This is a genomic window from Clostridium sp. ZS2-4, assembly GCF_026719745.1.
Classification (GTDB): Bacteria; Bacillota; Clostridia; order Clostridiales; family Clostridiaceae; genus Clostridium_H.
Genome location: NZ_JAPPRQ010000133.1, coordinates 1 through 57,671, shown reverse-complemented (window position 1 = coordinate 57,671; position 57,671 = coordinate 1). Strand labels below are relative to the sequence as shown.

General features: G+C 30.2%; 53 protein-coding genes, 8 tRNA genes and 1 other annotated feature (1 of these 62 running past the window's edge). Of the genes, 10 read left to right on the top strand and 51 right to left on the bottom strand.

The annotated features are described in order from the left end of the window. The 8 genes from OIO11_RS15770 to OIO11_RS15735 form a co-directional block, all read right to left on the bottom strand. On the bottom strand, nt 1–650 hold the 5' end (the start) of the coding sequence (locus tag OIO11_RS15770; RefSeq protein WP_268072397.1) for a glycine--tRNA ligase. Its footprint begins 742 nt before the window's first position; 650 of the gene's 1,392 nt are visible here — the first part of the coding sequence; the start codon lies at nt 648–650; the stop codon falls past the left edge of the window. Nucleotides 651–703: 53 nt separating this feature from the next. Then, nucleotides 704–872 (bottom strand) — a binding site (T-box leader). A gap of 74 nt (nt 873–946) precedes the next feature. Further along, nucleotides 947–1,021, bottom strand: a tRNA-Asn gene (locus tag OIO11_RS15765). Nucleotides 1,022–1,258: 237 nt separating this feature from the next. Further along, on the bottom strand, nt 1,259–2,512 hold the full coding sequence (locus OIO11_RS15760) for a tyrosine-type recombinase/integrase (RefSeq protein WP_268072396.1): 1,254 nt from the start codon (nt 2,510–2,512) through the stop codon (nt 1,259–1,261). A 99-nt stretch (nt 2,513–2,611) separates the two neighbouring features. After that, nucleotides 2,612–2,809, bottom strand: a complete 198-nt coding sequence (locus tag OIO11_RS15755) for an excisionase (protein ID WP_268072395.1) — start codon at nt 2,807–2,809, stop codon at nt 2,612–2,614. Between the two features lie 27 nt (nt 2,810–2,836). Continuing rightward, entirely contained in the window at nt 2,837–3,868 is a 1,032-nt protein-coding gene (locus OIO11_RS15750; RefSeq protein ID WP_268072394.1) for a hypothetical protein, read from the bottom strand. A 231-nt stretch (nt 3,869–4,099) separates the two neighbouring features. After that, a complete protein-coding gene (locus tag OIO11_RS15745; RefSeq protein ID WP_268072393.1) occupies nt 4,100–4,807 on the bottom strand; it encodes a type IV secretory system conjugative DNA transfer family protein in 708 nt (235 codons plus the stop codon). Then, entirely contained in the window at nt 4,797–5,366 is a 570-nt protein-coding gene (locus tag OIO11_RS15740) for a hypothetical protein (protein WP_268072392.1), read from the bottom strand. Before OIO11_RS15740 ends, OIO11_RS15745 begins: the two co-directional genes overlap by 11 nt. A gap of 69 nt (nt 5,367–5,435) precedes the next feature. Beyond that, nucleotides 5,436–5,702, bottom strand: a complete 267-nt coding sequence (locus OIO11_RS15735) for a hypothetical protein (RefSeq protein WP_268072391.1) — start codon at nt 5,700–5,702, stop codon at nt 5,436–5,438. Between the two features lie 206 nt (nt 5,703–5,908). Between OIO11_RS15735 and OIO11_RS15730 the strand changes: the two genes are divergently transcribed. Next, nucleotides 5,909–6,499 (top strand): hypothetical protein, encoded by a 591-nt coding sequence (locus tag OIO11_RS15730; RefSeq protein WP_268072390.1) that lies wholly within the window; start codon nt 5,909–5,911, stop codon nt 6,497–6,499. A gap of 47 nt (nt 6,500–6,546) precedes the next feature. Here OIO11_RS15730 and OIO11_RS15725 read toward each other — a convergent pair whose 3' ends face one another. From OIO11_RS15725 to purR, 38 genes are all read right to left on the bottom strand, one after another. Next, entirely contained in the window at nt 6,547–7,677 is a 1,131-nt protein-coding gene (locus OIO11_RS15725) for a restriction endonuclease subunit S (RefSeq protein ID WP_268072389.1), read from the bottom strand. After that, complete coding sequence (locus OIO11_RS15720) at nt 7,667–9,532, bottom strand: HsdM family class I SAM-dependent methyltransferase (protein ID WP_268072388.1); 1,866 nt, start codon at nt 9,530–9,532, stop codon at nt 7,667–7,669. The genes OIO11_RS15725 and OIO11_RS15720 overlap by 11 nt, the downstream gene beginning before the upstream one ends. 331 nt (nt 9,533–9,863) lie before the next feature. Then, nucleotides 9,864–11,399 (bottom strand): lysine--tRNA ligase, encoded by a 1,536-nt coding sequence (gene lysS, locus OIO11_RS15715; RefSeq protein WP_268072387.1) that lies wholly within the window; start codon nt 11,397–11,399, stop codon nt 9,864–9,866. Between the two features lie 49 nt (nt 11,400–11,448). Then, nucleotides 11,449–11,928 carry a transcription elongation factor GreA gene (greA, locus tag OIO11_RS15710; protein ID WP_268072386.1) on the bottom strand — a complete coding sequence of 160 codons (480 nt, stop codon included), beginning with the start codon at nt 11,926–11,928 and terminating at the stop codon, nt 11,449–11,451. A 95-nt stretch (nt 11,929–12,023) separates the two neighbouring features. Further along, a complete protein-coding gene (locus OIO11_RS15705) occupies nt 12,024–12,884 on the bottom strand; it encodes a hypothetical protein (RefSeq protein ID WP_268072385.1) in 861 nt (286 codons plus the stop codon). 78 nt (nt 12,885–12,962) lie between these two features. Continuing rightward, on the bottom strand, nt 12,963–13,931 hold the full coding sequence (gene dusB / locus OIO11_RS15700; RefSeq protein ID WP_268072384.1) for a tRNA dihydrouridine synthase DusB: 969 nt from the start codon (nt 13,929–13,931) through the stop codon (nt 12,963–12,965). Nucleotides 13,932–13,939: 8 nt separating this feature from the next. Then, complete coding sequence (locus OIO11_RS15695) at nt 13,940–14,719, bottom strand: type III pantothenate kinase (RefSeq protein ID WP_268072383.1); 780 nt, start codon at nt 14,717–14,719, stop codon at nt 13,940–13,942. Nucleotides 14,720–14,931: 212 nt separating this feature from the next. Further along, the gene (locus tag OIO11_RS15690) at nt 14,932–16,602 is read right to left on the bottom strand and encodes a formate--tetrahydrofolate ligase (RefSeq protein WP_268072382.1); all 1,671 of its coding nucleotides are present in this window, start codon (nt 16,600–16,602) and stop codon (nt 14,932–14,934) included. Nucleotides 16,603–16,658: 56 nt separating this feature from the next. Continuing rightward, the gene (locus tag OIO11_RS15685; protein ID WP_268072381.1) at nt 16,659–17,045 is read right to left on the bottom strand and encodes a thioesterase family protein; all 387 of its coding nucleotides are present in this window, start codon (nt 17,043–17,045) and stop codon (nt 16,659–16,661) included. A 367-nt stretch (nt 17,046–17,412) separates the two neighbouring features. Beyond that, nucleotides 17,413–19,221, bottom strand: a complete 1,809-nt coding sequence (gene ftsH / locus OIO11_RS15680) for an ATP-dependent zinc metalloprotease FtsH (protein WP_326497944.1) — start codon at nt 19,219–19,221, stop codon at nt 17,413–17,415. An 88-nt stretch (nt 19,222–19,309) separates the two neighbouring features. Beyond that, complete coding sequence (hpt, locus tag OIO11_RS15675; protein WP_268072379.1) at nt 19,310–19,849, bottom strand: hypoxanthine phosphoribosyltransferase; 540 nt, start codon at nt 19,847–19,849, stop codon at nt 19,310–19,312. Nucleotides 19,850–19,854: 5 nt separating this feature from the next. Next, nucleotides 19,855–21,240, bottom strand: coding sequence for a tRNA lysidine(34) synthetase TilS (gene tilS / locus OIO11_RS15670; protein WP_268072378.1), 1,386 nt, complete (start codon nt 21,238–21,240; stop codon nt 19,855–19,857). 137 nt (nt 21,241–21,377) lie between these two features. After that, nucleotides 21,378–23,777, bottom strand: a complete 2,400-nt coding sequence (gene spoIIE, locus OIO11_RS15665) for a stage II sporulation protein E (RefSeq protein ID WP_268072377.1) — start codon at nt 23,775–23,777, stop codon at nt 21,378–21,380. Nucleotides 23,778–24,049: 272 nt separating this feature from the next. Beyond that, nucleotides 24,050–24,126 (bottom strand) — tRNA-Met (locus OIO11_RS15660). Between the two features lie 17 nt (nt 24,127–24,143). Continuing rightward, nucleotides 24,144–24,219 (bottom strand) — tRNA-Met (locus OIO11_RS15655). 5 nt (nt 24,220–24,224) lie between these two features. After that, nucleotides 24,225–24,313 (bottom strand) — tRNA-Leu (locus OIO11_RS15650). A 45-nt stretch (nt 24,314–24,358) separates the two neighbouring features. Next, nucleotides 24,359–24,435: transfer RNA gene (locus OIO11_RS15645), tRNA-Met, on the bottom strand. A gap of 14 nt (nt 24,436–24,449) precedes the next feature. Beyond that, a tRNA-Met gene (locus OIO11_RS15640) sits at nt 24,450–24,525 on the bottom strand. A gap of 5 nt (nt 24,526–24,530) precedes the next feature. Continuing rightward, nucleotides 24,531–24,619, bottom strand: a tRNA-Leu gene (locus tag OIO11_RS15635). 140 nt (nt 24,620–24,759) lie between these two features. Further along, nucleotides 24,760–25,164, bottom strand: a complete 405-nt coding sequence (locus OIO11_RS15630) for a S1 domain-containing RNA-binding protein (RefSeq protein WP_268072376.1) — start codon at nt 25,162–25,164, stop codon at nt 24,760–24,762. 65 nt (nt 25,165–25,229) lie between these two features. Further along, entirely contained in the window at nt 25,230–25,502 is a 273-nt protein-coding gene (locus OIO11_RS15625) for an FtsB family cell division protein (RefSeq protein ID WP_268072375.1), read from the bottom strand. A 77-nt stretch (nt 25,503–25,579) separates the two neighbouring features. Next, nucleotides 25,580–25,975, bottom strand: a complete 396-nt coding sequence (yabQ, locus tag OIO11_RS15620; RefSeq protein ID WP_268072374.1) for a spore cortex biosynthesis protein YabQ — start codon at nt 25,973–25,975, stop codon at nt 25,580–25,582. 5 nt (nt 25,976–25,980) lie between these two features. Beyond that, nucleotides 25,981–26,271, bottom strand: a complete 291-nt coding sequence (gene yabP, locus OIO11_RS15615; RefSeq protein ID WP_268072373.1) for a sporulation protein YabP — start codon at nt 26,269–26,271, stop codon at nt 25,981–25,983. Nucleotides 26,272–26,391: 120 nt separating this feature from the next. Then, nucleotides 26,392–26,655 (bottom strand): RNA-binding S4 domain-containing protein, encoded by a 264-nt coding sequence (locus OIO11_RS15610; RefSeq protein WP_268072372.1) that lies wholly within the window; start codon nt 26,653–26,655, stop codon nt 26,392–26,394. Nucleotides 26,656–26,724: 69 nt separating this feature from the next. After that, the gene (locus OIO11_RS15605) at nt 26,725–27,000 is read right to left on the bottom strand and encodes an HU family DNA-binding protein (RefSeq protein WP_268072371.1); all 276 of its coding nucleotides are present in this window, start codon (nt 26,998–27,000) and stop codon (nt 26,725–26,727) included. A gap of 106 nt (nt 27,001–27,106) precedes the next feature. Beyond that, nucleotides 27,107–28,552, bottom strand: a complete 1,446-nt coding sequence (gene mazG, locus OIO11_RS15600) for a nucleoside triphosphate pyrophosphohydrolase (protein WP_268072370.1) — start codon at nt 28,550–28,552, stop codon at nt 27,107–27,109. Continuing rightward, nucleotides 28,549–30,087 (bottom strand): putative polysaccharide biosynthesis protein, encoded by a 1,539-nt coding sequence (locus OIO11_RS15595; protein ID WP_268072369.1) that lies wholly within the window; start codon nt 30,085–30,087, stop codon nt 28,549–28,551. The genes mazG and OIO11_RS15595 overlap by 4 nt, the downstream gene beginning before the upstream one ends. Before the next feature lie 92 nt (nt 30,088–30,179). Further along, nucleotides 30,180–30,731 (bottom strand): stage V sporulation protein T, encoded by a 552-nt coding sequence (gene spoVT, locus OIO11_RS15590; protein ID WP_326497943.1) that lies wholly within the window; start codon nt 30,729–30,731, stop codon nt 30,180–30,182. A gap of 140 nt (nt 30,732–30,871) precedes the next feature. Continuing rightward, nucleotides 30,872–31,927 carry a peptidylprolyl isomerase gene (locus OIO11_RS15585; protein WP_268072368.1) on the bottom strand — a complete coding sequence of 352 codons (1,056 nt, stop codon included), beginning with the start codon at nt 31,925–31,927 and terminating at the stop codon, nt 30,872–30,874. Between the two features lie 36 nt (nt 31,928–31,963). After that, entirely contained in the window at nt 31,964–35,476 is a 3,513-nt protein-coding gene (gene mfd, locus OIO11_RS15580; protein ID WP_268072367.1) for a transcription-repair coupling factor, read from the bottom strand. An 18-nt stretch (nt 35,477–35,494) separates the two neighbouring features. Next, nucleotides 35,495–36,064 (bottom strand): aminoacyl-tRNA hydrolase, encoded by a 570-nt coding sequence (pth, locus tag OIO11_RS15575; protein ID WP_268072366.1) that lies wholly within the window; start codon nt 36,062–36,064, stop codon nt 35,495–35,497. 131 nt (nt 36,065–36,195) lie between these two features. Next, entirely contained in the window at nt 36,196–37,374 is a 1,179-nt protein-coding gene (locus tag OIO11_RS15570) for a S1C family serine protease (RefSeq protein WP_442781314.1), read from the bottom strand. Nucleotides 37,375–37,471: 97 nt separating this feature from the next. Further along, on the bottom strand, nt 37,472–38,893 hold the full coding sequence (locus OIO11_RS15565) for a sensor histidine kinase (protein WP_268072365.1): 1,422 nt from the start codon (nt 38,891–38,893) through the stop codon (nt 37,472–37,474). Continuing rightward, on the bottom strand, nt 38,894–39,580 hold the full coding sequence (locus tag OIO11_RS15560) for a response regulator transcription factor (RefSeq protein ID WP_268072364.1): 687 nt from the start codon (nt 39,578–39,580) through the stop codon (nt 38,894–38,896). Between the two features lie 353 nt (nt 39,581–39,933). Then, a complete protein-coding gene (locus OIO11_RS15555) occupies nt 39,934–40,890 on the bottom strand; it encodes a ribose-phosphate pyrophosphokinase (protein ID WP_268072363.1) in 957 nt (318 codons plus the stop codon). A 22-nt stretch (nt 40,891–40,912) separates the two neighbouring features. After that, nucleotides 40,913–42,292 (bottom strand): bifunctional UDP-N-acetylglucosamine diphosphorylase/glucosamine-1-phosphate N-acetyltransferase GlmU, encoded by a 1,380-nt coding sequence (gene glmU / locus OIO11_RS15550; RefSeq protein ID WP_268072362.1) that lies wholly within the window; start codon nt 42,290–42,292, stop codon nt 40,913–40,915. Nucleotides 42,293–42,476: 184 nt separating this feature from the next. Beyond that, nucleotides 42,477–42,782, bottom strand: coding sequence for a septation regulator SpoVG (gene spoVG, locus OIO11_RS15545; protein ID WP_268072361.1), 306 nt, complete (start codon nt 42,780–42,782; stop codon nt 42,477–42,479). A gap of 88 nt (nt 42,783–42,870) precedes the next feature. Beyond that, nucleotides 42,871–43,689, bottom strand: coding sequence for a pur operon repressor (purR, locus tag OIO11_RS15540; RefSeq protein WP_268072360.1), 819 nt, complete (start codon nt 43,687–43,689; stop codon nt 42,871–42,873). A 336-nt stretch (nt 43,690–44,025) separates the two neighbouring features. Between purR and murC the strand changes: the two genes are divergently transcribed. Continuing rightward, nucleotides 44,026–45,411, top strand: a complete 1,386-nt coding sequence (gene murC, locus OIO11_RS15535) for a UDP-N-acetylmuramate--L-alanine ligase (protein ID WP_268072359.1) — start codon at nt 44,026–44,028, stop codon at nt 45,409–45,411. A gap of 89 nt (nt 45,412–45,500) precedes the next feature. On the opposite strand, the gene OIO11_RS15530 is transcribed toward murC, so the two are convergent. Together OIO11_RS15530 and OIO11_RS15525 are read right to left on the bottom strand one after the other, a co-directional pair. Beyond that, nucleotides 45,501–46,346 (bottom strand): metal ABC transporter permease, encoded by an 846-nt coding sequence (locus OIO11_RS15530; protein WP_268072358.1) that lies wholly within the window; start codon nt 46,344–46,346, stop codon nt 45,501–45,503. Then, nucleotides 46,339–47,109 carry a metal ABC transporter ATP-binding protein gene (locus OIO11_RS15525; RefSeq protein WP_268072357.1) on the bottom strand — a complete coding sequence of 257 codons (771 nt, stop codon included), beginning with the start codon at nt 47,107–47,109 and terminating at the stop codon, nt 46,339–46,341. The genes OIO11_RS15530 and OIO11_RS15525 overlap by 8 nt, the downstream gene beginning before the upstream one ends. A 323-nt stretch (nt 47,110–47,432) precedes the next feature. Between OIO11_RS15525 and OIO11_RS15520 the strand changes: the two genes are divergently transcribed. The 5 genes from OIO11_RS15520 to OIO11_RS15500 all read left to right on the top strand — a co-directional run bounded on the left by OIO11_RS15520 (nt 47,433) and on the right by OIO11_RS15500 (nt 49,940). Next, nucleotides 47,433–47,741, top strand: coding sequence for a hypothetical protein (locus tag OIO11_RS15520; RefSeq protein ID WP_268072356.1), 309 nt, complete (start codon nt 47,433–47,435; stop codon nt 47,739–47,741). A gap of 245 nt (nt 47,742–47,986) precedes the next feature. Beyond that, nucleotides 47,987–48,325: a hypothetical protein gene (locus tag OIO11_RS15515; RefSeq protein WP_268072355.1), complete on the top strand. Its 339-nt coding sequence runs from the start codon at nt 47,987–47,989 to the stop codon at nt 48,323–48,325. A gap of 49 nt (nt 48,326–48,374) precedes the next feature. Then, nucleotides 48,375–48,450: transfer RNA gene (locus tag OIO11_RS15510), tRNA-Pro, on the top strand. A 246-nt stretch (nt 48,451–48,696) separates the two neighbouring features. Next, nucleotides 48,697–49,221 carry a phosphatase PAP2 family protein gene (locus OIO11_RS15505; RefSeq protein WP_268072354.1) on the top strand — a complete coding sequence of 175 codons (525 nt, stop codon included), beginning with the start codon at nt 48,697–48,699 and terminating at the stop codon, nt 49,219–49,221. Between the two features lie 62 nt (nt 49,222–49,283). Further along, complete coding sequence (locus OIO11_RS15500) at nt 49,284–49,940, top strand: HAD family hydrolase (protein WP_268072353.1); 657 nt, start codon at nt 49,284–49,286, stop codon at nt 49,938–49,940. A gap of 83 nt (nt 49,941–50,023) precedes the next feature. Here the strand turns inward: OIO11_RS15500 and OIO11_RS15495 are convergent, their stop codons facing one another. Together OIO11_RS15495 and OIO11_RS15490 are read right to left on the bottom strand one after the other, a co-directional pair. Beyond that, a complete protein-coding gene (locus tag OIO11_RS15495) occupies nt 50,024–50,947 on the bottom strand; it encodes a TIGR01212 family radical SAM protein (RefSeq protein WP_268072352.1) in 924 nt (307 codons plus the stop codon). A gap of 68 nt (nt 50,948–51,015) precedes the next feature. Then, the gene (locus tag OIO11_RS15490; RefSeq protein WP_268072351.1) at nt 51,016–52,101 is read right to left on the bottom strand and encodes a hypothetical protein; all 1,086 of its coding nucleotides are present in this window, start codon (nt 52,099–52,101) and stop codon (nt 51,016–51,018) included. 137 nt (nt 52,102–52,238) lie between these two features. Between OIO11_RS15490 and OIO11_RS15485 the strand changes: the two genes are divergently transcribed. The 3 genes from OIO11_RS15485 (at nt 52,239) to OIO11_RS15475 (ending at nt 56,239) form a co-directional block, all read left to right on the top strand. Beyond that, nucleotides 52,239–53,285 carry a YkvI family membrane protein gene (locus OIO11_RS15485; protein WP_268072350.1) on the top strand — a complete coding sequence of 349 codons (1,047 nt, stop codon included), beginning with the start codon at nt 52,239–52,241 and terminating at the stop codon, nt 53,283–53,285. An 84-nt stretch (nt 53,286–53,369) separates the two neighbouring features. After that, complete coding sequence (locus OIO11_RS15480; protein WP_268072349.1) at nt 53,370–54,260, top strand: radical SAM protein; 891 nt, start codon at nt 53,370–53,372, stop codon at nt 54,258–54,260. A 194-nt stretch (nt 54,261–54,454) separates the two neighbouring features. Next, nucleotides 54,455–56,239, top strand: coding sequence for a SpoIID/LytB domain-containing protein (locus tag OIO11_RS15475; RefSeq protein WP_268072348.1), 1,785 nt, complete (start codon nt 54,455–54,457; stop codon nt 56,237–56,239). Between the two features lie 116 nt (nt 56,240–56,355). Here OIO11_RS15475 and OIO11_RS15470 read toward each other — a convergent pair whose 3' ends face one another. Further along, nucleotides 56,356–57,228, bottom strand: coding sequence for a DUF7852 domain-containing protein (locus OIO11_RS15470; protein WP_268072347.1), 873 nt, complete (start codon nt 57,226–57,228; stop codon nt 56,356–56,358). Between the last annotated feature and the right edge of the window lie 443 nt (nt 57,229–57,671).

Sequence of the window (57,671 nt, the reverse complement as noted above, 5' to 3'; positions counted from 1 at the left end):
AAAGTAAAGTTTCCTGGAGTTATTTCATTTCTGAAAGATTTACCTATTTGACCTATACCAAACGGAACTTTCTTTCTTGAAGTTCTTTGTGCATTTTTAAAGTTAACAAAGATACCTTGTGCTGTTTCTGGTCTTAAATATATCTCTGAAGCAGAATCTTCTGTTACCCCTTGGAAAGTCTTAAACATAAGATTAAATCTTCTTATATCTGTATAATTTTTCTTTCCACATTTAGGACAAACTATATTGTTATCATCTATGTATTTCATTAATTCTTCATTAGTCCAACCGTCAGCACTAACATCATCAATACCATTAGCAGCCATATGTTCTTCTATTATTTTATCTGCTCTAAATCTTGCTTTACATTCCTTACAATCCATTAATGGATCCGAGAATCCTCCAATATGTCCTGAAGCTACCCAAACTTCTTTGTTCATTAATATGCTACAGTCAAGACCTATGTTATATGGACTTTCTTGTATAAATCTTTTCCACCAAGCTTTTTTTACATTGTTCTTAAATTCTACTCCTAAAGGACCATAATCCCATGAGTTTGCAAGTCCTCCATATATTTCTGAGCCTTGAAAAATAAATCCTCTACCCTTACATAAAGCAACTATCTTATCCATTGTTTTTTCAACAGCCATCCTTATATACCTCCTACGAATTTAATTTAAAGTATAAAAAAAAGACCCAACTACCAAGGGACGAAATTTACACTTCCGCGGTTCCACCCTTTTTGGCATTAGCCCTCCTCAAATACAATTGCACTCAAAAGCTCCCTTTATAATATTTCTTTAACTGTTTTCACCAACCACAGTCTCTCTACAAAAGAATTTATTACTACTCTTCTTTATCATTGTGCATTTAAAATTATTTTATTCTTAAAAGTAATTTTACCAAATCACAAATAATTGTCAAGTATATTTACAAAAAATAAAAATGGCTCCGCGAAAAGGATTCGAACCTTCAACCTATCGGTTAACAGCCGAGTGCTCCACCGTTGAGCTATCGCGGAACGTTTAGTACATTATGTATTATATCACTTTATTATAAGAAATGCAAGATATTTTTTCAAATATCTTGCACATTTTTTATTTAGTTGGTTTCATTGTTGGAAAATCATACTGGTTTTTTTATAACTCATTAAAACTCTGTATACCCCTATTTGAGAGTATTCACTTTTTCAGTCTATTTTAAAGCTCTACATACTTCTTTATAAACGGTCGTAATTCCGTCGTAATGTGGTCGTAATCTATATTATACCAGATTGAGCTTTTTTCTGTGTATTAAAATAATTCTCAAAATCAATCAATTCTGCACGTTTAAAATCCTTTGTGGCTTCTGCGTATATATCCATTGTTGTTTCTGCATCCGAATGACCTAATATATCCTGCATAGCTTTAATATTGACACCGGCTTCACACATTCTTGTAGTAAACGTATGTCTTAACGAATGATTACTAAATCGAGGAAGTATTACAATGTCTTTATTTTTCTCTTTATCCAACACCTCATAATTGCAATCACGAATAATCCTTCTTAATGCCTTGTTAAGCGTTCCCTGATGCTGTGTACCACCAAAACGATTGATGAAAATAAAGTCTGTATATCCATCCACAACCGCATTACATTTTAATCCACATTCTTCTTGATACTTCTTTTCTAAAAGAAATGCTTCTTTTACTTTTGGTAACATAGGGATTATTCTTTTCCCAGCTTCTGTTTTTGGTGTATTGATTGCGAATGAACAGCCTTCCTCCTTCCCCCTGCTATAATAAACAAGGGTATGATTAATACTTATCGTTTCATCTTCTAAATCAATGTCACACCAACGCAATCCGGTAATTTCTCCTACTCTCATTCCAGTCCATAACAGCACTATGAAAATAGGATACCATCTGTTGTACTGACCTTGTTCCTGCAAAAATGATTCAAATAAATTTTGTTCCGGTACTGTCAAAGCTCGTCTTTTAACAGAATCAGCATTATGAGCCTTTTTAAGTTCCTTCAATGCATTATCAGATGGATTATATCTTAAATAGTCATCTTCAACCCCAAGTTCAAGAACTTGATGCAATACTGTATGAATATTATCTATAGTTGCTGTTTTTAAATGCTGTGCGTCAGCAAGATGATTATAAAACGCCCTTACATCCGTTCTCTTCAAATCAGCAATTTTTGAATATCCAAAATCCGGCTCAACAAATTGAGTATACATATACTTATAATTTTGAAATGTGTTGTCTTTCAAACCACGTTTCAATTGCACCCACAGATAATATAAATCGTTGATAGTTAAATCGTTTTTATCTGCTCTGATTCCGTCTAAAGCATCTCTTAGAACATCTATTTCCTTATTGCGTAGCTCATCAAGTGTCTTTGCATAAATGGAATGACGCTTACCTTTTTTATCTCTCCACTTATACTCAAACGTGCCATTTGCTCTCTGGTATTCTCCTTCTTTCAATACTCTATTTTTATTGTCCTTACGTCTCTCTACTGCCATGATAAATTCTCCTTTCATAACACTAAAGAGAACACGCTCAAACCTATTATAGCTTGAACGCATTCTTATTGTCTATCATAAAATCACATCAATATTTAATTATATTGAATACGTCTTTTCTAAGTATTCATCAAATAATTTGCGTTTAATGAGCCTTTTACTACCGCACCAGATTACGAATCGACAGTTCTTATCATTTGTGATTTCTCTTAACTTATTGATACCTATACCAAAATATGCTGATGCTTCTTCAAGCGTAAGATTGGATTTTTCCCATATTGGCACTTCTTTAGCCATATAATCACCCCTTTACTCAAGCACCATCTAATCATCAAACAGAAAATCTTCCATATCATCAATTTCTATTAATCCATTTTCGTCACCTAATGCACGTTGCTTTAACTCTTCATAATTTATATATTCACTAGTTGGAATTGAAAATGTTTTATATTCTCCATTTTGTTTATAATGATACACAATCACATCTAATCTTCTAAGAAGTTGATCTATTTTATCCCTATTCCTTTTCTCATACTCTACCATTGAAGAATACACTTCGTCTGGAGGAAATATAGATGTAATGATGCAAGTTGTCCATAAATTATATGTGTTAGCATATCTACAATGCGTTTGAGTTCTACTGTATTTATCCAAAATAGTCAAAAGCTGTCCATACCGCATATTACCTTTAAATTCATCAAGGAATATTATAGGTGGTGCACCTTGATCTATATAAAAATCAAAGCCACCATTTTCAAAGTCTGTAGTCATATAAACCTTTTCCGGCGAATATTTCTCACACAGTTGATAGTAATAATATGTCTTTCCGCTACCCGAATTTCCTACATGCCACTCATTATGAGATTTTTTTATTAAAGGAGTTTCCTTTATACGTTTATCTATATATGCAGATTTTATCATTTTCTCATATTTACGATATCTAAATGATATCTCAAAAATCTCTTCTGGTGTTGCACCACTATTTAATAATTCTTCAATTTCATCAAGATCATTTCTTTTTCCTTGATTGTCTTGTATTACATTTATCCCCTTTACACATAAAACTTGTTCTCCTTTTTCCTCATACTTACCTTCTTTTAATAAGTATGATTTCAAAGCATCTTTACCACTTAATTGTGGTTCTATATGTGCATTAAATAAAATATCAGCCACTTTTTTCAGTGTTGTTGTATTTCCATAACAAGCAATATGTGCATGATAGCATCCATCAAGAGAAACACATACAACAATCCCTGCTTTTCTTCCTTTCCCACTTTCTTCCCAAAATCCAATAAACTTATCCGCTAGATATTCTGGATTCTCATACTCCTCTTTTGTCAATCCTGCTTTTTCCATGTTGGTAATATGAATTGTTCCCACCCAACATCTACCTCTCGTATTAGGGGAAAATCCCAATTTAATCACACACCTTTCTAAAGTCACAAATATAATGTGACCAATACTGTCAGTATATAAGCCAACTAACAAATCAAATCACAATTACGGAAGTGAGTGGGTAATACTAGCCACTCACTTATGTCAAAGGGCAGGCTTACGGCTTCGCCATCGCCACCCTTTGACGGAACATTATCTGTATAACATTCCTTTTGTAATTAATAATTGTTTTAATTTTTCTGGTTCGCTCAAAAATGGAATTTGAATAGTATCAATATCTTTCTCTGGCATAGAAATATAACCACAGCATTTCGGAAGATGTATACTTTTATCAATCTCACAGTTAGGAAATAACATAGCTGCACTTTCAGTTGAAATAGTTGATCCCATATATAACTTTATCCCGAATTGCTCTCGTATGGCTGTATCTAAAACCTTACTATTAAACTGTTGTGATATAAAAAACAATTTATATCCAAAACTTCTTCCCATAAATGCAATATGGCTTATTTTTGTCATTAATTCCTTAAATTCTTTATTGTCTTTACTTAATGCGTAGCTACTAAACTCATCAAAAATAAGATACTGCTCTGATTTACTTTTTTGCTTAATCGTATCAACAAAAGAATTATAAAAAGTATCTAGCAATTTATCACAGTCCGTGTATTCTGCATAGTTTGGAATAATACCCACCCAATCTCCACCTGCTTTAAAATCGCAAATACTGATAGACTTATTTTCAGACAAAAGCTGATTTACAATCATTTGCGCAAGCACAGTCTTTCCACCGCCAGTAATTCCAGATAACAGTATATGTGGTACTTTATTTGTATTCAAGAAAAATGGCGATTTTACACCATTTTTCCAAGATTCCATACTATATCCAAGCTTAATTAACATGCTTTAACTCTGCTTCTAATTCTTCATCACGCAAAATTCCGCCAGACTTATTACTCTTCTGTCGCACTGTCTGACGATACACATTTGCAAACGGATGCATGTCACACTCCCATTCTGCATAATAAATGTATACATCTACATAATCCCTGCCTACCGAATAGGTTACAAACACTTCCCAATTTAATCCATAGTAAGCCATATATTCCCTAAATTTGATAAGTAACAATCGCATGAGTTCCTGCAATTCCGCTTCTTCTAATTCATGATCTGGAACAAATCGAATTCCGACAACTGGAACATTCCTGAATAAATCGTTTACCAATTTTATTTGAAAGACTGCCTTGGCATATGGCTTCGTTACCGCTTTTATATCATTAACAATCGTAATATCGAAAGTATGCCTGATTTGTTGCTCGCTAAAAAGTGCTTTAACAAACTTCATTACATCTTGCTTCAATGCCATAGTAACACCTGTCACATCATAATCCATATGCATCATTTTCTCAATTGCTAAGCCTAATCCTAAAAAGCAGATTAATACTAAAATTAAATTTATCATCGTATATCCTCCATTTCTTTAAATGTGCATGCTAACATTGAATCTCATGTTAGCATGCGTTGGTTATAGTTACTTCAAAATATCAATTCTCTTGATTGGCTGAAATGTTCCCCTTGCTGTCGTGATAGCTTTATCGTAAAGAATATCGATATCCATACCAATCTTTAGTCCAGAACAATCAATGTCACCTACATATATTGAATCAACTTTAACACCCATGCATCCTCTTCCAGCTTCTGCATTGGAATAATACATGTTGAATTCATCTGTGACTTGCAATGTTGTATTCTTACCTCCATTGGCGTTAGTCGTATAATTTAGTCCCACTAAATGCATAACAACATTTTCCCTTCTTTGGTGGCGTCCCACCTTACTCGCTCGCTGTACTTATATTTAATCATATTTTTCATTATTCATAGAGCATTATTGTTTTTAATACATGTTCAGCTTTTCTTTTTATATGCTCATATAACTTTTTTATATGTCCTTTACTTTTTAGTCTAAAACTTGTAAAATAAGACTAAAAGTAGAGGAGTTTTTTTATGTATAAACTAAATTTTACAATCTCATTAAACACATACACCAACCTCAATCGTTACGCATCATCTTTAAATCTTCCTATTCAAACAATAATTCGATTTTTATTAACTGAACAATTACATTCATTTGAATTAGATAAACCAAACTTCGAAGCCAATTACAAGAATTGCAAATTCAAAGATACATTTGGCACTTCGGATTCTTATGGTAAAGAAAAAAAACCAAAACATTATTCTATGGAAGTTGCTGAATACATATATAACGGCATCTATAACCTAAAACAAATATATGAAACCAAAACAAATATTATTGTAAACAATCTTCTTCACATTGGCATAATTGAAAAACTAGCTTCATTTGACATAGAATGTTCTTCCGAATATAACGACATTTTACCTAATACTAAACAATACTCCATACCACTATCCAAACAATTCACATACCGCTTGCAGGATATTTCAAAAATAACTGGTATAAAAACTAATCAACTTATATCATTAATTATTGGTAACTATCTAATTGAACATTTTTCAGAATATGATGACAACTTTTATGTAAGTAACACCGGAAAAACTTATACTGGTATTTGGTAATATAAAATAAAAAAAAGACTACTGATTAAGGTAGTCTCTACTGCTAATTATTTTATCCTATCGCTATATGGTAGTGATTTCATGTATTCCTCTATCCATTCCCAGTCTGGCATATGCCCATCATCTGAATACTTGCTTTCTTTATCTATTACACACCCTGTTGAATTCTTTTTCACTGGCAATTTTATTGTAAAATCTTTTCTAAAATGAGCATTCAGTTCTCTTCCAAATGCTTGATATTTTATTTTACATTCATTTCTAATAAGAGTTGCTATGAACAATTTTACATATGATGATAGGTTTTCTCTCTCTTGTAATATTCCAACGTTTTGAGCAGTATAAAATGGAGCTGTCTGCATAAAACAAGAACCCAAAAAGCTTCCTCCGAGTGCTAAAGACATTGCCCCAGCAGGAAAAGGCTCTTCCCCTTCTATTTCATCTACATATCCGACAACTCCATTTCCATTACTATTACGAGATACATAATTATATTTAGGCTCATCTGTTGTTGTGTTTTGTGCATCTATTCCGTTTCCCATTTTTGTATCAAATAATTTATGTAAATAGAATTCTTTCCATGTGCTTGTATCTAAACTCAATGCATTTTCTGGCAAAATTGTAGTTGTTAGCGGCGTATTATTTAATGATTCTATATATGAATTCATCCAATCCCAATCAGGAACATACCCATCATTCGAATACTTTTTATTTGTATCTATCAAATAGGTTCCATCCTCATTTTTAACAACTGGTAGTTTAATAACATCATTCATATAATTTGTTTCTGTAACTTTTCTCCCATACGCATATTTAAATCTATTAGCCGTTAAAAGTGTTTTAATAAATAAATATCTATTTGTAGTTGCAATTGAATCATCCAATAATAAAATTTTTGCAGAATCGCCAACCACACATCCTTCTACCTGAAATGAAACAAACCCAGCAGAGCCACTTCTAGCAACTGTTAAACAAGGTTTTTCTGTATATGTATACCCCATTTCTTTACAATAGTCTAAATCTATTTTTCCTAACACTCCATTATTATCTTCACCGCTTTGAACAACATTAATTTCGCCCTCATGATTCTCTATTTCTTGTTTTGTTATTCCTTTACCATTCATGATGGTTAATATTAAAGATACCTTGAATTCTTTCCATTCATTAATATTAAGCTTCATTTACTTTTCCATCCTTAACAAGATATGCTAAATAATTATTTAAGGTAGTTTGAAAATCATCTGTAGTTAAAGTTGTGTAATCTGTCTCCATATATGCTTCTGCTAACCATTCATCTTGCCACGTTACCTTATGCATCACAGATAAACCTGGGACTACTTTTTTGTTTTTATACAAATCAAGCCACATTTTTTCGGTTGCGACCCATAAACTGTTATTGTTTGAATCAGTTTTCTCTATTCTGCCTAGTCCCTTGCGTTTGATAAACTTATCATCCGTAAAATATCCAAAAAAAGTATCCTTATTAGAACGCTCATGTTTTTGTGATAAATCAAAAATCATGCAACAAGCAACTGCTGCTGCTCCTGGATAGAACATCTCTCTAGGTAATGAAAAAACTGCTTCCAATGTATAATTTTCAAGCATCTTCTTTTTAAAATCTTTTACATCACCAGAATTTCCTATTGCCGCCTGCATTGGAAGAAGAACTGCCATTTTGCAATTATTCGACACATGTTGTGCGACCCATTCTACGAAATGAAACCCCTTTGATGGGTCTTCTTTCTTTTTTGCATCCCATTTTTTTGTATATTCAGAATCACAGCACTTTTTGGTTGCATTATAAGGCGGATTCATTAAAACTATATTTATATCATTGTCTTCAATCCATTTTCCTCTGTTAAACATTGAGTCTTGAACAACATTTGAATTTCCATCCCCATGTATTAACATATTAGTAGACGATAATCCAAAGGCGCCTTCTTCGTACTCTATCCCAAATATTTGATTACGTTTAACTTCATCTCTTTCCTCTTCTGTATCACAGTCATCCATAGCGTCTGTCATTGCTCTTACCAAAAATGCTCCGCTCCCACAACATGGGTCAAGAACTTTTGAATTTTTGTTTACTCCAACTACTTTGCTCATAAAATCACATATGTGGTCAGGTGTGAAAGCCTGATTTTTATCTGATTTTCCTACATACTTATTAAATGTTGTAAAAAAGAGATTTAGTAAGTCTTGACCAGCTGTATTTTTATCATTTATATAAGGTACAACATTTTCATCGATAAACAACAGAATATCTTTAATTTCTTCATACGTTAAGCTCGATACATCTTGGTCATCAAGAACCTTATTATTTAATATGGCAAGTTTGGATGCCTTATTTATACTACCACTTTTCGTAAGAAGCCCTTCAAGAATATTTTTAATATTATTAATTACAATAGTTTCTGGCATTAAGTCTTTACCAGTTTTAGGGTCTATGGATTTCTTTATATCTTTATATACTAATCCATTCTTTAATGCCAACAAACATGTTCCTACAAATTGGCTTCTCAACTTTTCATTTATTCCATCTGAATGAAGTTTTTCATTTAACGATTTAATCGAATCAACAATTTTAATTTTATCATTTACTTTTCCAAAACATAACTCCTCATATTCTTCAAAAGTTTTTAAATTTTTTTCAGTTGCATCTCTATGCTCTTCATCAATAATTACAGATTGCCCATACCAAACCCAAATATCCTCTCCGTCCGTTTCAGCCAAAATTGCAACAATTTTTTTATCAGAATAGGCTTTTTCAAATCTTACATAATCTTGTAACTGTTCTCGAATTTTAGCTGCATCCCATTTACTAAATTTATTTTTACATTCAATCAATATTACAAGTCTTTCATTCTCAAATCTTATATCTAAAAACTGATGTTTTGTTCCCGTCTTTCCTTTTTGATAATCCTTAATATCTTTCCCTACACTCTTTAGTGCTTGCGCATAGCTAAATTCGCCTGTCTCTGTATTACCAATATGATACCTATCTCCAATTTTATTAATTATATCTATTCTCTTCATAAATGTAATCCTCCGCTTTGTTTTGTATTTTGAGAGTTCCCATTTTGAAAAATAATCTTAGACGTTTCTAATCTAACCGCTTACTTTAATATATCTAATTCTTCTTCACTAACTCTAATACTCATTGAAATTGTTTTATTCATATTAAAGCCATCCTGAATTCAATTATAAAATTAGTGCGCTACATTCGCAATACAAACCTCCACGTAATACTAAAAAAATAGAATCTCCTTTTTTCAAGAGATTCTATTTGAACGTGTTCTCTTTATTTGGTCGTAAATCGGTTGTAAATTTTGCATTTCAACCGATAAAACCCTTAATTTTACTAAACTTATTGTTTTGTTGGTTTCATTGTTGGGAATAATATAACATCTCTTATTGAATGAGAATCCGTTAAGAACATTACAAGTCTGTCTATTCCCATTCCCATACCACCTGTTGGAGGCATACCGATTTCTAAAGCATTTATGAAATCATCATCCATCATATATGCTTCATCATCACCAAGTTCTCTTTCTCTTAATTGTTGAAGGAATCTTTCCTTTTGAACTATCGGATCATTTAATTCTGAATATGCATTGCAAAGTTCTCTACCATATACAAAACCTTCAAATCTCTCAGTTAATTCTTCATTACCTCTCTTTTTCTTAGTAAGAGGTGAATTCTCTACTGGATAATCACATATAAAAGTAGGCTGCATTAATTTTTCTTCTGCATATTCCTCAAAGAAAGCTACTAAAATATCTCCCTTTGTGCAATCCTTAAGTTCTTTTTTAAGTTCTAATCCCTTTTCTTTAGCTAATTCTCTAGCTTCTTCAGTTGATTTTATTTCATTAAAATCAACATCAGCATATTCTTTAACTGCATCTACCATAGTCAGTCTTCTCCATGGTGGAGCAAAGTCTATTTCAGCACCTTCATACACAACCTTAGTTGTTCCATTAACTTTTTCACAAATATAAGCTACCATATTTTCAGTAATTTCCATCATATCGTTATAATCAGAATATGCTTCATATAATTCTATAGAAGTAAACTCTGGATTATGTCTTATATCTATACCTTCATTTCTGAAGTTTTTACCTATTTCATATACCTTTTCAAATCCACCTACTATAAGTCTTTTTAAATATAACTCTGGCGCTATTCTTAGGTACATATCAACATCTAATGCATTATGATGTGTTATGAATGGTTTAGCCGCAGCACCACCAGCTATAGGTGAAAGTGACGGTGTCTCTACTTCTATAAAATCTCTATTATCCAAAAACTCTCTCATAGCTTTTATGATAGCTGTTCTCTTCATAAGTGTTTGTCTTGCTTCCTGATTCATTACTAGATCTATATATCTTTGTCTATATCTTAAATCTGGGTCTTTTAGTCCATGGAATTTCTCTGGAAGTGGCTTTAAAGATTTTGTCAAAAGTTGAAAATCTTTTATTTGAATAGTAACTTCTTCTGTTTTAGTTTTAAATACTGTACCTGTTATTGATACAAAATCACCAATATCAAAAGTCTTGTATTCTTTTAATTTTTCTTCTCCAACATTATCTATCTTTATGTATAACTGCATTTTGCCATATCTATCGTGAACATCAGAGAACCCAGCTTTTCCATGTACTCTCTTAGACATAAGTCTGCCCGCTATAGTTACAGCTTTGCCTTCAAGTTCCTCATAATTATCTTTAATCTGTTCAGTCGTATGAGTTCTTTCTACTTTATATACATCAAAAGGATCTTTCCCCGCTTCTTGTAAAGTAGATAACTTTTGTCTTCTCTCTTTAATAAGATTATTCATTTCAGCTTCTTGCTTGGCCTCTAATTTTCTTTGCTTAATTTCTTCCTTTGTTAATTGTTTTTCCGCCATTCGTGCATCCCTCCACTTTCAGATGTAATTACTTTACTACATATATAGTTTATATTCTAATATCTAAAATTTCAAATTTACTAATTCCATCTGGAACTGGAACATCAACTATATCTCCAATTTTTTTACCAATAAGAGCATTACCTACTGGTGATTCATTCGAAATTTTATTTTCCATAGGATCAGCTTCTGCCGAACCTACAATATGAAATTCTACTTCTTCATCAAAATCATAATCTTTTACCTTTACAAAAGAACCAACACTTACACTTTCTAGTGATATTTCACTTTCATCAACTACATTTGCATTTCTTAGCATATTTTCGAGCTGTATTATTCTTCCTTCAACAAATGCTTGTTCATTTTTAGCTTCATCATACTCAGAGTTTTCACTTAAATCTCCATAAGAAATAGCAACTTTTATTTTCTCAGTTATTTCTTTTCTTTTAACCGTTTTAAGATATTCTAATTCATCTTCTAATTTTTTTACACCTTCACTTGTCATAATATATTGTTTTGAATCGCTCATTTTTTTACTCCCCTTTAAATAATAATTTATTTAAAATTTCTGTATTATTTTACATGTAATTATTTAAGTTATTATAAAACAGGAACTTTCTTATGTCAACACGTTTCTTGAATTTTTTTCCATAATATACTATGTTCTAATACTTTATAGCTTTTAAACTTAATTTCTCCCATGAAAATTTCTTTTTCTTGAAGAAATTCACCAATATCTTTTATTTTCTCCCTACTAAATACAGCACCTAGCAATTCTGGTGTTACATTTACTCCTTCTATATCCCATGGTGTAAGATAAGTTACTTCGTTAACTGCTATATCTTCTGTTTCTTGTGGGATATACATATTATCCAGGTACCATACAGGACATTTTTTTGAAACAACTAAGGATCTGGAAGTAATTATAAAATCTGAATCTCCAACAGCATATTTCCTATCATTAGTTACTATAGGTGAAATCCCATAATTTGATACTATATAATCACATAACATCCTTGTTTTCTTTATATTATTCGATAGTAATATAAAACGTCTTGCCTTTTTTGCCAATTCATAAATTATATATTTATTTATATCATCTGCAGCATCATATACTAAAATGCAATCTTGCTTAATACTCTTTTTTCTAGTCATAAGAATCAATTGTATGCTTTTTACTACACTGTACGCAAAAATCTTCTTTTGCAATTCACTATAAAAATAATAATCCATTTTTCTAAAGGTTTTCAGGGCCAAAATTGAATTATCACTGCCAAACCTTTTATTAATACTAAATATATTTCTTTTAAAGGCACTTTCATTAAAATTAGGTGGAAGTTTTACTTTTAATATAGAAATCTCTAAATTTTTTATGAAACTCTCACCCTCATATTTAGTATTAAATTTATCTTTTATCTTTCCCCAAAACCCGTTGTCATCATACATTTTTTGCAAATTAGAATCAATATATATAATTTTATTCATGACTTACCTGCAATTTATTATTTATATATTTATTTTATTAATTGCATATATAATAAATTACATTTCTCATAAAAAAATTTATTTTCTTAGCATATTCTTATATTCCATTAAAATATTCATAACATTTTTACTATCTTTTTCTGTATTAACTTTATTTTTAATTTCCGTACAATTTCGAACACCTTTTATATACCACGCAATATGCTTTCTCATTTCTCTAACTGCCTTAGCTTCTCCATGGTAATGTACCGCAATTTTCAAATGCCTAATACTCATTTCTATTTTTTGTTCATCACTTGGATATATAACCTCTTCACCTCTTAAAGCCTGAGTTATTTGCTTAAATATCCAAGGGTTTCCCATCGATCCTCTGGCAACCATTATTCCGTCACATTTAGCAAGTTTATTAAGTTCTATTGCATCCTCAGCTGAAAATACATCCCCATTCCCAATCACAGGAATTTTCACAGCCTCTTTTACTTTCTTTATTATATCCCAATCTGCTTTCCCTTCATACATTTGAGCCCGTGTTCTTCCATGAACAGCGACTACATCAGCACCAGCCTGTTCCATTTCTTTTGCAAAATCTACCGCATTAATATTATTCTCATCAAAACCTTTTCTAAACTTAACAGTTACAGGTTTTTCTGAAACCTTTTTCATCTCTTTTACTATCTCTGCCGCCAACTTAGGATTTTTCATGAGAGCTGACCCCTCGCCGTTCTTAACTATCTTTGGTACAGGACAGCCCATGTTAACATCAATTACACAAATATCATTATTTGTATTAAAAATCTCACAAGCTTTTGCCATAATATTGGGGTCATTTCCAAATATTTGTACCGCTATAGGTTTTTCTTCCTCACTAACTTCAAGTAGTTGTTTTGTGTTTTTGCTGCCGTAATAAAGCCCTTTTGCACTTATCATCTCTGTATAAACCAGGTCACATCCCATTTCTTTACACAGCCCTCTAAAAGAAATATCTGTAACCCCCGCCATAGGCGCTAAAAATACATTATTATCAAATTCTAAATTTCCTATTTTCATATATATACCTACTCTTTATTCTTTTCATAAATTACTCTTAGTCCTTCTAATGTTAAAAATGAATTAACCTCATCTATAGTTGTTGATTCTTGTGCAATGAGGTTTGCAAGTCCTCCAGTTGCTACAACAAAAGGTTCTTCTTCTCCCATTTCAATCATTTCATTTTTCATTTTTGATACTATGTAATCAACTTGCCCAATATATCCGTAAACTATACCTGACTGCATACTTGCAACAGTACTTTTACATATGACACATTTAGGCTTTGCAAGCTCAATTCTTGGAAGCTTAGCTGCTTTTTCAAATAAAGCATCTGCCGAAATCTTTACCCCTGGGCATATTGCACCACCTAAGTAGTCACCTCTTTTTGTTATAGCACAAAAAGTCGTAGCAGTTCCAAAATCTATTATAACCAAAGGTCTTCTATATATTTCATGGGCTGCTACGGCATTAACTATTCTATCTGCTCCTACAAATTTAGGATTATCATATTTTATATTTATTCCCGTCTTTACTCCCGGCCCTACTACAATAGGATCTAATTTAAAATATTTTCTTATCATATGTTCAATTGAATACATAATATTAGGAACTACGGAAGATATTATTACACCTCTTATATCGGAGGGATCTATATTATTATGTGAAAATAATTTTAAGACTTGAATTCCATACTCATCAGCAGTTCTTTTAGCATCAGTCCCTATCCTACATTCCATGATAAGCTTATTATCTTTAAAAATTCCTAGTACAATGTTAGTATTTCCTGCATCTAAAACAAAAATCACTGCAATACACTCCTTAATAAAATTATAAGAGCAGTATACAACTGCTCCCTTAGCAAATCATATTGCCATCTTAATATCAATTTAATTTTAACAATTGGTGATAATTTGTCAAGTAAAACTTCTATGTACTATTGGTTAATATAAATAACGAACTTTAAAACTTAAAGTTCGTTATTGTTAGCAATGATATGTTTCAAAAATTTATTTCATCTTTAAAATAATCCCTCGATAGTTCCATCTTCCAATATATCCATTCTATTGGCAGCCGGAATTTTTGGCAGTCCTGGCATAGTCATTACGCCTCCAGTTAAAACTACAATAAATCCAGCACCATTAGAAACCTTAACTTCGCTAACACTAATACTAAAGTTCTCTGGCTTTCCTAACAATTGAGGGTTATCGGAAAGAGAATATTGAGTTTTAGCTACACATATAGGTAATTTATCTAACCCTAATTTTTCAATATCTTTAATTTGCTTTTCTGCAGCATTAGTATATGAAACATCATCAGCTCCATAAATTTCTCTAGCTATAATACCCATTTTTTCTTTTATAGGTAACTCTTTTTCATACAAACACTTAAACTTGCTTTCATCTTTTTCAATTGTATTTAAAACTTTTTCAGCTAGAGATATTCCACCTTCTCCACCTTTTTCCCATACTTCAGTAAGTGCAACATCTACTCCTAAAGTATTACAGAAGTTTTGTATATATTCTATTTCTTCATTACTATCAGTAATAAATTTATTTATAGCCACCACTACTGGCACACCATATTTTCTTATATTTTCAATTTGTTTTTCTAAGTTCCCAATACCTTTTGATAGTTTTTCAACATCTGGATTGCTTAATTCTTCCTTAGAAGCACCTCCATGATGTTTTAAAGCTCTTATAGTTGCAACTATAACAACACAATCAGGTTTTAATCCACCATATCTGCATTTAATATCTAAAAATTTCTCTGCACCAAGATCAGCTCCAAATCCAGCTTCTGTTATTGCATAATCTCCAAGCTTTAACGCCATTTTAGTTGCAAGAATACTATTGCAGCCATGAGCAATATTAGCAAAAGGTCCTCCATGGATTATTGCAGGAGTATTTTCTAAGGTTTGAACAAGATTAGGCTTTACAGCATCTTTCATCAACAACGCCATAGCCCCTTGCACACCTAATTCTCTGCAGTATACAGGCTCTCCATCAAGATTATATGCCACAAGAATATTCCCCATTCTTTCTTTTAAATCCATTAAACTATTTGATAGACATAGTATAGCCATTATTTCCGAGGCAACAGTTATCATAAATCCGTCTTCTCTAGGAAATCCATTAGGTTTTCCACCCATACCTACAACAATATGTCTAAGAGCTCTGTCATTCATATCCATAACTCTTTTAAATATGATACGTCTTTGATCAATTCTAAGAGAATTTCCTTGATGTATATGATTGTCTATAGCCGCTGCAAGTAGATTATTAGCTGCTGTTATAGCATGCATATCTCCTGTAAAATGTAAATTTATATCTTCCATAGGAACCACTTGAGAATATCCTCCTCCAGCCGCTCCTCCTTTTACTCCAAATACTGGTCCAAGAGATGGTTCTCTTAAAGCAATTATAGCATTTTTATTTAATTTATTAAAAGCCTGACCAAGCCCCACTGTAACTGTTGATTTTCCTTCTCCTGCTGGTGTTGGATTTATAGCAGTTATAAGTATTAATTTTCCGTCTTTTTTAGTAGTTTCTCTTTTCAGCATATCTAATGATATTTTACATTTATATTTACCATATAATTCAATATCATCATCCTTTAAACCTATCTTTTCTGCAATTTCTACTATAGGCTTCATACTAGCACTTTGTGCAATTTCGATATCGCTTTTCATGTTAATTCACCCCATTTAAAAATTAACAGGAATATATCAATATTCCTGTTAAAAGATTATTTTTCAATTTTCTTTACAAAATCGTCGTGATTTACTATATATCTAGTGTGTGTTCCTTCACCTATTTTTGCAACTTCATCATAAGCTTCAACTTCAAATACTAGTTTTTTACCCGCAATTTTCTTTAATGTAGATATGCATTTTACCTTCATACCTATTGGAGTTGCTTTCATATGTTTTACACTAATGTCTATTCCAACTGTAGTGTATCCTTCTGGCAAACTGTCTTTTACACTAGTTTGAGCTGTGTTTTCCATTAATCCAACCATAGAAGGTGTTGAATATACATCCACTAGTCCTGATCCAACCTTACTTGCAGAATCGTTTTCACTTGCAACAATTTCCATAGTTCCTTTTGTTCCTTCTAATAAATTAAATTCCATATAACCACCCCTTCAAAATTATATATAAGCACAATAAAGCTATAGCTTTATTATGTCCATTTGACCTTATTATATTAAGTTAACAGTATTTATCATCAACACTACTAATTATAATTAAAAAAAAGCAAAAAGTATAGGGTATACACTAAACTTATACTAATTCTTTCGACATACGCACAAATATATAGTATAATACCCTTTTTTTATGCAATTTATCACCTTTTTTCAAACTATATAACATTTGTTTTAGTTGAATTATATTGAAATAAAAAATCAAAATTCCGGTAAAAATTAAATTTTTACCGGAATTTTGATACTAAACATCTAACTTTTTAATATTTATTTTTTTAAGCAATTGTACTCATATCTATATCTCTTTTACTATAGCCTTAAATTCCTCAGCACCAATTTTTTCTTTCTCAAGAAGTGCTTTAGCTACAGCGTGAAGCTTATCTTCATGTTCTTTCAGTATATTTTCCGCTCTTTTATAAGCTGTATCTACTAATGCTTTTACTTCTTTATCTATTTCAAAAGCAACTTCTTCACTATAATTTTTTGCTTTTCCTAGGTCTCTACCTAAAAATACTTCATCATGACCGCTTCCAAAAGTTATAGTTCCTAATTTTTCACTCATACCATATTCCATAACCATTTTTCTAGCGACAACAGAGACTCTTTGTATGTCACTTGAAGCACCTGTACTTATATCTCCAAGTATCATTTGTTCTGCAACTCTTCCACCTAAAAGCCCAACCATCTCATCTTTTAATTTTGATTTAGATGTATAAGCTGTATCTTTTTCTGGAAGATGCATAGTATATCCTCCAGCCATACCTCTTGGAATTATACTAATTTCATGTACTGGATCAGAATGCGGTGTAAACTCCATAACAATAGCATGACCTGCTTCATGATACGCCGTAAGCTTTCTATCTTCATCGTCTATAACTCTGCTCTTTTTCTCCGGTCCCGCTATAACCCTAGTTATAGCTTCTTCAAGTTCTTCCATTCCTATTACTTTTTTATTACCTCTAACTGCAAGCAACGCAGCTTCATTCATTAAGTTTTCAAGATCAGCTCCTACAAAACCAGGAGTTCTTTTTGCCAAAACGTCAAGTTTAACTTCATCTGATAATGGCTTATTCTTGATATGAACCTTTAATATTTCTTCTCTTCCCTTCACATCTGGAGAACCAACTAAAATTTGTCTATCGAATCTACCTGGTCTTAAAATTGCTTTATCCAGTATATCTGGTCTATTTGTAGCTGCTAGTAAAATTATCCCTTCATTTACTCCGAATCCATCCATTTCAACTAACAGTTGGTTAAGTGTTTGTTCTCTTTCATCATGTCCGCCGCCAAGTCCAGCACCTCTTTGCCTACCAACAGCATCAATTTCGTCAATAAATATTATACATGGAGCATTTTTCTTTGCTTGTTCAAATAAATCTCTAACTCTTGATGCACCAACACCAACAAACATTTCAACAAAATCTGAACCCGATATACTGAAAAATGGCACTCCCGCCTCTCCCGCTATAGCTTTAGCCAGAAGCGTTTTACCAGTTCCTGGAGGTCCTACAAGAAGTACTCCTTTAGGGATTCTGGCTCCCATTTCCAAATATCTCTTTGGTTGTTTTAAGAAATCAACTATTTCTTCTAACTCTCCTTTTTCTTCATCTGCACCAGCCACATCCTTAAAAGTTACCTTTTGCTTATCTGGGGTAGCCATCTTAGCTCTACTTTTACCAAAGTTCATTACTCCTCTGTTGCCGCCACCACCTTGAGACTGCTGCATAAACATAAACCAAAATCCAACTAACATAAGTATTAGGAATATAGTCGGAAGCCAATTTACCCATATAGGCATAGAAGTTGGTTTTTCAAATCTAACTTCTGCTGTTGCATTAGGATTTTCTTTTATAATATCTATTAATAGAGTTTCAGGAATTACTGATTCAAATTGAGTTTTATCCTTATCCTTTAATTCACCAATTACTGTTCTTCTATCTTGTTTAACTTCGACTCTGGAAATATTATCTTTAACTAAATATTGTTTAAACTGATTATATGAAATCAAACTAGCACTTTTATTTGTTTCAAGCAAAGCTAAAGCAGCTAATATAACCATCATAAATACAATTATCCATGCTGTTGCGCTGGAAAACTTTTTCACATTAAAACCCCCCATCTTTTTCGGAATTGTAGTAATTTTACATAAAATTTTATCATATAAAATTTTCCTTTACAATAATAGTAATTATTTATTTTTTGTAAACTTCCTCTTTTAGTATTCCTACATAAGGTAAGTTTCTATACTTCTCTGCATAATCCAAACCATATCCAACTAAAAAATAATTTGGTACATCATATCCTAAATACTTAACATGAATATCAACCTCTCGTCTTTCAGGTTTATTTAAAAGACACGCTATTTCTACACTATTTGGGTTTTTAGCTTTTAAATACTTTACAAGATACTTCAATGTTATCCCTGAATCAATTATATCTTCTATTATAAGTACATCTTTATTTTCTATTTCAAAATCCAAATCTTTAAGTATTCTAACTACTCCGGAACTCTCACTTGAATTTCCATAACTTGAAACTGCCATAAAGTCCATTTTGCATGGAATATCTATTCTCTTCATAAGTTCAGCCATAAATGGAACTGATCCTTTAAGTACACCAACAAGCATCAAGTCTTTATTTTTATACTCTTCACTGATTTTACTTCCCAGCTCTCTAATTTTATCACTTATTTCCTCTTCACTTATCAATACTCTTTCAATATCATTTTTCATTCTTATTATTCCTCTCTTTCGATTTTAATTTGTAATATATTTTGGGTATTTTCATCAGTCTTAAATTTATTACTTACTCTGTATCCAACTACCCAAGCTATTTCTTCTCCAAAACATATAAGAGGTATACTGTCTCTTTCATTTTGGGGAATTTTTAAATCTATAAATAAATCTTTTAATTTTTTACTTCCTTTCATTCCTAATGGGGTGAATTTGTCTGCATTTCTCCTATGTCTTAATTTTATATCTCCATTCATTTTATCATAATCAAAATATTTAATTAAATTATTTTTTTTAAAATCTTTAGGAATATTATCTTTTATTAATTTTAAGTTTACCTTTAACCCAATTTCCTTTAAATTATTCTCACAATCCACAATTAGACTATGCTCTTCCTTACTGCTCACTTTCTTATCCTTCTTAACATATATATGTACATCTCCATAGTTATTTAATACTTCTATATTGTTAGGAAGCATAATTATCTTACCAGTAGAATGTCTTTGAATATTTATAATATCATAAACATGAACTCTTTCAAAATTACGTAAATCCCCTTTAAGTGTCTTAAAAGCCATTCTTATTATCCTCGTCAGAATAGCCTCATCCTCTTTAAAGGCATCCTTATATATTATAACCTCACCTTTATTGTTTTTACAATATTTTCTATATAACTCCCCTGCAATAAAATTTATGTAATCATTATCCTTTCTTATTGTATCCGCTAATCTATTTATTCCATCAATTATATCCTTATTAAAATTGTTTTCTATGTACGGAATCAATTCTAATCGTATTTTATTTCTTGTAAATATGTTCTCTAGATTAGTTTTATCAATTCTAGGATTTAACTTATTACTTTCACAATATCCCTCTATTTCTTTCCTATTTATATGTAATATGGGTCTTACATAAATACCCTCTCTCACAGCCCTAATTCCAACCAAGCCTTCTAGTCCCGAACCTCGCATTATCCTCATGAGAACTGTCTCCGCCTGATCATTGGCATTATGTGCAACAGCAATTTTTTGGCCATTTATTTTTTCTAAAACCTCTTTAAAGAACTCATATCTAACTTCTCTTCCAGCTGTTTCACAGGAAATACCTTTTTCTATCGATACTTTATGTACATCAATCTTCTTAACAAAGCATTCTATACCTATGTTTTGGCAAAATTTTTTAACATACTCTTCATCTTTGTCAGCTTCTTCTCCCCTTAAACAGTGATTTATATGTGCTGCTACTAAATCAATACCTAATTTATCCTGTAAAACATGTAAAACATGTACAAGACAAATAGAATCTGGTCCTCCTGAAACACCTACTACAACCTTATCACCTTTATTAAACATTTTGTTATCTCGTATATAGCCTATAACTTTATCTATCACTTTTAACACTCCCAGACATAGCTTTTAACATTATTTTATTATATCATAGAAAATATTATTTAGTATAAAATAATAGTAGAGAATGAAAATTAAACAATTTAACATTCTCTACTATATTAATACAAACAATATATTATCTAATATAAATTATAAACTTTAGAAACTATCGCTGTCATATCATCCTTTACCTTTCCTCCACTTAACTCTTTGGCTGTCTTAATAAGACCATCAACTAACTCTTTGGGATTATTAATATTATTTTTCTCCAAATACTCCACTACCCATTCAACCTTTCCCGCATTATTAGTATCATAATCTAATATTCCATCACTTAACATAACAATAATATCACCATTTTTTACTTTTTTATTAACCACTTCAACATCTACTTTATCCAGTACTCCTATTGGTAGACTTCTAGATTTTATTACTTCAACCCTATCCCCAGACTTTATAAAACTTGCTACGGCTCCAATTTTCATAAAACTTATATCTCCAGAATATAAATCCAGATTACACAAATCCAGTGTTGAAAATTTCTCATCCTCAGAAAATTTCAGACTCATTATAGTATTGACTGTATTAATTGCTGTAATATTAGTTAATCCTGCATTTGTAAATTTTTCAATCATTTCAACTGCAGCTTTACTCTCCCTACCAGCCTGTGGACCTGACCCCATCCCATCACTTACAACAGATATATAGCTTCCTTCTGCAGTCTTACCAAAACTATAACTATCTCCACTGTATTTCTCTCCATGCTTACATTCTCTTCCAGCATACGAAGCTACATAAAATTTTGGTGTTTCCTCAAAAGTAACAGTACACTCACCATTTTCAGGATTTATAGCACAACCGTCATCACTGACACACATAAATTTATCCGTAAGTTCATTTATTAATGGAAGTATACTTTTTATACATAACTGAGAGCCACCACAAGAATTTAAATACATTTTTATTACGAGTCTCTCATTTCTATCTTCAAAACAAAAAATATCATTAAACTTAATTTCCTTGTTATCCAATGTTTTTCTAAGCTTTTTCTCTACATCGTTTACAATCTTTATGTCAGAATTAAATTCTTTAATTACTTCATTTAAAGAATCAGCCATACTGTCTATCTGCTCCGATAAAATTTCTCTACCTTCACTCAAACTTTTTCTCCACATTTCTTTAATTACATGATTATTAACTATATCTCTTCCGTTTTTTAATAGAGTGCCCATTTTAAGGCATTTTTTTTCTATTTCTTTAGGTAGTATATTTCTTTTACCTTCTTCACAATTTTGTATAAGCTCTTCAAAAGCTGCATAAGTATAGTAAGCCTCTTTCTTCCAACAAGTATCATTCATATTGCAATTGCTGCAAACCCGATCTGCAAGTTTCTCTATTAATGCACTGCTCTTGTTTTTCATTACTAATTTATCATTATCCGCTAAATTGCTGAGAGTATCTGAAATACTATATAAAACCTCTGAAAAATTATCTAATCTATTTAAAAGTAACCTTTTAACATTATTAATATTATTTTTATTCAAATATTCTTGTTTTTTCTCCCAATCTAATTCTAAGTTTATTTTGTTATACATCTTATTTGGTATAACTAAAAAAATTCCCGACGCTATCAAAACCTCAACAAATTTAAACTCTACCCCTATATTAGAATACAGCATTAAAATTAAGAAGGTTATAATATACGCAAATTCTGTAATCCATTTTCCAATATCTCTAAAAATTCCACCTATAAAGCCACATAAGCCAAACACACTTATATACACAAGTAAATTATCAGTGGAAATACCTATAATAGTGCCTATAGCAATTCCAGCAGCAGCACCTACTGTGCTTCCATTTATATAACTAAGTATTAAAATAAATGTTAAGGCTAAAATATTTGTCAAAGAAATTCCCAGTATATTCACTCCCCATGTTCCAGATATAATCAATGAAAATATAATAGTCATACTTATAATTTCTTCACTGCTAAATAAATGTTTTGTGCGAAATTTTTTTAAGCATATTATAGAACGTTCAAGAATAAAATATAATGGAATAATACAAATTATTTGAAGAAAAGCAGTTAAAAAAGCTACTTTAAAACTCAAACCTCTTATCAAAAACTCGCTAACTATTAATTCAGCAAATATAGTACCGAAAATTACTGATAGCCTTATCTTCTTTGCCTTATCTTCTAACATATAAGCCGAAATTACAATAGTTCCTATAATCATTAAACATCCTGGTAAATTATTAAGCTTATTATGTATTGAAATATAACCCACTAAAGTTCCACATGCTGTACAAATAAAATAATTTTCTTCCTTATACAAAGACATAGCTATCAAAAATGCCATGCCGAAAGGTGCCATTGAATTTTCTATATTCAATAATAGCACTCTACTTATTAGTAAAGAAACTATAAAATAAAGTATCGCCCTTGGTCCTCCAATAACCACTATACTTTTTTTATATTTTTTATCTTTACGATCCTTTTTAGATCTTTTATAAGGAAATATTTCTGCTCCGTATTGCATTTTATCCCCCCCTAAACTCTCTGATATTATTAATAATTATAACAAAGTTCACTGGAAATAAATGTCATTTACTGAGACAGACCTTATTTTTTCGTAAGACATTTAATTTTATTTTTTTGTAAATTATTACCATTAATGATTTTTTTCTAGCCTTTATCTTCAACCAAAAGGTATCTGTGAATAAAAGATATGCAAATACACAGTATCTACTTTTTATAAACTCCAAAAAATTATAAAACAAAAACCCACAAGATAACTTGTGGGTTTCTTATTGGTAGCGGAAATAGGACTTGAACCTACGACACTCCGGGTATGAACCGAATGCTCTAGCCAGCTGAGCTATTCCGCCATGCTTCAAAAAACAAATGGTTGCGGAGGCAGGACTTGAACCTACGACCTTCGGGTTATGAGCCCGACGAGCTACCAACTGCTCCACTCCGCGATAATTGGTGCCGGAGACCGGACTTGAACCGGTACGGAGTGTTAGCTCCGCAGGATTTTAAGTCCTGTGCGTCTGCCGATTTCGCCACTCCGGCGTGTTAAATGATAATTCAACAAAATAATTATTTAATTTTTAAATATGGTAGCGGAAATAGGACTTGAACCTACGACACTCCGGGTATGAACCGAATGCTCTAGCCAGCTGAGCTATTCCGCCACATTATTTTAAAATGGTTGCGGGGGCAGGACTTGAACCTACGACCTTCGGGTTATGAGCCCGACGAGCTGCCAACTGCTCCACCCCGCGATAATTGGTGCCGGAGACCGGACTTGAACCGGTACGGAGTGTTAGCTCCGCAGGATTTTAAGTCCTGTGCGTCTGCCGATTTCGCCACTCCGGCGCGTTACTTTTTTTTTGTTTGCGCTGTTCACCTCAGCGACATAAATTATTATATCTCAATACTTTTTATATGTCAACACTTTTTTAAAACTTTTTTTAGAAATTTTAAAAGGACTATTTCTAGTCCCTTTACTTACTTAATTAGCTTTTTTTAGTATACTTATTTCCTTTTACATTTTGATGCTTCTTTAAATCTTGGAATCTTTCTTCACTATCTTTTAAAAATTTTGTTATTGCATCTTCAAAGTTATTATTAGCTGCTTTAGGTTTTTCTTTATTCCAATCAATTTCTATAGGTTTTGATGATTTTTTCTTTATCATAGCTTGCTTTATTGATAAGCTCAATCTTCCACTATCATCTACAGAAATTACTTTAACCTTAACTTTGTCTTGCTCCTTTAAATGAACACTTATGTCTTTTACATATGTGTCTGCAACTTCAGATATGTGTACTAACCCTGTCTTCCCCTCCACTTCTACAAATGCTCCAAATTTCGTAATATTAACTACAGTACCTTCTAAAATACTTCCTAATTTTAAGGCCATGTTACTAAAATTCCTCCTTGATATGTTTATATAATAAAATTAAATTATCTATAGAATATTAAGTTCTATTTCTCTTTCTGAATCACTGCACTTTCACCTTGTTTAATAAACCCTAGCCTTTCTCTTGCCAATTTTTCCACATATCTATAAGTCTTAGACATCTTTGTTTCATCTAACAATCTTTGTTGTTCTTTTGTTACCTCTTCTAGCTCTGATTTATACTGCTGTAATTGAAGTCTTTTATTTTTTATAGTCATTTGTTGACTTGCTAGTATGTAGCAAACATAACATAATATTGAAATAGTTATTATACTTTTAAGTTTAAACTTTTTCTTCATAGTTATTCCCTCTAAAAGTTTAATATTTAACTCATACATATATTTTAGTTTTGTTTTGTGTTTTATTCAAGCAATTTTTATTTATTTTTATTAATAATCTTATAAATTACTAATTCAAAGGGATAAATAATTAAATTTTTTATGATTCGAAAAGCCTTAGATAACATTTTTATGAGTTTATATTGGATTTTTAAAAAATATTTACTTGCGAACTTTAAATAGATATACAATCCCATTGCAATATATATATATAAGTATCCCCCCATATATAAATAACTGTTATAAAGTAAAAAAACAAAAACCAATATACCTGTAAAAAACCAAAATAATATATCCTCTATAAAAGTTATAATTACATTTGGATTTTCAAAACCTCTAATAAGCCTATATATATCAAATAACAATCCCGTTAATATTCCTGCAAGTATACTATAGATTATTAAATTAACTTGAGCATTTATAGGTATAATCATAAACTCTACCTAAATAGCCTAGCTATAATACTTTCTTTATCTTTTTTACTTTCAGTTGTAGTATATATACAGGAGTTTACCTGACCTAATATTACAATATCACCATTTTGTACATCTAATTTATTCATTTTCAAATCTTGACCCCTAACAGTTAAAGTACCCAGAGTTGTATCTAAAATTATTGATCTATCATCAAAAGATATTACCTCAACTACTCCTGATAAAACTAATTTTTTTCTATTTTCAAGAGTCAAATTACTCTTTTTATTTTCTATATTTTCTTTCTTAACTTCCATAAACTCCCCTCCTTATCTGTAAATATATATGCCAGACTACTGACGAATATTCACTATATAAGGAGAAGAGTATTTGATAATCTCCTTTACCAATAAAAATATTTACTTTAATAAACTAACTTATAAATTTTCTTCTTCTTCACCAGATATTATTTCATACATAAGTTTTGCATCTGCTTTAGATACATGTTGTGATATATTAACAACCTTTGCTTTCAATGAACTATTTGCGAATTTAACTTCTATTATGTCATTTTCATCTACTTCTGTGCTAGGTTTAGCCACTTTATTATTTATATATACTCTACCACTTTCACATGCTTCTTTTGCTACAGTTCTTCTTTTTATTATTCTTGAAACTTTAAGATACTTATCTAATCTCATAATATTCCCCCAATAATTTTATTATAAAAATAAAAAACCTAGATTCACACCCAGGTTTTTTATTTTAAATTATTTATTAACTATGTCTTTGAACTCTTTACCAGCTTTAAATACTGGAACTGTTGAAGCTGGTATTGTTATTTCTTCTTTAGTTCTTGGGTTTCTTCCTTTTCTTTCTGCTCTTTCACGAGTTTCGAAAGTACCAAATCCAACTAATTGAACTTTTTCTCCTTTACCTAAAGCTTCTTCAACACTTTCTATAAATGCTTTTAAAGCTACCTCTGCATCTTTCTTAGTTAATTGGCTTTTTTCCGCCATGCTTGTTATTAATTCTGCTTTATTCACTTTTGTTACCTCCTTAATAATATAATCATAAAATGATATAAAGTTTATTCTTCATTTAAATTAAAAATCCTTTTTTTATAGAAACTTTTAATTAAAAGCTAAAGAATTACTTTGTTTTTGATTCTTCCCATAGTTCATCCATTTCTTCTAAAGACATTTCCTTAAGTTTCTTGCCCATATTTAAACTAGATTCTTCTATGTACTCAAACCTTTTAATAAACTTATCTATAGTATAATTTAATGCAAGCTCAGGGTCAATGTCAAGCATTCTTGCTATATTTACTGCACTAAATATCAAATCTCCTATTTCCCCTATTATTTTTTCCTTGTTTTGGGATTTATATACCTGCTTTATTTCATTTAATTCTTCAATTACCTTATCCATTGCTGGTCTAATATCATCCCAATCAAAACCTACTTTAGCAGCTTTGTCTTGAACCTTTTCCGCTCTTATTAAAGCTGGCAGATTTTTAGCAACATGCTTCAATTCATCAGTATATTTCTCAAACCCTTTTTCTTTTTTCTTTATTTCATCCCAATTAACTAGAACTTCCTCAGAGCTATTAACTTTAATCTCTCCAAATACATGAGGATGTCTGTCAGTGAGTTTGTTTGATATTGCTGTAATTACATCATTTATATTAAAATACCCTTCTTCTTTTCCTATTTGTGCATGAAAAACCACTTGAAGCAAAACATCACCTAATTCTTCTATAAGTTTGTCTTCATCTTGTTCTTCAATAGCTTCTAAAACTTCATAACATTCTTCTATTAAATATCTCTTTAGGGATTCATGTGTTTGTTCTCTATCCCAGGGACACCCTTCTTCCCCTCTCAAAGTATCCATTATGTCCAGCAAGTCATGAAAATCTTTTGTTGATTCCGAACCCTTAGGTATATATATAGATGTTAAATGATCTATGTCTTCTTGCCTATCCAGCTCATATAATTTTATTTTCCTTATACTCTCAAGACCTTTAACACCAGCTGCTCTTACAAAATATATTTCCGTTTCATCTTTATAATATTCAAATAATGCTAATTTAACCTCTGAAGCTATAAATCTATTATAAACCTGAGCTACTATTATCCCAACTCTTTTATCTAAAATTTGGTTTTTGATATCAAAAGAATCTATTATTTTTAATCCATCAAAAGGATCTATCTTCAGACTTTCAACCATAGCATCCACAAAACTAACAGCTGGAAGTATCTCTACTTCGATATTCTCCCTTTCACAAAGACTAACTAAAATTTCCACGGATTTTTCTCCCTTAAAAGGGTTTCCAGGTACAGCATAAACAAGTTCCTTGCTTTCTTTATAGTTATCCAATAGATTTCTAGCAATAAATTCATATACTTCATCGAAATTTTTTGCATTTTCATAAACATAATCATAAGCTTTAAATTTTATTCCTAAGCTCTTTAAATATTCAATATTAGGATGCTTTTCCGTTCTAAAATAAATATTACTACTACTTTTTAATGCCTCTAACGCACCAATAGTAAGAGCTTCTTTACTACCAGGTCCTAATCCAACAATTCTAATCATTCACTACTACTCCTTTTTTCTATTAATTCTTTAATATTCATTACCTTAAATGCTAAAATAAGAATTATATACACTATTATACCTATAAATACAGCTATTAAACAAGAAATTGAATTATTAATTGTGTGATTGTAGATCTTAACATATATGAATACCACAACTAAAATCATTATAATTGAAGCATAAGCTGGTCTTATTAAACTCTGGTATAAATCAATTTTAACTCCTAAACTTTTCTTCACCAATCTAATATTTAACAAAAATGCTGTCGCATAGGCCATAAATGTTCCAAGAATAGCACCATAAATATTTATTTTAGGAATAGGTACCAAAACACCCGTTACAATTATTTTAACAATACATCCCATAAGTAAATTTATAATAGGACGTTTTTTTGAAGTAGTAGCTTGTAAAATAATCGTAGTAGTTTGAGCTAATATTATAAAAGGAATAGATATAGAGGAATACTTTAATATTTCATACCCTGATACTCTACCTCTAAAAATCAAATTCAATATTGGATATGGCAGAAAATATAATCCGCAAAGAGATGGCAATGCTACAATTAAGGATATTTTTATAGCGGAGACAATATTTTTATGCAGTTTGACTTTATCCTTTAATAAATATGCCTCAGAAATTATAGGAACAATGGTAGCACATAAAGCCCCCGATAAAGTTAATGGTACATTAACAAGTACTGCTGCTTTCCCAGTGAGTTGTCCATATAATATAGCTGCTCCTTTTGATGTGTATCCAGCCTTTAAAAGCATTTGAGGAACCATTATTGAATCTATAACATTCATTATAGTACCAACACATGCTCCTAAAGAAATAGGCACAGATAATCTGAGTAAAGTGTCCATAATATCATGGTTATATTCAACTTTACCAACACTAATTTGCTTTCTTGTTTTTCTATATTTACTCACCAAATACATTCCACCCAAAATACCGCCCGCTGCTGCACCTAATGTAGCTCCTCCTGCTGCATATTCAATTCCCTTAGGAAGTAACATAACAGCAAGTCCAATTCCAACTACCACCCTGGCAATCTGTTCTAAAACTTGAGAAGTAGCTGTAGGAGTCATATTTTGAAGTCCTTGAAAGAAACCTCTAAATACGTTCATTATGGCGATAAAAACAGGTGCTGCAGCAAGTGCTATTAATGAATAGTAAGAGTTTTTATCCCATCTGAAAAGCTTTATGAATTGATTAGACAGTAAAAACATGACTAAAGTTATGACTGTCCCAAATATACTCATCAAAAGAAGGGCTTCCTTTAAAACTTGCAACACACCTGTTTCATCACCTTGCGCATTTTTTTCAGATATCATCTTAGACATAGCAAGTGGTACTCCTGAGGCTCCTGCAATAAACAGCATATATAAAGGATATGCCATTTGATAGTATCCTAACCCCTCATCTCCTATTAAAATAGTCAATGGAATTCTAAAAAGCATTCCTAAAGCTTTAGCAAGCATACCTGCAAAACCTAAAATAAAAGTTCCTTTTATTAATGAATGTTTTTTCAAAATAATACCTCCAAAATTGCTTTTTAAATATAAATATTTAAAAAGTAGAGATATTATTACTCAAAAACAAATGGCAGACAAGCTGCCATTTGTTATTCCATTTGTTTTCCTAAGAAAGAAGCTGCTGTTTCTGCCAATTTCATTTCAACTTCCCCAAAATTAATGCCCTCGTCTTTAGCCGCTAAAATTATAGCACCTATAGCATCTCCTTCAGCTATTATTGGATAAATAACTTGTGCAGAATATTTTCCTTCTACATCCTCGTCATCTATTAAAGGAATAACTTTATCGGCTCCTTCACCTAAGTTAACTCCTCTTCTTTCTTCCATTACTTGCTCAATTTCTGCACTTACTTTCTTATCCATGTACTCTTTTTTTGTAGAACCACTAACAGATATTATATTATCTTTATCACAAATAAGTACTATATGTCCAACTGTCACTTGTAATGCTTCAGCATATTCCTTAGAAAAATTACTTAATTCTTCTATTGGTGAATATTTTTTAAGTATTACCCCGCCTTCTCTATCAGTAAATATTTCTAAAGGATCTCCTTCTCTGATTCTTAATGTTCTTCTTATTTCTTTTGGTATTACTACTCTTCCTAAATCGTCTATACGTCTAACAATACCTGTTGCTTTCATCAAAATTTACCTCCTTAATTAGCGAAAATCTTTTTCAATATTATTATCCATCGAAATATGCAATTTTATACACAAATGTATAGCTTTAATTTTAATACTAAAAAAAGATGATACATTAGGTATCATCTTTTTTTTGAAAATTAAACTAGTTCTTCTTCATATATTTTAATTTTTGCCTTATCTTTTATTTCTTTTAATTTATCAGACCATAAATCATTTTTCTTCTTTTCTAATAAATCATTTTTTATTTGATCTTTGATTTGAGTTAAAGGTTTTACAGGTTTTTCTTCTCTTTTTATCATTTTAATTATATGATATCCAAATTGAGTTTTAACTGGTGCTGATATTTCTCCATTTTTAAGCTGCATAGCACCATTCATAAAATCCTCATCAAAGCCTGAATTAACAACAGGAACTGTTCCTAAATCTCCACCCTTATCTTTAGTACCATCTGTTCCATATTCTTTTGCCAGCTTTGCAAAATCTTCTCCTTTGTCAAGCTTAGCTTTAATTTCTTTAGCTTTTTCCTCAGCTTTCTCCTCTGATATAGGCACTAAAATATGTGCTATGTGTATCTTTGTAGGGTCTTCTGCTTTAACAGGGTATCTGTCTTTAAATTTATTGTAATAATCTTGAATATCTTTTTCTTCAACTTTCACAGACTTCATAAGCTCATCATGAAGTTTTTCTATAATAATATTTTTTCCAAATATATCCTTCAAGCTTTCTTTTGTTAATCCGTTATTCTTTAACATTTCTTCATATTTTTTATCATCTTCTAATTTTTGCTCTTTTCTGTAGTCCGCAATTTTTTTATCTACTTCCTTCTTAAGCTCTTCTTCTTTAGGTATTAACTTTAATTTTTCAGCTTCTTGCATCAGTGCTTCTTCCATCGTCATTTGATCTAATATTTGCTTTTTTTGTTCTTTTAACGCTTCTTTAGCTTGTGGATTTTCAGTATATTTTTCTCCATATTGTTGTTCCAATTGCTTACCAACAAAAACCATTTGAGGGTTTTTATCCAATTCCCCTCTTGTTATCTTTTTATCTCCAACCTTAGCTACTGTTGTTTTAGCTATAGCTTCTGGAGTTTTTTCTATCATCTTGCATCCAACCGCTGAAACAGCAAACATACTTATTGCAATTGCTGCAACTAATTTCTTTATATTTTTCACTATTACTCCCTCACTTTTCATGTATTTATTTTGCCATAAATCCATTTTATCACAAAATTACTTTGTTTCAACTATACTTTGAATATATTCTACCAATTCTCTTAAAATGTGAAGCAACTCTTCTTTCTTTACACCTTTTAATCCATATCCTAAAACTGGCTCATTGCCAATCTTAAATATAATCTTTCGATTATATTTTTTCATTATTCCTTTAATTAATAAATCTGTCATCCATTTTTTACTTTCAAATTTGATTACAACCTCATTGCCCTTTTCTTTTATTTCCTCAATTCCAATTTTATTTGCAGCACTCTTTACATAAGCAATATCTATAAGATTTTGTACTGATGGCTGTATATCAGAGAATCTATCTTCTAATTCCTCTTGTATATCAATCATACTCTCCTTTGAATCAATACTTGCTATTTTCTTGTATACTTCAATTTTTTGAACTTCATCCTTTATGTAACTACTTGGAATATATGCATCTACCTTTAATTCAACAACAGTTTCAAAAGGCTCTTTGTCAATTTCTCCTTTAACCACTTTTATAGTATCTTCTAACATTCTACAGTACAAATCATATCCTACTGAAGCCATATGTCCATGCTGCGCTGAGCCAATAATATTTCCAGCACCTCTTATTTCCAAATCTCTCATTGCAATCTTAAAACCAGAGCCTAGTTCTGTAAAATCTTTAATGGCTTTCAATCTCTTTTCAGCTACTTCTGTTAACACTTTATCTTTCCTATATGTTAAATAAGCATATGCCATTCTGTTAGTTCTTCCTACTCTTCCACGAAGTTGATATAGCTGAGAAAGACCAAATTTATCTGCATCGTATATTATCATAGTGTTAGCATTTTGAATATCCAGACCAGTTTCTATAATTGTAGTGCAAACCAATATATCAAATTCTTTTTTCATGAAATCAATCATTACTTTTTCTAACTCTCTTTCAGGCATCTGACCATGAGCAATAGCCACCCTAGCATCTGGCATTAATTTTGCAATGTAAGCAGCCATTTCCTTTATTGTTCCTACTCTGTTATATACAAAATAAACCTGTCCTCCTCTATTTATCTCTCTCATTATAGCATCAGAAATAAGTTGCTCATTATACTCTACAACATAAGTCTGAACAGGATACCTTTCCTCAGGAGGAGTTTCAATAACACTTATGTCTCTTATGCCAGTAAGAGACATATGAAGGGTTCTTGGAATAGGAGTAGCCGTTAATGTCAACACATCAACATTTTTTTTGAAATTTTTAATTTTTTCTTTATGAGTAACTCCAAAACGCTGCTCTTCATCTACAATAAGTAATCCTAACTCTTTAAATTGTACATCTTTTTGAAGAATTCTATGTGTCCCTATAAGTATATCTATATTACCTGCCTTAACCTCTTTTAAAGTTGATCTTTGCTGTGCAGGAGTTCTAAATCTGCTGACCATATCAATCTTTACAGGAAAATCTGAAAATCTTTGTACGAAATTATTGTAATGCTGTTCTGCAAGTATGGTAGTTGGCACTAAAATAGCCACCTGCTTTCCATCCATTACAGACTTGAATGCAGCTCTAATTGCAACTTCTGTTTTTCCATATCCCACATCTCCACAAAGTAACCTGTCCATAGCTTTGTTAGATTCCATATCGCTTTTAATTTCTTCAATCGCAGAAAGCTGATCAGCGGTCTCTTGATATGGAAATTCATCTTCAAATTGTTTCTGCCATACAGTATCCTTAGAAAATTTATACCCTTTCAACGTAGCTCTAACTGCATAAAGTTTAACCAAATCTTCTGCTATTTCATTTATTGCCTTCCTAACTTTATTTTTAGCCTTAACCCATTCATTTCCACCAAGCTTACTTACCTTAGGCTCTTTACCTTCACTACCAATATATTTTTGCACTAAATCTAATTGATCAACAGGTACAAACAACTTGTCTCCTGAAGTGTAGCTAAGCTCTAAATAGTCCTTTTTATGCCCTTGAACCTCCAGTTGATTTATTCCTTTATACACACCAATACCATGGTTCGTATGAACAACATAGTCTCCAGGTTTTAACTCAGTAAAGCTCTTTATTTTACCTACACCTTTTTTATTAACTCTAGTACTTTTACGCTTAGATTTTCCAAAAACCTCTTTATCTGATATTACACAAAGTTTCAATTCTGGGTATTCAAATCCCTTAAGCTGATTTCCAAAGGTTATAACTACTTCACCAAATTGAATGTCATCTATAACGTCTTTATAAACACTCTCAATATCTCTATCTCTAAGCGTTTCTACTAATCTTTCACCTCTGGGTCTAGTTCCAGAAAGAATTATTGTCTTATATCCTTTAGCTTTTTTTTCTCTAATATCATCAATAAGTAACTCTAATTTTCCTCCATAACTGTTGAGACTTATTTGTGAAAAACTTTCTTGAAGCTTTGGATTAAAGATTTCATTGTGTTTATCAATAATATCCATAGTAATAATTTTTTGTTCTTGTAGCTCTTCATATACGTTATTCTTATTTATCAGTAATTCTGATTGTCTCATAAGTATATTTCCTCTTTGAAGAAAATCTTTGTAGTTCTCTTCAAATTCAAAATAAACACTGTCTAGTTTTCCTGTACATCTTTGCACATCCGTAACAATTACAAATGCATTCTGTATATAATCAAATAAAGAAGAAGGCTTTTCATAGAAATATGGTAAAAAACTATCTATAGTCTCAAAATTCCAGTTCTCCATTAATAGCTCTAAATTTGATGAAATAGTAGTTTCTAAACGTTCCATTGCTTCTTTATCATGTTTTAAATTTCCTTTTGCTATCTCTAAATCTTTTTGTATATTGTTATATCCTCTATCTATACTTTCTTTAGTAAGAATCATTTCTTTTGCCGGGAAAATCTCTATACTTTTAAGTTTTTCTATACTTCTCTGTGATTCTGTATTAAAACTTCTTATAGAATCTACTTCATCACCCAAAAGTTCAATTCTGTATGCAATTGGATCTATCGGAGAATAAACATCTATTATTCCGCCCCTTATGGCGAATTCGCCTTTTCCCTCTACAATATTCACTCTTTCATATCCACTTTGAATTAGTTTTTCTCCTAATTTTTCTAAATCTACTACATCTCCTCCTGCAAAATTCAAAGTATACTCTCTATACAGTTGTGGCGAAATATAGTTAGATGCCAAAGCTTCTATAGACGTAACTATTACTTTTCTCTCTTTTTTTAACATTTCTCTAATAATCTTAAGTCTTTCCCATCTTAAATCTCCAGAAATAGCATAGACATTATAAAAAACTACTTCTTTTGTAGGAAAATAATATACATCCGGTATGTAAAAAGATAAATCTTCATATAAATTTTTAGCTTCTACATCGTTATTAGTAAAAATAAAAATTGACTCGTTTTGTTCTTCATATATACTATTTATAAAATAACTTCTGGCTGAATCAGAAATTCCCAAAATCTCTATTGGAAATTTGTTTTTATTTATTCCATTTATCACTCTTTTAAATGCACTATTATCTAATAAAGGATTCATAATGCCCTTTAATCTCATATGTATACACCTCTCATATTACTCTGCTTTGAAACCATTAAATTTATTCATAGATTCAGTGACCCCACCTTCTATAATGGCTTCAACTGATTTTGCTGCTATTTCAAAAACATCTTCTAACATTGCTCTTTCATCCTTTGAAAATTTGCCTAAAACATGAGAAACTAAATTTTCTCTCGAAGGCTGTCCTACTCCAATTTTAACTCTTGGAAAAACATCACTGCCTAAGTGAGCAATAATGCTTTTAATTCCATTATGACCTCCAGCACTGCCTTTTTGCCTAATTCTAAGTCTACCCACTTCTATACTTATATCATCATACAAAACTATGATATTATCATTAGGAATTTTATAAAAGTTAAGAACTTCTTTTATACTCTCTCCACTTAAATTCATGTATGTAGTTGGTTTTAATAATAAAACTCTCTCTCCAGCTATTCTTCCATCACCATATATTCCTTTAAATTTTTTCCTATTTATATCAATATTATGCTTATCACCAATTAATTCTACAATATCAAAACCTACATTATGTCTTGTATGCTCGTATTCTTTTCCCGGATTTCCCAGCCCTACTATTAAAAACATTTTGTTTACCTCCAAATACATTAACATTAGTTCACTTAACTATAATACATTAAAAATAAAATTTAATAAAGCAATCAATAACACTAAACCCATGAGAAAAACCTCATGGGTTTAGTGTTGCAACAACTCTTTTATTTATCTTCAACAATATCAGAAAGAGTTATTGTTACATTTATAGTATTTCCATTTCTCCAAATCTTACACTTTACTATATCTCCTATTTTATGCTTTTCTATAATAGCTAACAATTCTTGAAAACCGGTTATTTTTTTCCCATCTAACTCTATTATTATATCCGTTGGTCTAATTCCAGCAGCTGCTGCACCACTGTTCTTAACAACTTCTTGAACATATACTCCTTTGATGTTTTTATTTTCTTCTGACACTGCATCTTTCCCGTATATTCCAATACGTGGTCTTGCAACTCTTCCATATTTCATTATTTGTTCTACTATGTGATTAGCTTCATTAATGGCTATAGCAAATCCTATGCCTTCTATGTTTTGCTGAATAGATCCTCCTAATTTCAAACTATTTATACCTATAACTTCTCCCATTGCATTACAAAGAGCTCCCCCACTATTTCCTGGATTTATAGCTGCGTCTGTTTGAAGCACCTTATATACTGAACCACCGTACTGGATTTTTCTATTCAAAGCACTAATTATACCTGCTGTAACAGAACCAGCAAATTCTTCTCCTATTGGATTTCCAATAGCTATAGCAACATCTCCCACCCTAACTTTAGAGGAATCTCCGAATTTTGCTGTAGGTAAGTTTTTTGCCTCTATTTTTATTATCGCTAAATCTGAAGTAGCATCAAAGCCAATATACTTAGCGTTTAATGACTTTCCTGAATTAGCCAATTTAACATTAATCTGATCAGCACCGTCAATTACATGGTAATTAGTTACTATATATCCATTAGGGTCAAATATTATACCTGAACCCGTACTTTTACTTTCAACATTTAAAGTATCTCTTGTACTACTAGTTATCCCTACTACCGCTGGTCCTACCATTTCCGCTACTCTACCTATTGTATTACTTGGAATTTCAGTTTCTATATTAGAGATAGTATTTTTATTATTCAAATTATTTTCATTAATCTTACTAATTTCAGAGTATTTCCTATTTACTATGTATAGTGACGATATTGCTCCTGATATAGCTGCAATCAATACAAACGCTATAAATTTTAAAATTACCTTTATTCTACTTTTTTGTTTTCTGAATTTTATTTCACCACACTGTCTACCTTCTACACTTTCCCACGCAACATCTTTAATTTTATCATTATTTCCGTACAAGTATTTCACCTCCTATCTACTTAAGTATACTAAAACTTTTTTACATAAATATGAATAAATCATAATTTTTTTAAGAATTATTAGTTGTGTAATAAATTTACTTACTTCGTGAAGACTTTAGAGTAAATATAAATTTTACTCCTTTATTGTCCGTATTTTCAAACCAAATGTCATCTCCATGTTGAGCTATAATCCTTCTAACAATGGAAAGCCCAAGCCCTGTGCTTATTTTAGATGTTCTCGATTTATCACTTTTATAAAATCTATCCCAAATATATTTTGCATCTTGATCTGAAATACAAGGTCCATCATTATATATTGATACAAAAACCTTCTGACCTTTTACCTTAGTTTTAATTTCGATATTTCCACCATCATCAACATATTTTATAGCATTATCTATAAGGTTAGTTACTACCTGAATAATTTTGTCTCTATCTACTAAAACACGTACATCTTTATCATCCAGCCAAACATCTACATTTATTTTTTTTGATTTTATTACAGTTTCAAACTTAATAATAGAAAGTCTTATAATTTCATTAATATCAAATTCTTGAATATTTAATGTAAACTTTCCTGCTTCTATAGCTGATAAATCAAGAAGATCATTAATAAGTCTTGTAAGCCTTTGAATTTCTTCATAAGCTACCGATAAGTAATACCTTTCTTTTTCTTTTGGTATAATTCCATCCAAAATTCCACCAATAAATCCTTTAATGGATGTTATCGGCGTTCTAAGTTCATGAGATACATTAGATATAAATACTCTTCTATTATTTTCAACTTCTTGTAAAGAATTTGCCATAGAATTAAAGGACCGTGCTAACTCTCCTATTTCATCATTGGAAATAATTTCAACCCTCTTATTAACTCGTCCTTTGGAAATTTTATCTGCTACACTGTTTATCTTAGCTAAAGGCTTCACAATTATTTTTTGAGAAAAATAATAAATTACAATACTGGAAAGTATTATTGCTAAAACTGCTGAAATCCAAATAATTTCATACACCCTATTTAATGGTTCCTTTATTTCATTCATAGTAGTATTAATGAATACAACACCTTGAAATATTCCGCTATAAAATATAGGCACCTCATAAGTATGTACAGGAACCTTAAAAATATTATCTAGAAAACCTTGCTTTTCAACAGCTTTTCCTTCTCTTAAATTTCCTAAATCTTCTGTTAAAATTTGCATTCCAATAAATTTTTTATGATCTTGATTTGACACTGCATATACGTACCCATAATTATCAGATAATAATATATCTGAAGAAGTATACTTTGATGTATGATTTAAGACTTCATTTATTTGATTTAATGAAGCTTCTCCATATAAATACTTCACTGCTACGTTTGATATTATTTGAGCCTCGCCTGAAAGTTGTTTTTGTCTTTCATCAAAATAATATCCTTGAAACCAAAAAGATAGAAATGCAGCAAGTATAACAAAGCTTATCGTAATTATAAGCGTATATGTTGCTACCATTTTAGAAAACAAGCTTTTCTTCTGCATTTATTTCACCTCAAACTTATATCCAACACCCCAAACAGTTTCTATTTGCCAATTAGATCCACCTTGGAGTTTTTCCCTGAGTCTTTTTACGTGAACGTCTACAGTTCTAGAGTCTCCTGGATAATCATATCCCCAAACTTCGCATAAAAGCTGTTCTCTTGTAAAAACTTTGTTTTTATTACTAGCAAGATAATATAATAATTCAAATTCTTTAGGCGGCATCTTAATCTCATTGCTTTCATAAACAACAGTATATGAATTCATGTCAATTATAAGTCCTTGGAATTTAAGAATCTCTTTATTCTCATTTTCTACATTATATCTTCTAAGTACAGCTTTAACTCTAGCTATCATTTCTTTAGGTTCGAAAGGTTTTACAATATAATCATCTGCTCCCAATTCCAAAGCTAAAACCTTATCAAAAGTTTCACCTTTTGCAGTTAACATAATAGTCGGAGTCTCATATTCTCTTCTTATCCGCTTTAATACATCTACTCCATCCATATGTGGTAGCATAATATCAAGTAAAACCAAGTCTGGCATATACTGCACAAAAGCCTCTAATGCCTCTTTTCCATCATAACAAACCGTGGTAGAATATCCTGCGTTCTCTAAATACATTTTTATTACTTCGCATATATTTTCATCATCATCCACGATTAATATTTTCCCTAACATTCCATCCATGCTTTTTCCCCCTAATTTTGTATATTGAATAACCATTAATTTTTAATAAACATCAAACTCCACTTTTATTTTTAACTGTATAGAATTTCAGACCTTAAAATTCATGCCTATACTAATACTCTATCATATTTAAATATATTTTAAATATTTAAAACAATAAATTAAAATAAATGTTACAATTTATTATTAACTTTATGATAAATATTAATTCTCCAATTACACTGAATCTAAAACAAAAGGACATAAATATAGGCTATATAAGTTTTGTCTATATTTACGTCCTTTACTACGTATATTTAATTTTATCTAATGACTAATTTCTCTAAAACCCCATATAAAAAGCTTCACTTTATCTATACAAACAATTTGCTTATAGAAACATCTTCATATATTCTTTTAATTGCTTCTGCAAATATAGGTGCTACTGATAACACTTCAAATTTATCGCTTTTCTTTCCTTCTGGTAAATCTATAGTGTTAAGAACAACTAGTTTCTTAATAGCACTGTTTTCTATTCTTTCAAATGCTGGACCTGATAAAACACCATGAGAACAACAAGCATAAACTTCCTTTGCACCTCTTTCAACTAATGCGTTAGCACCATTAGTTATAGTACCTGCAGTATCTATCATATCATCCATTAAGATAACTCTCTTACCTTTTATATCACCAATTATGTTCATTATTTCGCAGACATTAGCTTTTGGTCTTCTTTTGTCTATTATAGCTATTGGACAGTTTAATCTATCTGCAAAATCTCTTGCTCTTGTTACACTTCCTAAATCTGGCGATACGACAACTACGTCTTCTTGATCTTTAAATCCTTCTTCTATGAAGTATTTAGCAAGAATTGGAGCTCCAATTAAATTATCAACTGGTATATTGAAATATCCTTGAATTTGTGCAGCATGTAAATCCATAGTAAGAACTCTATCTGCTCCTGCTGTAGTTATTAAGTCTGCAACAAGTTTAGCTGTTATTGGATCTCTAGACTTTGCTTTTCTATCTTGTCTTGCATATCCGTAATAAGGTATTACTGCTGTTATTCTTCCTGCTGATGCTCTTTTGAAAGAATCAATCATTATTAATAATTCCATTAAGTTATCATTTACTGGAGCATTTGTTGGTTGAATAACAAATACATCAGTTCCTCTTACTGTTTCATTAGTAGTTACTGAAATCTCTCCATCACTAAATTTTCCTACTTGAGAGTCTCCAACATAAGCTCCTAAAATATCAGCAATATCCTTAGCTAAAGTTGGATGAGAATTACCTGTAAATATTTTAATAGTTTTACCATGGGTTATCATATGTAAGCCTCCTTAAATTTTATCATTTTTTATCTTTTCTTAAGTTTTTTCTATTCACCCAGCCGTCTTTATTTACTTGTTTTGCTCTTGCAACGGCTAAAGCTCCATTTGGTACATTTTTTGTAACAGTTGAGCCAGCTGCTACATAAGCATTATCTTCAACCTCTACTGGTGCTACTAAATTAGCATTACACCCTATAAAAGCATTATCTCCTACAATAGTTTTATACTTATTTTTCCCATCATAGTTAACCACCACAGTTCCACATCCAAAATTACATTCATTACCTACTTCAGCATCTCCTATGTAAGTTAAATGAGATACCTTTGTATTATTACCAATCTTAGATTTCTTTATTTCAACAAAATCACCGATTCTAGCATTATTACCTATTTCACTTTGTGGTCTTATATACGCAAATGGACCAACTGTAGTATTTTCTCCAACATAACTTTCTAGTATAACTGAACTTTGTATTGTAACTCCCTTTTCTATTATACTGTCTTGTATTCTTGAATTAGGATAAAGTACACATTCATCTTTTATAATAGTTTTGCCTTCTATTACATTACCAGGATATATTATAGTATCTATTCCTATCTCTACATCTGCACCTATATACGTGTTTTTAGGATCTATGATTGTAACACCATTTTCCATATGTTTTTCATTTATTCTTTTTCTCAATATTTCTTCCGCTTCAGCAAGCTGAACTCTAGAATTAACTCCTCTAATTTCATCAACATCCACATCAACTGCTCCTATTTTGCAGTTATTACTTTTTAGTATCTCTATAACATCTGTTAGATAATACTCCCCTTGTGAATTACTGTTATTTAGTTTATCAAGATTATTGATAAGTTCTTTTATATCGAAACAATACATTGCGGAATTAATTTCTCTAACATTTAACTCTTCTTCTGTACAATCCTTATGCTCTACTATTTTTTCAACTTCTCCATCTTTATTTCTAATTATCCTACCATATCCAGTTGGATTATCAACAATAGCAGTTAGTATAGTAGCCTTATAATTACCATTTTTATGGAATTCAATGAGTTTTTGAACTGTTTCTTCACTGATTAGTGGTGCATCCCCTGTAAATACAGCTATAACACCATCTTTATTTTTTAAGAAATTCTTAGAACACATAAGTGCATGACCCGTTCCTAATTGTTCTTCTTGAATGGAGTAACTAATTTTTCTACTTTCTGTGACTTTTTTTACTTCTTCTGCTCCATTTCCAATTACAATATTTATATCATCTATGTGACCACTTCTCAAAGTATCTACAACATGGTTTACCATTTCTTTGCCACAAACTTTATGTAAGACCTTCGGTAAATTAGTTTTCATTCTCTTTCCTTTGCCAGCGGCAAGTATAACAGCACATTTATACAATACAAACACCTCTTTACACGGTATTTAACTTCTTCTCAAAATATATGGTATAACACTTAAGCTTTACGCCTATTATATTATATTTTATATAATAGATTTTTTCAACCTTATAATACAGTATATTTCATTGGTAGTTTTTAAATATATGCATAAAAAAAAATAAAAAGGAGTAATATCCTCCTTTTTATTCTTCACTTTCAATCGCTATTTCTTCACCATTTTCGGTATCTGTTTCATTTTTAACCACTTCGTATTCATCCAAAATTGCTTTTTGTATTCTTTGTCTTGTGTCAGTATTAATTGGATGAGCTATATCTTTAAACTCTCCTGTAGGAGTTTTTCTACTAGGCATTGCTATGAAAAGACCATTTTGCCCTTCAATAACCTTTATGTCATGAACAACAAATTCATTATCAAAAGTTACTGATACAATAGCTTTCATTTTTCCTTCCGCAGAAATTTTCCTAATTCTTACATCTGTAATTTGCATTGAAATCCACCTCCAAAGATGCTTTACATATATTATTCTCCATAATTTATCTTTTTCCTTCTTTATTTGAATAAATTTTTAGAAAATTTTATTTTTTGCAACTTTTGTTAGGATATAATATAAGATTGTCATTTTCATCTAAACCATTAAATTTTATAATTGATACATAATCATGTACTAATTTCTTTTCCGTATTAATATTATCAATCAATACTCCAATACCTAGCAGTTTGCTTTCAAATTCCTCTAATAAATCAATAATTCCAACAGCAGTGCCTCCTGCCTTCATAAAATCATCAATAAAAATACATTTACTTCCTTTTCTTATCGTTTTTTTGGATAATGACATTGTCTGTATTCTCTTACTTGAACCCGAAACATAGTTTATAGAAACAGTAGGTCCTTCTGTAACCTTGTTATCTCTTCTTACAATAATAAGATTTACTCCTAGCATTTTAGCAACTTCATAAGCTAACGGTATGCCTTTCGTTTCCACGGTAACAACATAATCAATATCTAATCCTTTAAATTGTGATGCCAAAACAACTGCTGCCTTTTGTATTATCTGAGGATTGCACATTATATCACTTATATACATGAACTCTCCTGGTACTATTCTTTGTTTATCTTGTAAAATTATACATAATTCTTCTGCAAATTCTAACGTTTTTTCTTCAGAAATCCCACAAGTATATTTAATTCCTCCAGCAGCACCTGAAATAGTCTCTATTGTACCAAGTGAAAGTCTGTTTAATGTTTCTCTAATAACTACAATATCCTCACTTATTGTAGATTTTGCAGCATTAAACATTTCTGTGAATGTATTTAAATTTATAACCTTATTGGGATTTTCCATCAATATTTTAGTTATAGCTGTAATCCTTTGATTTCTATTAAATTTTTGCATGATTCTCTCCTATCTATAAATTTAACGAATTTTCTCTTAAAAATTTATCTTATTATTCATATTTTATTCTAAAACGCCTATATTATCAATAATATTTTTTAACACTTTATTATTATTATATTTAGCCTTCGCAGTAATAAAATATCCATTTTTCATTATAAAATTACTGACTATAAGAAATTTCAAGTTTGAAAGTTGAATATCTATAACTTTCGTTTTTTTGTGTATATGATAATAATTTTAAAATTTATTATCATATACATGTATTGTTTTTCTTAAAATTTGTATATAATGATTTAATAGGTATTGTTTTATTCAGATAAAGGAGTTGATTAAATGTCATTTGATTTTTTAAAAGATACACATAAAAAAATACACTTTATTGGTATAGGTGGAATAAGCATGAGTGGTCTTGCTGAAATCCTACTATATAACGGATATAAGGTTTCTGGTTCTGATAGAAGTGCATCCGAGTTAACAGGTAATCTCAAAAAAAAAGGTGCTGAAATATACATAGGACACAGCGCTGATAATATAAATAATGTAGACTTAGTTGTATATACTGCCGCCATAGCTGAAGATAATCCTGAACTTGTAAAAGCTAGGGCTTTAAATATACCTGCTTTAGACAGAGCAGAATTTTTAGGTCATGTTATGAACGGTCACAAATATAATGTAGCTATTGCAGGAACTCATGGAAAAACTACTACCACATCTATGTTCTCACATATAACCTTAAGTGCTGACTTGGATCCAACTATATTAGTTGGTGGAAATTTAGATATCATAAACGGTAATGTTAGAGTAGGAAGTAGTGACTACTTTATTACTGAAGCTTGTGAATATAAAGCTTCTTTCTTAAAATTTTATCCATTTGTAGGAATCATACTTAATATCGAAGCTGATCATTTAGATTTTTATAAAGATATTAATGATATTGAAAATACCTTTGTAAAATTCGCAAAACTTATTCCCAATGATGGATATCTTATTGTTAATGGGGATGATTCTAGAGCTTTAGCTGTATCTCAAGAGGCCAACTGTAATATAATTACTTTTGGAATTAAAAATGGAGATATAACTGCCAAAAACATAGTGTTTAACGCCAAAGGCTGTCCAACTTTTGATGTATACAATAAAAATGAAAAATTATTTACATTGGCATTAAACGTGCCTGGAGAGCATAATATACTTAACTCTCTTGCCAGCATAGGTGCTGCTTTAGGATTAAATATCAATAAAAACTCTATAGTAAATGGTCTTTCAAATTTTTTTGGTACTCATAGACGTTTTGAAATTAAAGGAAAAACAAATGGGGTAATTGTAATTGATGATTACGCCCATCATCCTACTGAGATAAAAGCTACGCTGAATGCCGCTAGAAATTTCCCTCATAATAGAATTTTCTGTGTATTCCAGCCTCACACTTATTCTAGAACTATAAGTTTATTTGATGATTTTTCCAACTCTTTCTTCAATACAGATACTCTTATTCTTGCTGATATATATGCTGCCCGTGAAAAGGATACTGGTATTGTAAGCTCCATTACCCTTGGAGATAAAATAAGAGAAAAGGGAGTAGACTGCAAGAACTTCCATAGCTTTGATGCTATAACCGAATTCTTGAATAAAGAATTAAAAGAAGGGGATTTACTCCTAACAGTTGGAGCTGGAGATGTTTATGAAATTGGGGAAATGTACTTAAAAAATAATATTAGGTAGTTTGAAAAAATAAACAAATTCAAAATAAAATAAGTCAAAAGGCATATGTTGCTATCAATTTTCAAGCAATATATGCCTTTTCTATTCACTTAAGAATGAATTTTATATTTTACTTTATTTTCATTGAATTTCTTAAGTATTCTTTTTGCATATGAAATAATCATATAGTTCCCTACTCCTACTATAATAATAGAAGCTCCTGAAGCTATGTTGAAGTAATATGACAGAATAAGTCCTACAAAACCAAATATTACTCCTAAAAAAGATGATATTATCATAATTTTTTTTAAGTTATAAGTAAATTGTTTTGCAATAGCTGGTGGAACAGTAAGTAATGCTATAATAAGAATTATTCCTACAACTCTGATTAACACAACAATAGTAAATGCTATAAGTATATAAATCAAATATTCTAAAAGACCAGTATTAATTCCTAAAATACTTATAAATTCATCATCAAATAAATAGGCTTTAAAATAATTAAATAATACAGCCATTATGGATAATACAATAATATCTAACCATATCATCACTCTTACATCTGTGTTTGACACCTTCAAAATATCTCCAAATAAATAAGATGTCATATCTGGTGGATATCCAGGAGTAAAGGCTATAAATAAAATTCCTAGAGCCATACCTAATGACCAAAACATTGCTATCAACGTATCAGAATTAGTATTTGTGCTTCTATTAATTTTTACTACTGCGATTGAGGATAACACTGCAAAAGTTAAAGCTCCAATAATAGGTTCTATACCTAAAAAATATCCCATTCCTATACCACCAAAGGCAGTATGAGCAATTCCTCCACTCATCATTACTAATTTCTTTTCTACAATAATTGTTCCTATTATTCCACATACAAAGCTTGCAAGAATAATAGCAAACACTGCATTACGCATAAAAGTGTACTCAATAAATGCTTTAATCATCTAATCCCTCCACATGGGTTGCTAAAACACGATGAGGAACTCCATGTGCTATCAAATCAACTGGGCACCCATAAATCTTTGTAATAATCTCATTACCTATTTCAGCTTTTCCATGATAATACAATTCTTTATTTATACATGCTATACTCGTAACATAAGCAGAAACCACGCCTATATCATGAGTCACTAATATAATGGTAATTTTCTTATTTAATTTTCTTAATAATTCATATATCTCAGTCTTAGTTTGAGCATCAAGACTTGCTGTTGGCTCATCTAAAAGCAAAATTTTAGGTTCTAATATAAGTGCTCTTGCAATTAGTACCCTTTGAAGCTGTCCTCCTGATAATTGTCCTATCTGTCTATTTTTCAAATGATATATATGAAGTTCTTTCATTATCTCATAAGCTTTTTCTCTATCTTTCTTGCCAACTTTATAAAAAGGCACAAATTTTTTTCTCAATTTCCCCATTAAAACAACTTCTTCAACACTTACAGGAAAATTTTTATCAAACCTAGAAAACTGCGGGACATATCCAATTAAATTTCTGTTTTTTTGTGGTGCATCTTCTAAAATCCTAACTTCTCCATACTTAGGTTCCTTAAACCCTAAAATAAGCTTTAATAAAGTACTCTTTCCCCCACCATTAGGTCCTAAAATAGCTAAAAATTCTTTTTCCTTGACTTGTAAATTTATGTTGTTTAATGCACAAACATCGTCATAATAAACACTAGCTTTATTTATTTGAATTAGGTTTTGCATAAGAACCTCCTTAAAATAAGGCTTTTTTGTTTTAACCAACTTTACATATTTATTCTAATTATTGTCAATAAATTCACCACTTAATCAATGTCACTAATAAATTATCTGATTGAAATGAATTAAAACTTAATCCTATCTAAAAGTTATACTCCATGTAAAAATTAGTTTAAGTCATCTCAAAAGCTTGATAATACTGAATATAAGATAAATACACACATAAAACTTTTAAAATAAGGTAAAACTATCATTGAATATTTATCCCATGACTAATAATTGTAATATTCTATCTTAATTAAGTTTCACTTTATAGGAGGGTTTTTAAAATGAAATTTTTTTTGATTTCCGGTATAGTAGATATCATTTTAATACTTGTTTCTTATTACTTATTTAAATCTGTCCTAAGCGGACCTACTAGACATAAAATATATGAGCGATTCCTAAGCTCTTTTGCTAAATTTGTCATATATATTTTTATTGGATCAGTAATAATAACTGGCATTACTGCTCTCATTTTTTATAGAACTCGTTTTATCGCTCAGTTAAACATAATAGCTCCTGCTCTTGTTTCAATATTCATAGGTTTTATAATTTCTACAGTTCCAACTCGAGGAATTGGTGATAAAAATAAATAGTTTATACGTTTTAAAAGAACCTAAAATTCATAGGTTCTTTTATTTTTTATAAATAACTACTAAAAATTTTAAAATTATATATCATAATATAATAATATGTTATATAATTTATTTATATGTATTTTTTAATTACAATTATAATTATGATTAAACTAAGTATTGTATTAATAAATTATACTAATGAATCATATTAATAATAAGAGAAATTCATCTCTTCTATAAAAATTCGACAAGGAGAATACATTATGCTTAATACAGATTTGATAAATATTGCAGCAAATCTATTCTTAGGAATGAGTATTCTAGGTACAATAATAGTAATAGTTCTATTTATAATATTTAAAATATTCAAACCAAATAAATTAATTAAAATATTACCTCCTCTCTGCATAATTTTCTGCATAAGTTGGATTTTAAATATATGTTGTAATATCTATTTATTATTTTCAAATCCTAAAAAAGACATAGAAGATACCCAAAAAGGTGTTATGAGAAACATAAGACCTGGTACATCTAATGCATCTATAATAGATGGTAATAATATATATACCATAGAAAACAAAAATTTTAAAATAATATTATAAAATTTTTGTTGACTTATATAACTAAATGTTATATAATATAATTCGTCGGCGGGGTGTGGCGCAGATGGTAGCGCGCATGGTTTGGGACCATGAGGCCGCGGGTTCGAGACCTGCCACCCCGACCAAGAAGTTATTCAATGAATAACTTCTTTTTTTATTTTCACAAGAAACACTAGAAACACTTAGCATATACTTTTAAAGATACTTATTAACTTTGAAAGTAAAAGTGAAAATATTTAATATAAGTTTAAAATAACATCAACCTAGTTTTAAACAATATTATATAAACTTAAGGTAATATAATATTTTATATACTACGATATAAAATATTATGATAAAATAATGTTATTAATATTGTGGGAGGTGCCCCTTTGAAGACTATATTTAAAAGAATCGAAAATAGAGATATAGCTATTCTAAAGCTAATAAATAATTCGTTGCACTGTAAAGTCTTAGATTTTCTAATGCCTCCTATAACATATTTAGGATCTATGCTGTTTTCTATATTATTTTGTTTAATTACTACATTTCACTCCAATAAACTTATCCACAATTTAGGTATAAAATCCTGTATAGCCTTAATATGCAGCTCAGCTGTAGCGAGAGTAATTAAAACTTCAGTTAATAGGATTAGACCATTTTTAAAAATTAATACTTTAAACATAAAAAAGATTGGAATAGACGAATATTCTTTTCCATCAGGTCATACTGCCGCTGCTTTTTCAATGGCAATTACATCGGCTCTAATTTTTCCAAATACAGCTATAATGAGTATAGTACTAGCTTGTTCTGTTGGTATTTCAAGAATATATCTTGGAGTACATTATCCTACTGATGTTTTGGCTGGTTCTTTTTTAGGAACTATTTCTTCTATATTAGTTTATTTTTTTACTTGATACCATAAAATCCAATATTTATCCAACGACCGATAATTATTATACTGGAAGAGGTGAACTATATGTTAACAAATATAAAAGCTGCCATCTTTGATATGGATGGGACTTTAGTAGATTCTATGTGGGTATGGTCAAAAATAGACATAGACTTTTTAAAAAACAGAAACATAGAATGCCCTAAAGATTTAAAATCTAAAATAGAGCATTTAAGTTTTGAAGAAGTAGCCATATACTTCAAAAACACCTTCAAATTAAAAGAGAGTATAGAAGATATTATGCACGAATGGAATGATATGGCTTTAAAAGAGTATGAAACTAATGTAAAATTAAAATTTGGTGCTAAAAAATATCTAAAAATCTTAAAATCAATGGGCATAAAAATAGGTCTTGCTACAAGTAATTCCTCATTACTTCTTAAAACAGCTCTGAAAACAAATGAAATTTACCAATATTTCGATACAATAACAAGAACTGATGAAGTTTGTCGCGGAAAACAATTTCCCGATGTTTACTTATTAACTGCCCAAAGATTAGGTGTTAATCCTGAAGAATGTGTTGTATTCGAAGATATTTTGCCTGCTGTAATAGGTGCTAAATCAGCAGGAATGAAAGTTGTTGGAATTCATGATGATTATTCAAGCTACCAAAAAGAAGAAATTATAAACATTGCTGATAAATATATCTATGAATACTCTGAACTTATGGAAAAAGCTATCTAATTTAACTCTTGTGTATACAAGAGTTTTTTTGTTATCGCTACTAACTTCTTTTTTTAATAAACAATAATGAATCAAATGATAAATTATAAAGCTTTCCCTTGATATAATTCTTCATCATTAAGCTTTTTATCAATATCATTTAAGACTTCCCATTTTTTTAAACTCCACATAGGACCTATTATCAGATTTCTGGGCGCATCTCCTGTTAATCTGTGTATTACAATGTTATCAGGCAATAAAGTTATAGCTTCACAAACTAAATCTATATACTCATCCTTTTCTAAAAACCTTAGCTTACCCTGCTCATATAATTTAACTAAAGGGGTTCCTTTCAACAGATGCAGTAAATGTATTTTTATACCCTGTATATCTTTATTCGATAAATATTTTATTGTATTTAGCATTTCTTCTCTGCCCTCTTCAGGAAGTCCAAATATAGTATGTACTACAACATCAATATTTTCCCTTCTGAGCTTTTCTAATGAATCCTCAAATACATCTAAAGTGTAGCCTCTATTTATAATCTTTGATGTTTTTTCATTAGAAGTTTGAAGCCCAAGCTCTACCCAAGTATATAGCTTATCATTATATTCACTTATCAATTTTATAACCTCTTGGCTTAAACAATCAGGTCTAGTTGCAATAGCAAGAGCAACTACTCCCTCTTGTTTTATAGCCTCATCATATTTTCTCCTTAATTCTTCAATTTCTCCATAAGTATTAGTATAAGCTTGAAAATAAGCTATATACTTTCCGCTCTTCCACTTATTTTTCATCATCGCCTTTATGTCTTGAAATTGACTACTTATAGAAAAACTTCTATCTCCAGCAAAATCTCCAGAACCTCTTTCGCTGCAGTATATACATCCCCCCTTACTTATAGTTCCATCTCTATTAGGGCATGAAAATCCTGCATCCAAAGATATTTTAAATACCTTTTCACCAAATTTATGTCTTAAAAAATAATTTAATGTATAATATCTCTTGTTTCCCCAAGTTTTTATCATATTATTCTCCTTTATACAGCTAAAAGTGTCCATAGATATTATACACTACGGACACTCTCATTCCCATATTACTTCTCTATTTTCTTAAATTTAAATTCTTTTAAATCCATCTCCCAATTTCCTATATATTCATTATTCTTCTCTATTTGTGTCTTGGAAATTACCTTATACAGTATCTTCTCCTTTTGAAATTCTTCAAAAACAACTTGAACTTTATTTAAAGGATATTCTTCTTCAAACATAATAGGTATAAGTTCTCCACTTGTTACACTATAAACTCTCATACATCTTTTACTGTTATCTCTTGTCTTATACTGTACAGCTAAAAACTTTTCATCCATTGAAAACATCATCGCTTCCACTTGTGAATTATTTAAAATGTCACAAGCTAGAAGCTGTTTTCCTATTGGTACTTCTTTAAGCACCTTTCCTCCTACACTTTCTTGTTGCTTACTCTGCTGACCATTTTGCTCATTATTCCCTTGTGTAATCATTGTATCGTCCAGCATCAAAATACCAACAAAAGTATTAACATCAAAAGTAGTCATTGCAAGTTTGTTGCCTTCATATCCGAATTCTATAACTCCAAAGTTGCTTTTAGGTACTGCCTGAATCTTCATTTTTGCTTTATCATCTTTTGAGTAAGCATATTTAGGTAAACCTTGCATATCTATTACTAAATTAGTATCTACTTCTTTTTCTTTCCTTAACCTTAACATTTTATCTCTATAAAATATTTCTTTTTTAACCGTGTTATCAATTTTGTCTATTTTGTAATCCATCCCTTTTTTAATTACAGTTATCATAGATTCTGTTATTATGGTTTCAGGTATATTCAAATTACTCTTAATAATTCCTACTTTAAACTCACCTTCACCATTTGTTTCACTCATTTCCATTATTTTATATCCTATTATTTTCAACTCATTTTCAGTCAATTCCTCTTCCTTAGTTTTCATATTGTCACTTAAAAGCTTATTACAGGAAACATAATCTTCATTCTTTATAAGCTTTACATACTTATCTACTGTTACACTAGCCTCTTTAATATCAAAATTGTCTTTTTCCTTTACATCTTCTACTTTTTTTTGGCTACAAGCTATGAAAGAAAAAAACATAAATATCACTAAAATGTAACTTATATATTTTTTCATACTGTTTATCTCCTATTCTTATGGTTTACATTTATTTTTCCACTAAAATAAAAATTTAATTTATATAATCATTATTTTTATTAATTTTTATATATTTATAAAAAGAAACTTATTATAAATTTTTTGGAGGTATTAATTTGAAAAAATATTTAACTCTAACCTTTCAATTAGCAGCCGTATTTATTGGAACCATTGTAGGAGCTGGACTTGCTTCAGGTGAAGAAATATCTTTGTTCTTTTCAAGATACGGGTATAAAAGTTTTATCGGAATATTGATATGTCTAATTATTTATATAGTTATGGGATTTATAATCATACATATAAGTATTAAATATAACTTAAAATCCTACAATGAATTTATAAAGATAGTCAGTCCTGGATTTTTAGGTCAAGTAATAGACATTCTTATGGGAGTTTTTCTTTTAAGCGGTTCTGCAATAATCCTAGCTGGAAGCGGAGCTCTCGTAAACCAATATTTTCACATTTCTAAATGGATAGGAATATTATTGATGGCATTTGTTTCTTTATATGTTTTGTTAAAAGATACTGAGGGCTTGCTAGAAATAAACTCATTTATAGTTCCTTGTTTAATAATAGTAATTAGTACTATATTTTTTCTCTTTATAGGATTATCTAAAGATATTGTCAGTGTTTCACATATAAAAAGCGTTCCACATATAAATAAGAATTGGGTTGTTTCAGCTTTATTATATGCAGGTTTTAATATAATATCATGCAGCGGTGTTCTTGTTCCATTAAGTTCAGAGTTAAAGCTTAAAACTCCTTTAAAAATAGGAGTTCTATTAGGCTCAATTGTACTTACAATACTATCTTTTATGCTAAACTTCATGTTGATTCTGAATATACCAAATATCTTTAAATATGATATACCGCTTTTATATATTGCTAATAGATTTGGCAAGTTAATACAGATAATCCTTTTATCTATTATGTGGTTAGAAATGTTTTCTACTGAAGTTTCTCATATTTATAGTTTAGGCAAAGCTGTTGAACATGTATTTAAGCTTTCTTATAAAAAAGCAGTAATAATTATGTTATTACTTACAATACCAATATCAAAATTTGGATTTGTAAACTTAATAAGCTATGTTTATCCTGCCTTTGGTGCTATCAGTCTTGTTTTTATAGTACAATGTATTATTTTCTATTACAAAAACAGATAAAATATGTATATTATAATTATCAAGTTGACAGTTTGCAGTTTACATTTTACATTTAAAATGTACTAAAGAAAAGAGGTGACACACTTGATTGAAAATTGTACTTTATGCAGACATAATTGTAGAGTTAATAGATCAAATGGAAATACAGGTTTTTGTAATTCAAGCGAAAAAGTAAAACTTGCCAGAGTTTCTCTTCATCATTGGGAGGAACCTTGTCTTTCTGGTGATAAGGGATCTGGAACAATATTTTTCTCTAATTGTAACTTAAAATGTGTCTATTGCCAGAATTATGCTATAAGCAGTAATGGAGTAGGAAAAGAAATTTCTATACAACGACTTAGCGAAATTTTTTTAGAACAGCAAGAAAGAGGTGCTCATAACATAAATTTAGTCACTCCAACTCATTTTGTTCCACAAATAATAGAAGCCTTAAAACTTGCAAAAAATTCTGGTCTTAAGCTTCCTATTGTGTATAATACAAATAGCTACGAAAACTTGGAAACTATTAAAGCATTAAAAGGATATATAGATATATACTTACCTGACCTAAAATATTTCAATGATAAATATGCAATTAAATATTCCAATGCTCCTAATTATTTTACTACTGCCTCAAAAGTAATCGAAGAAATGTTTTCTCAAGTGGGTGAGGCTGATTTTGATATAAATGGATCAATAAAAAAAGGAGTTATAATAAGGCACCTTATGCTGCCTGGGCTTCTTTTTGACTCAAAAAAAATTATTGATTATCTATATGATACCTTTAAAGATTCTGTATTCATCAGCTTAATGAATCAATATACTCCAATGTTCAATACTTCCCATTATCCAGAAATAAACAAAAAAATTAACCCCAAGCATTATGAGGCTTTAATAAATTATTGTATAAACTTGGGTATAAGTAAAGCATACATTCAAGAGCAAGGAACAGCCTCTGAAAGTTTTGTGCCAAGTTTTGATTTAAGAGGAATTTAGCCTTTAACACTCTAAATTTGTTAAAGACTAAATTTATCTTTTTATATAAGTCTTAACCCAAAAGCAACTAATTATATTCTTCCAATATATTATTCTTAATTTACCAATTTATAACATAAAATACTTTTACCTTTAATAAATATTTAAAATATGGATATGATTTTAGTATAATAATATATAGATGAGGTATTTGTATGAAAAAATTTCTTTTAATTTTAATTAGTTCTATTATCGTAATATTGTTTGTATTGTTTTATCCTAGAAAAGTTACTCACGCAATTTTTATTGAATCCAATTCAAGCTATTCAACAATGTATATAAATGGTGTTCTAAAAGAAATAAAGCTTCCGAATTTAACTCTCCCTAAATACACTGTTATAAGCTTTAAATTTAACGCTTTTAAAATTTATAATTATAAAATAGATAACCCTATATCTAATAGAGTTATGATAAAGAGTACAAAGAACTACGAATTAGAGATGTTAGGTCCAAAAAATCTGTCTAAAAATCCAACTTTTTATAAAATAGATGAAAATAATAATATAAGCGTAGGCAGCAGTAAGGATTTAATTGTTGGTAAAAATAATATTGTTTCATTTTTAGATAATGATAAACTCAAAACCTTTATAATTTATCCTCTGAAGGATTACACTAATACTCGTGTTGCAATTTCAACATCAAATTTTTCTTCTATATACCACACAAAAATAAATATCCATCTTAATTCTCCTTGTAAAATCTACAGTACAGTTGATCATATATCCATAGAACTTCCTTGCAATGCTGATATAACAGCTGAATTTAAAAATACTAAACTGATACTTTATCTTGATGAAACCAAAATAGAAACTGAAAATAGGCTTTATATTCAAGGAAAAGATTTAATGATCTCCAATATAACTAGAGGCTATCCATCCTTTAATCCAAGTTATAGTGGAATCCTTGAGCTTTACCCTACACAAAATGGAATAATATTGATAAATGAAGTAAATATTGAAGACTACCTTTGTAAAGTGGTACCTTCTGAAATGCCTATTTGGGGTGGACTTGAAGCATTAAAATGCCAAGCTGTTGCAGCTAGAACTTATGCCATTTCAGATATGTTTTCTAACCGCTATGGGAATTTAGGTTTCTATGTAGATGATAGCATAAAAAGTCAAGTATACAATAATATACACGCCCAAAAAATTTCAAACAAAGCAGTAAAAAACACTGATGGTATTATAATGACTTATAACAATAAACCTATAGATGCAAAATACTATTCGACTTCCTGCGGTACAGGTGTAAACTTTCAAGATATCTGGTTTAAAGCTGACGGATCTAGTGATAATAAACCCTATTTAAAAACAAATAACTTTCTTAAAAACAATATTCCCCTTCCCTTAGATGAAAAAGAATGGCTTGAATTTTATAAAAATGAAACCCTAAGCTCTTTTGACAATAAATCCCCCTATTATAGGTGGCGTATATCATTTGATAAAGATACTCTACAAGAAAACCTAAATATAAATCTAAGAAATATTTATAAAACTTCGTCTGAATACATAACTATATTTAAAAATGATGGGAAACATAAAAAATTAAAAAAACTTCCTAGCAAACTGACAAATCTGGAAAATATACAAGTGATTAATAGAAGTGAAGGAGGTAATATTTTAGAAATATCTTTTATATTTGAAAATGCTATTATAAATGTAAAAAAAGATTCTTTTGTCAGAAGATCTTTTAGATACAACAGAAATATTCCTAAAATAATCCAATATTCAGGAAAACCTTTAGGAAATTGGACTACTCTTCCTTCTTCTTTTTTCTCCATAGAGAATGTTAATGCTTCCTATATTCTCTATGGTGGGGGCTACGGTCATGGTGTTGGAATGAGCCAATATGGAGCCATGTATCTTGGAAAAGAAGGTATAGATTTTAAAACCATTTTAAATACCTATTATAAAAACATAGATTATAAAAAATTATATTAAAAAACTCTACTCACAATAAAATTTAATGAGTAGAGTTTTTTAGTTAAAATAATGGAAGCCAATAAAACAATCCTTAATTTAGATAACATATTAGAATTATTAGTCATGGAATAAAGTTAAGTAATCATATTAACACATTGTCTTTGAGTTAATGTTAAATATAACTCTACTATCACCTTTTCTTGCAATCTTGTAAAAACACTTTCTAATTTCAAATTATCATTTAAAGGATTTTTACTATATGTTCTTGTACCATATATTTTTGCTTTGTTTATGTCACAACATATTTGTTCACTAAATTTTATAGATTCTTCACTAATGCTCATATGTTCATTGTCATCTGGATTATTAGAAACATTAAGTGCTATCTCTCTAACATCATCTTTAAAGTTAAAATTTGGTGGAAAAGTATAATCTATAATCGTAGTACATTCAAAAGGAATATATACTATACTATGTTTTATTCTTCCACTTATAATTGCATTGTTTATATGTTTTTCATTAGAATACTCCAGGCTATTTTTAACAAAACCTTTTAAAAATAGCTTTCCTTTTTTCTGCTTATTATCCTCTACTGGTATTAATGTTGCTTCATTTAAATACACATTATGACTTGAACGTTTAATTTCTAAAGCCTCTTCTTCCAATTCAATTGCGATTTCAACAGGTATATCTACTCTTTTCTCCGCTATTACAACTGGAATTTTTGATGTGAATGTGTTATCGACCCTCACTTCTTTCGGCTTAATATTTCCCCCTATATTCGATTTGCATTTTTGAGAGTTTTCATCAGTCAAAGCTTCACATTTTTTTAAAGGTTTATTATTTTGTTTTTTATTATTTGAGAGACTTTTTTGCTGAATATTTTTTTTCTTTTTACTGGCTATATATCTCCGTTCTCTATAATATTCATCAAACAGTTCTAATAAAATAAGAATTTTTGCCAACATCTCTAGTTTACTATAAAACACCTCACTATATCCCATCATTTTATAATACCCCTTTACTATTTATGAATTATGAAGCATATAAAAATATAAACGCCTACTTAATTTATATTATATTCATAAACCCTCCAAACTGGTTACTAGAATAAAATTGTGAAACAATTTTATTCTAGTAACCAATCACCAATCACCAATTCCCAGCATAAAGAAAAAAATAAAAGTAATTAAGCATAATTATATAAAATCAAAATAAAATGGGCTTAAAGGTAGATTATATCTATTTTTAAGCCTACTTTACTTTATTTTAATTTTAGTTTTGCATAGCAAAATGTTATTATCTGGGGACTGGGGATTGGCCATTGTAGAGTAGGTTGAAGGAAATTTTATTTCCTTCTTCCCCTCATCAAACCGTGCATGCGGTTTTCCCGCACACGGCTTTCCGATATTCTTCTTTCTAAGGCATTATAACCTTTAAAGAGAAAGTT

What these genes read in the sequence shown, in the direction of transcription:
- OIO11_RS15760 (WP_268072396.1), bottom strand. Translation starts at nt 2,512, where the DNA reads ATGGCAGTAGAGAGACGTAAGGACAATAAAAATAGAGTATTGAAAGAA.
- OIO11_RS15755 (WP_268072395.1), bottom strand. Translation starts at nt 2,809, where the DNA reads ATGGCTAAAGAAGTGCCAATATGGGAAAAATCCAATCTTACGCTTGAA.
- OIO11_RS15750 (WP_268072394.1), bottom strand. Translation starts at nt 3,868, where the DNA reads ATGGAAAAAGCAGGATTGACAAAAGAGGAGTATGAGAATCCAGAATAT.
- OIO11_RS15745 (WP_268072393.1), bottom strand. Translation starts at nt 4,807, where the DNA reads ATGTTAATTAAGCTTGGATATAGTATGGAATCTTGGAAAAATGGTGTA.
- OIO11_RS15740 (WP_268072392.1), bottom strand. Translation starts at nt 5,366, where the DNA reads ATGATAAATTTAATTTTAGTATTAATCTGCTTTTTAGGATTAGGCTTA.
- OIO11_RS15735 (WP_268072391.1), bottom strand. Translation starts at nt 5,702, where the DNA reads ATGCATTTAGTGGGACTAAATTATACGACTAACGCCAATGGAGGTAAG.
- OIO11_RS15730 (WP_268072390.1), top strand. Translation starts at nt 5,909, where the DNA reads ATGTATAAACTAAATTTTACAATCTCATTAAACACATACACCAACCTC.
- OIO11_RS15725 (WP_268072389.1), bottom strand. Translation starts at nt 7,677, where the DNA reads ATGAAGCTTAATATTAATGAATGGAAAGAATTCAAGGTATCTTTAATA.
- OIO11_RS15720 (WP_268072388.1), bottom strand. Translation starts at nt 9,532, where the DNA reads ATGAAGAGAATAGATATAATTAATAAAATTGGAGATAGGTATCATATT.
- lysS (WP_268072387.1), bottom strand. Translation starts at nt 11,399, where the DNA reads ATGGCGGAAAAACAATTAACAAAGGAAGAAATTAAGCAAAGAAAATTA.
- greA (WP_268072386.1), bottom strand. Translation starts at nt 11,928, where the DNA reads ATGAGCGATTCAAAACAATATATTATGACAAGTGAAGGTGTAAAAAAA.
- OIO11_RS15705 (WP_268072385.1), bottom strand. Translation starts at nt 12,884, where the DNA reads ATGAATAAAATTATATATATTGATTCTAATTTGCAAAAAATGTATGAT.
- dusB (WP_268072384.1), bottom strand. Translation starts at nt 13,931, where the DNA reads ATGAAAATAGGAAATTTAGAATTTGATAATAATGTATTTTTAGCGCCT.
- OIO11_RS15690 (WP_268072382.1), bottom strand. Translation starts at nt 16,602, where the DNA reads ATGAAAAGCGATATCGAAATTGCACAAAGTGCTAGTATGAAGCCTATA.
- OIO11_RS15685 (WP_268072381.1), bottom strand. Translation starts at nt 17,045, where the DNA reads ATGGAATTTAATTTATTAGAAGGAACAAAAGGAACTATGGAAATTGTT.
- hpt (WP_268072379.1), bottom strand. Translation starts at nt 19,849, where the DNA reads ATGAAAAATGATATTGAAAGAGTATTGATAAGTGAAGAGGAAATAAGT.
- spoIIE (WP_268072377.1), bottom strand. Translation starts at nt 23,777, where the DNA reads ATGCAATACGGAGCAGAAATATTTCCTTATAAAAGATCTAAAAAGGAT.
- OIO11_RS15630 (WP_268072376.1), bottom strand. Translation starts at nt 25,164, where the DNA reads ATGGCCTTAAAATTAGGAAGTATTTTAGAAGGTACTGTAGTTAATATT.
- OIO11_RS15625 (WP_268072375.1), bottom strand. Translation starts at nt 25,502, where the DNA reads ATGAAGAAAAAGTTTAAACTTAAAAGTATAATAACTATTTCAATATTA.
- yabQ (WP_268072374.1), bottom strand. Translation starts at nt 25,975, where the DNA reads ATGATTATACCTATAAATGCTCAAGTTAATTTAATAATCTATAGTATA.
- yabP (WP_268072373.1), bottom strand. Translation starts at nt 26,271, where the DNA reads ATGGAAGTTAAGAAAGAAAATATAGAAAATAAAAAGAGTAATTTGACT.
- OIO11_RS15610 (WP_268072372.1), bottom strand. Translation starts at nt 26,655, where the DNA reads ATGAGATTAGATAAGTATCTTAAAGTTTCAAGAATAATAAAAAGAAGA.
- mazG (WP_268072370.1), bottom strand. Translation starts at nt 28,552, where the DNA reads ATGATTAGAATTGTTGGATTAGGACCTGGTAGTAAAGAAGCTCTTACT.
- spoVT (WP_326497943.1), bottom strand. Translation starts at nt 30,731, where the DNA reads ATGAAAGCAACAGGTATTGTTAGACGTATAGACGATTTAGGAAGAGTA.
- OIO11_RS15585 (WP_268072368.1), bottom strand. Translation starts at nt 31,927, where the DNA reads ATGAAAAGTGAGGGAGTAATAGTGAAAAATATAAAGAAATTAGTTGCA.
- mfd (WP_268072367.1), bottom strand. Translation starts at nt 35,476, where the DNA reads ATGAGATTAAAGGGCATTATGAATCCTTTATTAGATAATAGTGCATTT.
- pth (WP_268072366.1), bottom strand. Translation starts at nt 36,064, where the DNA reads ATGTTTTTAATAGTAGGGCTGGGAAATCCGGGAAAAGAATACGAGCAT.
- OIO11_RS15565 (WP_268072365.1), bottom strand. Translation starts at nt 38,893, where the DNA reads ATGCAGAAGAAAAGCTTGTTTTCTAAAATGGTAGCAACATATACGCTT.
- OIO11_RS15560 (WP_268072364.1), bottom strand. Translation starts at nt 39,580, where the DNA reads ATGGATGGAATGTTAGGGAAAATATTAATCGTGGATGATGATGAAAAT.
- OIO11_RS15555 (WP_268072363.1), bottom strand. Translation starts at nt 40,890, where the DNA reads ATGATAACCCATGGTAAAACTATTAAAATATTTACAGGTAATTCTCAT.
- spoVG (WP_268072361.1), bottom strand. Translation starts at nt 42,782, where the DNA reads ATGCAAATTACAGATGTAAGAATTAGGAAAATTTCTGCGGAAGGAAAA.
- purR (WP_268072360.1), bottom strand. Translation starts at nt 43,689, where the DNA reads ATGCAAAAATTTAATAGAAATCAAAGGATTACAGCTATAACTAAAATA.
- murC (WP_268072359.1), top strand. Translation starts at nt 44,026, where the DNA reads ATGTCATTTGATTTTTTAAAAGATACACATAAAAAAATACACTTTATT.
- OIO11_RS15530 (WP_268072358.1), bottom strand. Translation starts at nt 46,346, where the DNA reads ATGATTAAAGCATTTATTGAGTACACTTTTATGCGTAATGCAGTGTTT.
- OIO11_RS15525 (WP_268072357.1), bottom strand. Translation starts at nt 47,109, where the DNA reads ATGCAAAACCTAATTCAAATAAATAAAGCTAGTGTTTATTATGACGAT.
- OIO11_RS15520 (WP_268072356.1), top strand. Translation starts at nt 47,433, where the DNA reads ATGAAATTTTTTTTGATTTCCGGTATAGTAGATATCATTTTAATACTT.
- OIO11_RS15515 (WP_268072355.1), top strand. Translation starts at nt 47,987, where the DNA reads ATGCTTAATACAGATTTGATAAATATTGCAGCAAATCTATTCTTAGGA.
- OIO11_RS15500 (WP_268072353.1), top strand. Translation starts at nt 49,284, where the DNA reads ATGTTAACAAATATAAAAGCTGCCATCTTTGATATGGATGGGACTTTA.
- OIO11_RS15495 (WP_268072352.1), bottom strand. Translation starts at nt 50,947, where the DNA reads ATGATAAAAACTTGGGGAAACAAGAGATATTATACATTAAATTATTTT.
- OIO11_RS15490 (WP_268072351.1), bottom strand. Translation starts at nt 52,101, where the DNA reads ATGAAAAAATATATAAGTTACATTTTAGTGATATTTATGTTTTTTTCT.
- OIO11_RS15475 (WP_268072348.1), top strand. Translation starts at nt 54,455, where the DNA reads ATGAAAAAATTTCTTTTAATTTTAATTAGTTCTATTATCGTAATATTG.
- OIO11_RS15470 (WP_268072347.1), bottom strand. Translation starts at nt 57,228, where the DNA reads ATGATGGGATATAGTGAGGTGTTTTATAGTAAACTAGAGATGTTGGCA.